The organism is Thermaerobacillus caldiproteolyticus (assembly GCF_015326725.1).
In the GTDB taxonomy this organism is placed as follows: Bacteria; Bacillota; Bacilli; order Bacillales; family Anoxybacillaceae; genus Thermaerobacillus; species Thermaerobacillus caldiproteolyticus.
This window is the reverse complement of record NZ_CP064060.1, coordinates 3,613,014-3,670,684: the sequence shown is the minus strand read 5'-3', so window position 1 is coordinate 3,670,684 and position 57,671 is coordinate 3,613,014. Positions and strand designations below refer to the sequence as shown.

Genomic DNA, 57,671 nt, shown 5'->3' with positions numbered 1-57,671 from the left:
CCAGAGAAAATAGTACGCTCCGATATTAATGCTGTAAATGAGAATACCGGTGTAGTAATTCGTACGATAAGCGAGCATCATTAAAAAACGAATGCGAATCATTTCGATATATTTATCCATGGACAACACCTTCTTCATAGATGTTGCGGATAATTTCTTCTGTTGAAATTTCGTTAATGTTCATGTCTTGAATGTCATAACCGGAAACAACGCGGCTAATCACTTCAGGCACAAGAGACGGTGACACATGAGCGACCCAAGCATTGGCCTGCTCCCCTTTTCTCCATTTGACTGGTAATCCGTTTGTTAGTGCGTACAAGGCGTCCAGCTTGATTTCATTTGCAAACGTAAATTGAAGTTGTTTTCCTTCTCCCCAATTTGCTTTTAGGCGCTGCAATGAACCGTCGTAAATAATTTTCCCTTCATCGAGCATAACGACGCGCTCGCATAACGCTTCGATATCGGAAATGTCATGGGTCGTCAATAAAATCGTTGTGTTATATTTTTCATTGATTTCTTTTAAAAACTTGCGGATTTTGAGTTTCACTAACACATCTAATCCAATCGTCGGCTCGTCTAAAAACAAAAGCGGTGGATTATGGATAAGAGCAGCTGCCAGCTCACAGCGCATCCGTTGCCCAAGAGACAGCTTGCGAACAGGCTTGTCTAGCAGCGGACCGATATCAAGCGTGTCAATGACATGTTCCATATGTTCTTTATAATCCCGATCAGATACGCGGTACACTTTTTTCAACAAACGAAACGACTCTTGTACAGCAATATCCCACCATAATTGCGAGCGCTGTCCGAAGACCACACCAATCGTTCGCACGAATGCTTCCCGTTCTTTATGCGGAATCATTCCGTTCACAATGACCTTCCCCGAAGTCGGCGTCAAAATTCCAGTTAACATTTTAATCGTTGTTGATTTCCCCGCGCCGTTTTCTCCGATATATCCGACCATTTCTCCTTGCTTAACGGTAAACGAAATATCATTGACAGCACGAATGATTTTATAGTTTCTCGTGAATAAGTCACGAAACGCTCCTATTAGTCCTGCACGACTCGAATATGATTTAAATTCTTTACGCAGTTTTTCCACTTCAATTGCATTGACCATTTTCACTACCTCCACATAGGCAATAGTTTATACAAAGTCGAAATGAGAAACAAATTGTATGCTCAAACAAATATGTTAGAATAGTAAGCAGTAAAGAAACTCGTTTAGGAGGCTTTCAAGCATGCAATTCACTAAATCTGAACAGCTATATAAAGAAGCGTTAGAACATATTGTTGGCGGCGTCAACAGCCCTTCCCGCTCGTATAAAGCGGTCGGCGGCGGTGCTCCGGTCGTGATGGAACGCGCGCAAGGCGCTTATTTTTGGGACGTTGACGGCAACAAATATATTGACTACTTAGCGGCATACGGACCAATTATTACCGGACATGCCCATCCGCACATTACAAAAGCAATTCAACGTGCGGCAGAAAATGGAGTATTATACGGGACTCCGACTCCATATGAAATCACGTTTGCGAAAATGTTGAAAGAAGCCATTCCTTCATTGGAAAAAGTTCGTTTCGTCAACTCGGGAACAGAAGCGGTCATGACAACGATTCGCGTCGCACGCGCCTATACAGGGCGTGACAAAATCATCAAATTTGCTGGCTGCTATCACGGTCACTCTGATCTTGTCCTTGTCGCGGCAGGCTCAGGTCCGTCTACGTTAGGAACTCCTGACTCCGCCGGTGTACCAAAAAGTATCGCCCAAGAAGTTATCACCGTCCCATTTAACGATATTGATTCGTTCAAACAGGCGATCGAAACATGGGGCGATCAAGTTGCCGCGGTACTTGTTGAGCCAATTGTCGGCAACTTCGGTATCGTTGAACCAAAGCCTGGTTTTCTTGAAGCGATCAATGAATTAGCCCACCAAGCAGGAGCGCTTGTTATTTATGATGAAGTTATTACCGCGTTTCGCTTTATGTACGGAGGAGCGCAAGATTTATTAGGAGTGAAGCCAGATTTAACCGCACTTGGAAAAATTATCGGCGGCGGGCTGCCGATTGGGGCATACGGCGGACGCCAGGATATTATGGAACAAGTCGCCCCGCTCGGTCCGGCGTACCAAGCGGGAACGATGGCAGGAAACCCTGCTTCTATCCTCGCTGGCATCGCTTGCCTAGAAGTGTTGCAACAAGATGGGGTTTACGAGCATCTTGATCGTCTCGGTTCAATGCTTGAAAAAGGCATTTTAGCCCACGCCAAAACATATGATATTCCGATTACAATTAACCGTCTTAAAGGTGCATTAACCGTATATTTCACAACGGAAAAAGTAGAAAACTACGAACAAGCAGAACGAACAGACGGAGAAATGTTTGCGAAATTTTTCAAGCTCATGTTAAAACAAGGAATCAACCTCGCCCCTTCCAAATATGAGGCATGGTTCATTACCCTCGCTCATACAGAAAAAGATATCCAGTATACACTCGAAGCGGTTGAGAATGCATTCAAATCATTAAAAAACGAATAATTATGCAAAAACAAACAGAGGGGAAAAAGCCCCTCTGTTTTTATATCCCCTCTATTGAAATCGTTTACAATAAGTTGCGTTTTCCTTTCCTCCAATGTGAATATTCTATCCGAAAAATGAATAAATAATTGATTTCATCTTTCGAACATGGTAAGATAGACTATAAATTCTGAAAATTCTTACCCCCCCCTTATCGTTATCCATTCTACACTTCTTATAGAAAGATTGCTCACAGGAGGTGAACGGCAAGAGGTGGGCTCCTCCCACTTTAACGCCACTCAGTATGAAACAACGTTGGAATCCAAGCCTTTTTAAAGCCTTCCATCACGCAGAACACGATGCCTGTGGAATTGTTTCTGCCATCGAAAAACGTCGCATCCCGACACGAGACAACATAATGACATGTATCAATGCTCTTGTAAAAATGAACCATCGCGCTGGTTTTATTAACGGGGAAGGAGACGGAGTCGGCATTCATATCGATATACCAAGAAAACTTTGGATGGAAAAGTTAGCAAATGTAGGGCAAAATCCAGAAATTGCTAATAGCGATAGTTTTACAGTCGGCCATATTTTCATTAATCGTTCTGCGGATGTAGAAGACGCAAAGACAAAAATGAAACATTTGTTTAAAAAATTTCGTTTGTCTCTTATTTTTGAATCTGACAGCGTTACGTCTTCTAGCGCATTAGGACCCATTGCATTGCGACAAGAGCCTGTTTTCTGGCAAGTGGCTTTGCTGCCAAACGATCGCAATCATCTTGTACAACGTCTATTCGATTTGCTTATCGAAATTGAAGAAGACGAAAACCTCCATGTTGCGTCATTAAGCAACTTCCATGTCGTCTACAAAGTGATGGGAGCTGGTGATATTTTACCAAAATATTATCACGACCTAGCCAGCCCGCTTGTCTCTTCTACAATGACATTAGGACATAACCGTTATTCAACTAATACGCTTTCGAACTTTTTCCGTGTTCAACCGTTTAGCGTATTAGGGCACAACGGAGAAATTAATACGATAGCAAAACTCCGTGACGAAGCAACAATGATTGATGTCCCATTAACGAATGGCGGCAGTGATTCACAAGATTTAAGCCGCACAATGGAGACACTCATTTGCCGTCACGGCTATAGCTTATTTGAAACAATAGATATACTGTTCCCACCCATTATTAATGAGATGAAGTCATATCCAGCTCATCTTCAAGATTTATATACTTATATTCGCGAGGCTTGGGGGCACTTTGCCCAAGGTCCAGCCGGTATCATCTCTCGCTATGGGGATGAAGCGGTATTTAGCGTTGATGCCCTTGGATTGCGTCCGCTTTGGAAATTAGAAACAGAAGAACGATTTATTTTCTCTTCAGAGCCGGGTATCATTCCAGCAAGTGAATATACAGGCGAGCCAAAACCGCTTGCGCCAGGTGAAAAAGTCGGGCTGAAATGGTCAGATGATGGTTCCATTCAAGTATTTGAATACGCACGATTTCAAGAAGAAGTATATGCGCGCTTTTCCAAACGGTTCGATATTACGAACTTCCGAAAACGCCTTGATCCCCCTTTTTTAGACAAACAGATTTTTGTAGCAGCCCCTACAAAGGTACACAACGGTCAATACGCTGCGTTCGGCTGGGATCGTGAACATATTCAACTTCTTGAACAAATGGCGGAAAAAGGAGCAGAACCCATTCGATCCCTAGGTCATGACGCACCGCTTGCGGCGATTGATCCGAATAGGAAAAATCTTGCTGACTTCATTAAAGAAAGCGTTGCTGTTGTGACAAATCCAGCGATTGACCGCGACCGCGAAACGGAACACTTCTCAACAAGAACCATTGTCGGAAAACGGCCATCGTTACTGGAGGCAACAGAAGCATCGTATGTGATTGAACTAGGCTCACCTATTCTCATTGAAGGCAAAATTGGCTATGATTGTGCAACAGAATTAGGCCATCCTTCTTATGATCAAATTGTCTATTCGTTCCAGTCGAAAAAACTATCATACGTACTTTCAGCAACCTTTACGGCGGACGAAACCATTAATGAAGCGTTGCAGCGCCTTTCTCATGAAGCATGCGAAGCCGTTCGTTCCGGCAAAACATTGCTGATCATTGATGATTCAGAAGCACACCAAAACGGAAATTTATGGATTGATCCGTTACTGATTACATCAGCGATTGATCAATCATTAACAGAAAATGGATTGCGACGCGATTGTTCCATTTTACTTCGCTCCGGTGCAATTCGCTCACTTCACGATTTCATTGTAGCCTATGGATTAGGAGCAAACATCATCAGCCCTTATTTAATGTTTGCGACGGTCGCAGCAGAAGAATCTCTGAAACCAGTTGTCAACTTGTTTAATGCACTCAATAAAGGCTTAGAGAAAGTCATTTCAACGATCGGTATTCATGAGTTGAGAGGATATAGCCGCCTCTTTTCTTCCATCGGCTTACACAATGAAATTGCTGACGTGCTAAAGATTGTGAACTTCTTCGGTTCCAATTCGTTAAAATACGATTTTCAAGCACTGAAGGAAGATGCGCTTGCCCGTGCGGAAGACTATGTCAACGAAAACGCGAAGCCAAGAAAAACATTCCATCTCTTCCCGCGCGTTTGGAAAGCGATTGGCGAAGTGGCACAAACCGGATCATATGATAACTATCGCGAAAAATTGAACGAGCTAGAAACAGAAACACCAACGACGATTCGCCATTTACTCGATTTGAAGAAAACAGGAAAAGACGTCCCTGTGGAAAAAGTCGATATTAGCGTTGGCGATCATAGCCTGCCATTTGTTATCGCCTCTATGTCGTTTGGTTCGCAAAACGAAGTGGCGTTCCGCGCTTACGCTGAAGCAGCAGATCGACTAAACATGGTCAGCTTAAACGGTGAAGGCGGCGAAATTAAAGATATGCTTGGCAAATATCCGCGCACACGCGGCCAGCAAATCGCCTCTGGTCGTTTCGGTGTGAACGCGGAGCTATTAAACTCTTCAAATCTATTAGAAATTAAAATCGGGCAAGGGGCAAAACCGGGGGAAGGCGGTCACCTCCCAGGTTCAAAAGTTACTGCAAAAATCGCTGAAGCCCGTAATGCAACAATCGGTTCTGACCTAATTTCACCATCGAATAATCATGATATTTATTCAATTGAAGACTTGGCGCAAATGATTGCCGAGCTCAAAACGGCCAATGATAAAGCAAAAGTTGCCGTTAAAGTACCTGTTGTACCAAACATCGGAACAATTGCTGTCGGCATCGCTAAAGCAGGCGCAGATATTATTACATTGAGCGGCTTCGATGGGGGAACAGGAGCAGCGCGTATTCACGCATTACAGCACGTTGGGCTGCCGGTCGAAATCGGCGTAAAAGCCGCGCATAATGCCTTATTAGAAGCGGGGTTGCGAAATAAAGTCGAAATCTGGGCAGACGGCGGCATTAAAAGTGCTCTTGACGTCATTAAAGTGATGCTGCTTGGAGCGAATCGAATCGGCTTCGGCACCCTTTCGATGATTGCGATTGGCTGTACGACATGCCGAGGCTGTCATCTAGATACTTGCCATGTCGGCATCGCAACGCAAATCGAGTCAGAAGCACAAGCCAAAGAGCATGGATTGCGTCGATTCGTTCCTCGGCAATTCGATTCAGCGGTTCGAGGATTAATGAATTTATTTACTTCATTTGGAAACGAGCTTAAAGCCTTAACGGCTGCGCTCGGATACGAACGATTACAAGATCTTGTCGGCCGTTCAGATTTATTAGAACAGACAAGAGGCCTAGAGCAAATGAATTTAACGAATTTGCTTGAAGTGTTAGAAGTCGAACAATTTGCTCAAAAAGAAGTCGCTGCAAGCATCGAGGAATCGCAATTGCTTGTGGCCGCTGGAGCTGAGTATCTCGATTACCATGTTGAAGATTTACAGCGCTCTCGTGAATTTACAACGGTCACTTCCGAGCAACGCGTCCTTGGTAGCCGCGTGTCTTGCCATCGCATTCGTGGCCGTCTTGATGGATCTTATAAAAAATTACCAAACATCATATTGCGTTACAAAAAAGGGTCTATTCCAGGAAACGGTCTTGGCGCTTACAACAGCCACGGCATTCACATTCACGTCGACGGCGGTGGGCAAGATGGAATCGGGAAAACAGTATTTGGCGGCAGCATTCTCATTTTTAAAGCAAAAGGAAAAGACGGAAAGTTTTATAACGGTTCTGTTGGAAAAGGATTCGGCTACGGTGCACAAAAAGGGCTGTTAGTAGCTCAAGGAAATGCAGATGCCCGTGCTGGCATTCGTCTCTCAGGTGCCGATATGATTATCGGTGGCCAAGTGACAACACCAATCCCAGAACAAGAACATGGAAATATCGGTGCACGCGCCAATATTAAAGGATTTGCCTTTGAATATATGACAAACGGACGCGGCCTTGTTCTTGGTGACCCAGGTCCATGGATTTGTGCCGGTATGACAGGTGGAGTCGTCTACTTACGTCATCAGCCGGAGATGGGATTAACCAAAGCCGCGCTTGAACGCCGTATTGCAAAAGGAGCGCAGGTACGCATCGAGCGGTTAAATGAACAAGGTAAAGAAGATGTCAAAGAATTGCTTTTCAAATATATCGCTTTACTTATCGAACATGAACAACATGAAGAAGCAAATTCATTAAAACCTTTACTTGAGAAACCAGAAGATCACTTCTTCCAAGTCATCCCAACAAAAGAACAAGCTGATCCTTCTGTTTCTACTGAATAATGCAAGAAAAAAGGGCATCTCGTTGCTAACGAGATGCCCTTTTTTCTTGTTCATCCCTCCGTTGATTAGGGCATATATATAGTACCGTTGTTTTCCTCTTGATATTGTGGATAAAACAGTGTATATTACTGAATTGTTTAAGTGAAATAAGAAGGAAGGGTTTGAATTTACGATGAAGCTCGGTGCCCGCATTTTAAAAACGGGGATTGCCGTTACATTAGCACTTTTTTTAGCGACCCTATTAAAATTGCCTTCTCCAGTATTTGCTGGTATCTCTGCTGTATTTGCCATGCAGCCGACCATTTATCGCTCCTATTTGTCCCTTATCGAACAAGTGCAGGCAAACGTAATCGGAGCGATTTTCGCCATCGTCGGTGTGCTTTTATTTGGTCATGATCCTTTCATTATTGGGCTAACAGCTATGCTTGTCATTGCACTCTGCTTAAAAATGCGACTAGAATCAACCATTTCCATCGCGTTAGTCACCGTCATTGCCATTATGGAATATACAGAAGATCAGTTTATTGACTTTGCGATCATTCGCTTTTCCACGATTATGCTCGGAGTGTTGGCTGCGTTTTTCGTCAATCTGATCTTTCTTCCACCGAAATACGAAAAGAAACTCTACTATCAAATTGCGGAAAATACAGAAAATATTTTAAAATGGATTCGTGTCAATACAAGACATGCCTCTGAACATCATATTTTAAAAAACGATATCGAAAAAATGAAAGAAAACATGACGAAACTTGAACACCTTTATTTAATGTATAAAGAAGAAAGAAATTATTTTCAAAAAAATCGTTTCCAAAAGTCAAGAAAACTTGTCTTATATCGTCAAATGATTATAGTAACGAATCGAGCTCTAAACACATTAAAAATTCTTCATCGTCTCGAAAACGAACTGTATCATATGCCTGCCGAGTTTCAGCAGACGATCCGCTCACAACTCGACTGCTTACTCTATTATCATGAACAAATGTTATTAAAGTTTATCGGCAAAATAAAATGCCAATCGGACTCCGAAATTGTTAACGAGGCATGTAACGAAAAAAAACGATTGATCGAAGCATTTTATAAGTATAGCCAGCAAGGAAACGAATACCATCTCTTTTCTTTAGTTGGAGCCATTATTGATTACGGAGAACAATTAGACCATTTAGACAAATTAATTGAAAGCTTTCAGCACTATCATAAAGATGACTCTTTACCAACCAAAGACTTAGCAAACGAATAAACAGGGCTATCTCAGTTCAAGAGATAGCCCTGTTTGTTAGCTTTTCATACGCGGATCTAAGGCGTCACGCAAGCCGTCCCCCATTAAGTTAAATCCAAGCACTGTTAACATAATCGCAAGTCCCGGAAAAAACATTGTCCACGGTGCCTGTGTTAAAAAATCTTTGGAGTCAGCTAACATTTTTCCCCACTCTGGATTCGGCGGTTGCGCCCCTAACCCTAGAAACCCAAGCGCGGCTGCCTCAATAATCGCCGTCGCAATCGCTAATGTTCCTTGCACAATAATCGGTGTCATACTATTTGGCAAAATGTGATGAAATAAAATCCGCATATCGCTCATGCCAATCGCTTTCGCTGCCATAATATATTCTTCCTGCTTAATGCTTAATACACGCGAACGAATGAGGCGGCCGAAATTCGGAATATTAATGACCGCAATCGCAATGAGGGCATTTTGCAAAGAGGGGCCTAACACGGCAACAATTCCGATCGCAAGCAAAATGCTTGGAAACGCCAGCATAATATCAAATATTCGCGAAATCACTCCATCGATCCAGCGACCATAATAGCCGGCAATGATTCCAAGCAATGAGCCGGCAACGACCGAACCTAACACGGAAAAAAAGCCAACCCATAATGAAATTCTCGCTCCATAAATAACACGCGATAAAATATCCCGTCCGAAATCATCGGTACCAAATAAATGCTCTGATGACGGTGGCTGTAATCGAAGCGACAAATTTTGCTCATTAATCCCATAAGGAGCAATAAGCGGCGCCAATACTGCAAGCAGAATGAAAAATGAGACAATTCCCGTACCTACAAGTGCCATTTTGTTCTTTTTAAAACTGCGCCATCCTTCCTGCCATAAAGACACAGGCTCCTCTTGTTTTTGTACCGTTGACAGCGGCACTTGATTTCGAGCGAGTTCAGCCATGCTCGTTCCCTCCTTTATGAGTTGTACTTAATGCGTGGGTCAATTGCAGCATAGAGAAGGTCAACAATTAAGTTAATAAAGATAAAAATCGTTGCTACAATTAAAATTCCTGACTGAATCACTGGATAGTCGCGGTACCCTATTGCTTCATAAATATATCGCCCAATTCCCGGCCAGCTAAAAATCGTTTCCGTTAAAATCGCTCCTCCCAGCAATAACCCCGTTTGTAAACCGATGACAGTCAATACGGGAATAATCGCATTTTTTAACGAATGCTTGTACACCACCCAAAACATGCTTAATCCTTTAGCACGTGCTGTACGAATATAATCGGACTTCATCACTTCTAACATGCTTGAACGAGTAATGCGGGCAATAATCGCCATCGGAATGGTGGCCAAAGCCACACTTGGCAAAATTAAATGCTGCAATACTTGCATAAACTGTTCCGTATTTCCTTGTAACAGTGTATCCACTAAATAAAGATGGGTAATCGGTTCAATCGGATTTCTTACATCTTCCCGCCCTGACGTCGGCAGCCAATCCAACCGAATCGCAAATGCCCATTGTTCCATTAATCCGAGCCAAAAAATCGGCATGGATACACCAATCAGCGCCAATATCATCGCAATATAATCGAACCATGAATTTTGAAACCATGCGCTAATAATACCAGCGTTCACTCCGATGACAACGGCAATCACCATCGCCGCTAGAGACAGCTCTAATGTCGCCGCTAAATACGGCCAAATTTCCTGCGACACAGCAGTTCCTGTACGAATTGATTCCCCTAAATCTCCTTTTAGCAGACCACCTAAGTATTTGATATATTGAATGTACCACGGCTGGTCGAGCCCTAATTTATGAGTTAACGCTTCTACAGCCTCTTTTGTCGCTTTTTGTCCTAAAATCACTTGAGCCGGATTGCCTGGAATCGCTCGAATCATAAAAAAGACAACCAGCGACATTCCTAAGAGAACAGGAATCACCATGAATACCCTTCGTAATGTGTAAGAAAACACGGCTCTCACTCCTTTTTCAACTGGCTATCCATTCAGAAGAACAACGCAAGCATCCCATATCCTGTAGACAAGCAGAGAAATGTCACCATCTTGACTCCCTCGATGGATAAATGCTCTTCCCCGCACAGGAGCGCCTTCCTCAAAAGAAGCCGGTTTGACACCGAGCTGCTTAAAGCATCACTTGTCCAGTTATGATTTAAGCAATTACTGCATCGATGCTGAGTCAAGGTGCAAACCGGTTGGACGCGTGCGCTAGACCGGTTTCGTTTCCCATTTATTATGAAAAAGGGAGAGGATGCACTCCTCCCCGCCACACAGATTTATTGCAACTCTACTTTTGTAAATTTATCAGAACCGGTTGGATGTGGGTTAAACCCTTTAATATTGGCTTTACCTGCTAACAATGGTGTTGAGTGTACGAGCGGGATCCATGGTGCATCTTCTTTAATAATTTCTTGTGCTTTTTTGTAAAGCTCATTCCGTTTGTTTTCATCGCTGATCGTTTGCGCTTCGACTAAAATATTGTGAAGCTCATCATTTGAATAATACGTAAAGTTGTTGCTGCCAATGCTATCTTTGTCTAATAAAGCATACAAGAAGTTATCAGCATCGCCGTTATCTCCTGTCCACCCAAGCAAGAACGCATCTGCTTCTCCTTTTGCCGCTTTATCTAAATACGTTGCCCATTCGTAAGTAACGATTTTTGCTTTAACACCAATTTTTGCAAAATTCGCTTGAAGGGCTTCCGCTACTTTTTGTCCATCCGGCATATATGGACGCGGAACAGGCATTGCCCATAGCTCCATCTCAAATCCATTTGGATATCCTGCTTGAGCAAGAAGTTGTTTGGCTTTCTCTAAATCAAATGGATAATCTTTAATATCGTCGTTATAGCCAGGAATACTTGGCGGCATTGGGTTTTTCGCTGGCTCGGCTTGTCCTGCGTAAAACGCATCAATGATCGCTTTTTTGTCAACTGCATAGTTCAATGCTTGACGAACTAATTTGTTTTTCAACGGTCCTCTTGTTGCCGTTAAACCAACGTAACCGACGTTCATGGATGGACGCTTGAAAATTTGGAAATCTTTATTTCCTTCTAACTTTTTCAAATCAGATGGATTCAAATCTTCCATTAAATCAATTTCGCCTTTTAGCAACGCATTTAAGCGCGCAGAGTTATCAGGAATAGAAACGAAGATTAATTGATTTAATTTTGGGTAGCCTTTTAACCAGTAGTCTTTGTTTTTCTCTAATACGATGCGCTCATTGCGTTTCCATTCTTTAAAAACGAATGGACCCGTACCGACAGGATGTTCCGCAAATTTGTCACCGTATTTCTTCACCGCTGTTGGGCTAGCGATCGCAAACGGCGTCATCGCGATATTTTTCAAAAATGGAGCTTGCGGACGCTTTAAGACAAATTGCACCGTGTAATCATCCACTGCTTTTACTTCTTTGATTACATGGCTTGCATCGTTTTTGTAGCCGCCAAACATCGAGCCGTAATAAGGGAATTTATCAGCATTTCCGTTGGCCCAGCGCTCAAAGTTGAACACAACCGCTTGGGCGTTAAAATCTGTGCCATCATGGAATTTGACGCCTTTGCGAAGCTCAAACGTATACGTTAAACCATCTTTAGAAATTGTCCATTTTGTTGCTAGAGCCGGTTGCACGGTTGTATCGTTCTCGTTATAGTCTAGCAATGTATCAAAAATATTTTTCGTCACTTTTAGCGATTCACCATCGGTTACTGTGGCGGGATCAAGCGCAACAGAATCACCGCCGCGACCATACACTAATGTACTTTGTGACGATTCGCCTTTTCCACTGCTTGTCTTTTCCGATTTTCCACAGCCGACAAGCACCATCGACAATGCGAGCATAAATGCAAGCAATGTCGCTATTGATTTTTTCCTCACAATGATTTCCCCCTTTTTAATGTCATTTATATCATTCGTTGTTTGCCAACTTCCTAATAAAGGTGGCAAGCAACGTAATGCCCTTGTTCTACTTCTTTAAACTCTGGGCGAGTTGTTTTGCAAATGTCCATACAAGCACTACAACGCGTATGGAAGGCACATCCTTTTGGCGGATTGGCCGGACTCGGTAAATCTCCGGCTAAAAGCTGCCTTTCTTGCTGATGCTCTGGGTCAGGAATAGGGACTGCTGATAACAGCGCCTTGGTATATGGGTGCTTAGGAGATTGGTATAACGTATCGCTATCAGCCAATTCAACAAGCCTGCCTAAATACATTACACCGACACGGTCACTAATATGCCGAACGACTCCTAAATCATGCGCAATAAAGATGTACGTTAATCCGAATTCTTTCTGTAAATCTTCTAATAAATTCAGCACTTGCGCTTGAATCGACACGTCTAGCGCTGAAACAGGTTCATCAGCAATAATGAGCTTTGGATGGGTCATTAACGCCCGAGCGATGCCGATGCGTTGACGTTGTCCGCCGCTAAACTGATGGGGATACCGCTTCGCATGATAACGGCCGAGCCCTACCACTTCTAGCATTTCTTGAACGCGCTTTTTTCTCTCTTGTTTAGAGCCAATACCGTGTACGATAAGCGGCTCTTCTAAAATTTTTTCTACCGTATGACGCGGATTTAACGAAGCAAAAGGATCTTGAAAAATCATTTGCATGTCACGCCGCATTTTTCGTAATGCCGATTTCGATAAACGGGTGATCTCTTGTCCTTCAAATATGATGGATCCTTCTGTCGGCTCAAGCAAACGGAGAATCATGCGTCCCGTCGTCGATTTACCGCAGCCGCTTTCACCGACAATTCCTAGCGTTTCTCCTTTGTATACCGTGAAGGACACATCATCGACCGCTTTGACTTCACCAATTTCTTTACTAAACACTCCCCCTGTAATCGGAAAATATTTTTTAAGTCCGTTCACTTGTAACAGCGGTTCGCCCACGGTTTTGTTCCTCCTCTCTCAGCTGCAAAAAGCAACGAACTCGATGCCCGTTTTTCCCTGTTTCGTATAGCGACGGAGTTTCACGAAAACATCGCTCAAATGCGTGTTCACATCGCGCAGCAAAACGGCAACCTTGCTGAATCGAACCGGGCTTTGGCACACTTCCCGGAATCGAGTAAAGACGTTCTTTTTTCCCTCGAATATCAGGTACAGACTGAATCAATCCCACTGTGTATGGATGCTTCGGATGTTTGAAAATTGTACGCACATCCCCTTCTTCGACAATGTTTCCCGAATACATGACAATCACGCGCTGACATACTTCGGCAACAACTCCTAAATCGTGCGTAATCATCATAATCGCTGTGCCAAATTGTCGATTTAATTCTTTCATTAATGCCAAAATTTGTGCCTGAATAGTAACATCTAACGCTGTCGTCGGCTCATCGGCAATCAATAGCGAAGGATTGCATACCATCGCCATTGCGATCATTACCCTTTGTCTCATCCCACCGGACAGTTGGTGAGGATATTCCTCCATGATTTCCTCCGCACGCGGAAGACCGACAAGCTTTAACATTTCTACCGCCCGTACGCGAGCCTGTTTTTTGTTCATATCGGTATGTATCCGGATCGCCTCGACGAGTTGGTTGCCAATCGTAAATAGCGGATTTAACGACGTCATCGGTTCTTGGAAAATCATCGCGATTTCGTTACCGCGAATTTCTTTCATTCGCTTTTCGGTCACGTGAACGATGTTTTCTCCTTTGAATAAAATGTCACCGCTGACAATCTTTCCGATTCCTTTCGGCAGTAGTCCCATAATCGATAAGGAGGTGACACTTTTTCCGCATCCCGATTCTCCAACGACTCCTAAAATTTCTCCTTCGTTTATGTAAAAACTAATATCATCGACCGCCGGAATTTCCCCGTCATCTGTAAAAAAGGATGTTTTTAATCCTTTTACTTCTAACACCGGGTCCCCACTCATCGTATCCCCCCCTATTTCATATGCCAGAAAAGAATTTTAGTATTATTCTGTCATTTTAATTAAAATTATGCCATGTATAGTAGGATAATACAATATATAATACCCGTGGTGCTAGTTGAGTCTTAACGCTCAACTAGCCCAAGAACAACAAGCGAGTAAGTCAGTAAAATACCATCCAGTGCCGTTTCAAATCCAGAAACCGAGTTCGCTCGAATCTCGGTGATCCGATACGAATCGACTAAAATCGAAAACACGGTTTCCACCACTTTACGTTTTCGCTTCATCCACTGTTTCCATGCGTCCGATTGGCGAATTCGCTGATTTTTTCGAACGGGCGTCCAAAAAGCGACTCGGTGCTCTTCGTACAGCTTCTTTTGCAGCTTTTGGCTGATATACCCTTTGTCACCGAGGTTATACGGATGTGGAATTTGCGTCATGACGGTTTCAGCGGCCACCCGGTCGTGACAAGACGCTTCGGTGACAACATATCCCATCGGAAGCCCTTGGTCGGTGACCTGCAGGTGAAGTTTCCACCCATAGAAAGTGATCCTTTTGGAAGCACAATAGCCAATATCGGCAATTCCACGGAATCGTTTGACGCGATGCATTCGAGCTGAATGACACAGCTCGATCGGCAAGCTGTCCACGACCGCATACGCATGGTGTTGCCCACGCTTGGCCAGCTGGTGCCGAATCCACTTGATCGCAAAGCTAAGCGCTCGGCAGCGACGGTTGTACCGAGAACGCTCAGGGAACAAGTCCTTGGGAAACAAATTCCCAATCACAAACCGATGCCAAGCCCGTTCGGAAGTGAAGCCCAACAACTTTCCAAGGACATGGATGGTGATGATGACTTCGTCTTTCTGTTTCAACAAATGACGATTTCGACGTTGAAGAGGAATCTGGATACTCGATAGTTGAGCCGATACAAAAAGCAAAATCGATGCATATTGTTTTTGAAGTTTGACACGATCTGTAGTAAAATGAAAGTGCTCTTGCATGGGGATTCTCCTTTCGAATGGTAGGTCGCACTTTCATTCTACAGGAGATTCGCCAGGCAAGAGCTATTTTTTATGCTTGTTTGATTTTATCTAGCACCACGGGTAATATATAATATTTAAAAAAAATCAAATTATCAGAATAAACCAACCACAAATGACAAACATATGAAAAAAAGCGGCTTTATCATGGATAAAGTCGCTTTTTCCATATATACTTTCTTTTTCCTAATAATATAAGTATTTTTGCTCCCTCTATTTTTATTGCTCATGATTCAATTGTTGAATAGTAAATAAATTATAATACTGTCCTTTTTGATTCATGAGTTCCTCGTGCGTACCGCTTTCAACGATTTTTCCGTCTTCAATGAGGAAAATGCGATCAGCATGGGTGATGGTCGACAAGCGATGGGCAATGATAAAGGTTGTGCGATTTTTCGCCAGTCTTTCCATTGCCTCTTGAATGTAATGCTCACTTTCTAAATCAAGAGCAGATGTTGCCTCGTCAAAAATGAGTAACGGTGGATTTTTTAAAAACACGCGCGCAATTGCAATGCGCTGCTTCTGTCCCCCGGATAATTTCACCCCGCGCTCGCCTACTTTCGTGTTGTAACCGTTTGGCAAATTCATAATAAAGTCATGAGCGTTCGCCGCTTTCGCTGCTGCAATGACTTCTTCATCCGTAGCTCCCGGTTTTCCAAACAAAATATTTTCCTTTACAGAATCGCTAAATAAAAAGCTGTCTTGAAATACTATGCCAATTTTATCCCGCAAACTCCGGACGTTGAAATTGCGAATATCAACTCCATCTAATAAAATCCGGCCGCTCGTAACATCATAAAATCGCGGAATTAAACTGACTAATGTCGACTTTCCCCCACCGCTCATGCCGACAAGAGCGATCGTCTCCCCCGCTTTGACCGAAAACGAAATGTCTCGGAGCACTGGCGGTTCATCCTTGTCATACGCAAACGACACATGCTCAAACACCACGTTGCCTTTCACTTTCTCACAACGGATAGCATCAGGGGAATCTGTAATATCATACGTTTCGTCTAAAAACTCAAACATCCGGTCCATCGAAGCGAACGACTGTGTTAACGTTGTGGAAGAATTGACGAGACGGCGCAATGGGTTATAAAGTCGGTCAATGTACCCAACGAAAGCGACCAACGTACCAATCGTTAAATTCCCAAGCAACACTTCATACCCGGCATAACCAATAACAATGATTGGGGCAATATCAGTCACCGTATTCACAACTGCAAACGCTTTAGCGTTCCAGCTCGTATGCATAAGTGCTTTTGTTAAAAAATTGTTGTTTTGTTGATGAAATCGCTTCTGCTCCTCATCTTCAATCGCAAAGCTTTTGATAACAGGCATTCCTTGTACGCGCTCATGTAAATACGCTTGCAATTCAGCTAACGCCTGAGAACGCGTTCTTGTTAACCTTCGTAACCGACCAAAAAAGTATTTCACGGAAAAAGCATAAATCGGTAGAGTGCTTACCGAAATAAGCGTCAATTTCACGTCCATCCGCACCATAATGAAAAGAGCGATCACAATTGTCGCCATGTCAAGCCAAAGATTCATAAGCCCTGTAATAATAAAATCCTTTGTCTGCTCTACATCATTAATGACGCGCGAAATGACTTCTCCCGTACGATGATTGGCATAGTATGTAAAGCTTAACTTTTGCATATGTGTAAATAAACGATTGCGGATGTCATACAGCACTTTACTTCCGGTCCATTGTGCAAAATACTGGCGGTAATATTCCACAATCGGACGAATGACAACAAAAATGAACAACATGACAATTAATGCCCACCAAAGTCGCGATGTTTTTGCGGACATGCTTAACTGCTGGCTTCCAATAATATCATCCACGACATATTTAAGCAACATCGGAATAAGAAGCGGAATAGCGAATTTAATAATCCCGATCACCATTGTAGCAATGATATGCCATTTATAAGGGCGAACAAATTGCATATAGCGCCGAATATTGTTCACGGACAAGTCCCCCTTAAAAGCAGAAAAACCTGTTTGCAACAACGAACAGGCTTTTTGCTTCCATGCCTATTTACTTTCGGTAAGAAAGAAATTTTTCATACCACATATCAATAAAATCCGGAGCAAACGGACCTTTTCTTTCATGAATCCAGCTTATGAGCTTTCGCACGTTGTTTTTTAAAATGCGGTCAATCACGTTCGGGTAGTTCATTTCGCGGCGATGCCGTTCGTATTCATCTTCATCAAGAAGAACATACGTCATATCAGGGAAGACTTTCACATCTAAATCATAATCAATGTATTTTAATGCTTCGTCGTCCCACACAAACGGCGAACTAAGATTACAGTAGTAATATATTCCGTCTTCACGAATCATTCCAATAATATTAAACCAATGCCTTGCATGAAAAAAGCAAATGGCTGGTTCTCTTGTAACCCATGTCCGTCCATCTGCCTCCGTCACAATGGTTCGGTCATTTGCAGCGATAATATAAGTGGGAGTCCCTTTTAACACCATTGTCTCTTCCCATACCCGATGGATCAAACCGTTATGCTTATAACTATGGATTTGAATGATTTCTCCTTCAACAGGATAGCCTGCCATCTTTTCTCCCTACTTTCATCTGGGCACTTCTTTTTTTATTATAACGGTTCGGTTTGGAAATGAAAACAAAAGAGCCATCAAAGATGTGGAGATGGCTCGCAAACGCGGCGATACTGTCTTTGATATGATTGAATAACCTCTTCCGTCTGCTTTTCAAACACTCTTTGAATTTCCTTTAACTGTTGCTTCATTTGTTGAATTTCTTCTTGAATCGACTGCAATTTCGCTTCGTTCTGCAGTTCGATTAACTCTTCTTCAAGCGCTTGGCAACGCTCGATTTCCGATTGTAAAAACAATAGCTGATCCATCGTTTTTAACTGTTCGCTTACTAAACGGTCAAAAGGCTCCACGTTCCTCTCCCCCTTCCGCATCCTATACTCATTACATTCGGGAAAAAGAGAGGGATCTCCTTTGACTATATATGTAAAGTTGTGGTAACTTTTGTCGAGAAGCAAACAGGCGCCCTTCCCGAAAAAAGAGCGCCTGTCTAATGTTGTTATTTGCTTGAATTTTGCGCTTTGCGAGCTTCCGCTTGAGCGTTTTGTTGTTTTACTTGTTGTGCACTTGTTTCTGACGCAAATTCTGTACCGTATTGACCTGCTGCGCCAGCTTGTGCAGATTGAGCATTTTGTTGTCTTACTTCTTGAACATTAGTGCCTGCTGCTGTTTTGTTCGGTTGTTTTGCCATCGTTATCACCTCCACGTGACTTAATGTGTCCAGAAGGTGACGTTTCTATCCATAAAAATTACAAAAGTAAAGATCTTCCACCATCAACAATAATCGTTTGACCGCAAATCATATCGGCTTGCTCCGACAGTAAAAACATGACGGTATTTACAATATCTTTTGGTTCTACCATTCGTCCCGCTGGTGTCTTTGCCACTGCATCTGCTAGCAGCTCTTCGCGGTTCGGAAAATGTTTTAATGCATCTGTATCAACCGCACCGCCAGAAACGGCATTAACGGAAATATTTTTCGACGCTAATTCAACAGCTAGATAGCGCGTCAATGATTCCACTGCCGCTTTTGAGACACCTACTGCTGTGTAATTTTCTAAATAACGAATGGAACCAAGTGAACTAATGCTAACAATTTTCCCGCCTCCGACTTTTTCCATTCGTTTCGCAGCTTCCTGAGCACAAAACAATAATGCCTTACTGTTAATATCCATCGTCCAATCCCAATGTGATTCTTCAAGTTCCATCGCTGGACGCAATACACCAGAAGCAGCGTTGTTAATGAGCACATCTACGCGGCCGAACGCTTCATCCACTTGCGCAAACATTTCTTTAATCTTTTCCACTTTTCCTACGTTCGCTTTCACCACAAGCGCTTTTCTCCCTAATGCTTCAATTTCTTGTGCTGTTTGTAATGCCGCTTCCTTACTTCTCGCATAGTTCACGACAATATGATATCCTTCTTCAGCAAGGCGAAGAGCAATCGCTTTTCCGATTCCGCGACTGCTTCCGGTCACAACAGCTACTTTTTCACTCATCGATTTTTCCCCTTTACTTTTTTATGTATAAATACATAGGCTGTTTTTTAAACTATGAAAAAAGGAGGTACAGCCATGTACGTTGGTCGTGATATGACAGAGCTTTCCATGATTCCAAAATCGGAATGGAAAGATAGTGAACTTGCTTTTTTTCATCATTCGTTTCAACAAATCGCTCCATATTTAAATGCAGAAGGACAAACGATTCACCGCGAAATTATTGAAGAAATCGAAGCGCGCGGCGGTTTGAAACGAAACGAAGCCACCTATACGCAAGGCACACAGCTATCGTATGACTAAAAACAGGTGGAGACTATCCACCTGTTCCTTTCTCCTTGTACTCGTGCCAAATGCGTTGATGAGAAACAGGAAATGCATACTCACTAATTTCATGCTCATCAACAAGTTTGAGACGCTCTGTTTCCACAATGTCGCTAACGATTTTACCATAGTAGACAACAATATTCCAAATTAAATGCGAAAACACATGCTCTAAAGCCGCGAACGGCTGCTCAAGCTGGACCGTTACTCCGTATTCCTCTTTCAAAAATATTTCCAGTTGCGTTTTCGGATTTTCTCGTGAATGGACTACTTCACAGTTCGGAAACTCCCATAAATTTGCAAGCAACCCTTCACTGTCACGCTTATGGATCAGCACCTTGCCACACTCATTCTGGACAACCGCAGCCACAATCGGCATTTCTCTGACGTTCGTTTTTTTCGTTTTGACCGGTAGTTCCCCCTGCACTCCTTCATGAAACGCTCGGCAATGCGCTTGCACCGGACAAAGCAAACAGGCTGGATTTCGCGGAATACAAATTAATGCCCCAAGTTCCATTAACGCCTGGTTAAAATAAGAAGGATTTTCTTCATCAATAATTTCTCTGACAATCCCTTCAAACAGTTTTCTTGTTCCCGCTTTCGTAATATCGTCCCATACAAGAAAAATACGCGACAGCACGCGCATGACGTTGCCATCGACAGCCGGTTCAGGAATGCCGTATGCAATGCTTAATACGGCTCCAGTCGTATAAGGTCCGACACCTTTTAGCTTAGAAAACTCTTCGACTCGATTCGGCACTTTTCCGCCATATCGTTCTTTCACTTCTTTAACAGCGGCATGCAAGTTTCGTATGCGTGAATAATACCCAAGTCCTTCCCACGCTTTTAGCACTTTTTCCTCATCGGCATCCGCTAACGCTTCTAAAGTCGGAAACTGTTCCATAAAATGATGAAAGTATGGAATAACCGTTTCGACTCTTGTCTGTTGTAACATCACTTCTGAAACCCATATTTTATAAGGATCTGTATCTTTTCGCCAAGGCAAATCGCGCTGTTCTTTTTCAAACCAGCTAATTAAATCACGCTGAAATGTGTCAATTAAAAACCCTTCAACAAATCGTTTTACTTTTTCGTTCACGTTGCTTCCTCCAAGATGGTAAACTAACGACACATGTTGATTATATCACTTTCTCCTATCCATGTAGATTGAAAAATAAGTATACGCAATCTAGTTAATTTAAAAATCCCAACCAAAATATTCCTATTTTATTAAGCTTAGTCCCAGCATCATAACTGTGCTTGACGGTACTTAACTTCCAAATTTGGATAATCGAAAATAGTCAATATAAAAGGAAAAGACCAACTATCATAAATGAAGCAAACCATCCATCACAAGCTGTAACTAAGAGGCTAAGCCTATACAAAAAAGACATCTTATCCCACAGGACAAACATCCATTACAGGAAAAGATGTCTTTACTGTCATTTCGCCTCTTTTTTTAGAACTCTTATCATCGTCTCATATCTCAATTCTTTCATATAAGCTAACCAATAGAGCAGAGCAACGAATCCCCCTCCACCAACGGCGTTTCCTAAAAAGACAGGAACAAAATTGCGAAACCAATCTGTCCAAGTAGCATGCCCAGCAAATATCGCAGCTGGGATTACAAACATATTCGCAACGACGTGCTGGAATCCGATCGCTACGAACGCCATAATCGGAAACCAAATCGCAAGAATCTTTCCACCGATATCTTCTGCTCCGTATGCAAGCCATACAGCTAACGCCACTAGCCAGTTACAGCCGATTGCAGAGAAAAAAGCTTGGATAAATGTATCTTTTAGCTTCGCATCAGCAATGGCTAGCGTCTTCGCTAAAAAAGGGCCTTCAGAGGTTAATCCAACGACATGTCCAAAGACATAAGCAACAAACACGGCCCCAACAAAATTACCGATCGTTACCCAGAACCATCCCTTGATGACATCTCTAATCGTAATTTTTTTCGCTAACATAGCAAAAGTCATCGACATCATGTTCCCCGTTAACAGTTCTCCCCCGGCAATGACGACAAGGATCAGGCCTAACGGGAAAACAGCAGCACCTAAAAAGTTCGCAAAACTTCCCCAGTCTTTCGGGACATTCCCGATAACGCGAATATCCAAGAGAAACCCTAATGCAATAAACGCACCAGCCAAAAATCCTAGAATTAACTGGGTCAAAAGAGGCTGCTTCGCTTTACGTGTTCCTATCTCGATCGTTAGTTGAGCAATTTGAGATGGTGTACGATATGCCAATAACCCCTTCCTCCTTTTTCTAACAAAGAATGGTATTGAAACTATTCAGGGAAACATTCCCCATCGACATCTATGATTTTTTCAGAATGAGTATATACATTTAGCGTACTATCGCGAATAAAACCCACGACCGCAATTCCTAAATCCCTTGCTAATTCTAGAGCTAATGTCGTCGGCGCAGATTTAGATAAAATAATACCAATTCCAATTTTAGATACTTTCAATAAAACTTCTGATGAAACTCGGCCACTAAAGGCTATTACCTTGTCTGCCAACGAAAGTCGATGTTGTAAACAATATCCATAAATTTTATCTAGCGTGTTATGTCTACCAATATCAGAACGCATCACGACGAGTTCACTCGGCGTACATAAGGCTGCATTGTGAATGCCTCCAGTCGCTTGAAAATCGGACGAGCTTTCCTGTAATCGTTTCATTAAATGAAAGCATTGATCAACCGTAACACGAGTCTGGTTCGTTACAGTTTTGGCTGTCCTCATATCATTATAAAAATAAAATTGTCTACTTTTTCCGCAGCAAGAACCAATAAAGCGTTTAGAGTAAAAATCTTTGCTAATCGACCGTTTCGTTGCTAATTCTACGTAAGCAAAACCACGCGATTCATCAATCGTTAGCGACTTTATTTCATCAGAAACACGAATGAGCCCCTCGGATGCCAAAAAACCAATAACCATCTCATCAAGGTGAGTCGGTGTACACACCATGGTAGCAAACTCTTCTCCATCCACCACGATAGTAAGTGGATATTCTACAGCCACTTCGTCATCTAATTTTTGGAATACACTATCCTTATATTTGATAATTTTTTGCGAATGGGTCACTGACTTGCCCATACTATCACCTCTTTTTTCCGTTCAAAAACATTTGTCACCATTATATTCGGATCTTTATTAAAAATAATTAAAAGCATGAAGATAAAAATCTTTTATATAAAAAACAAAACCGCCACATTCTCTAAATACAAAATAGTTCTACTATTTGGTATATTTAGAGAAGTGGCGGTAGTTTCAACACAGGAACGCTGTGATAAAACCAACGGCTTCAGTTGTGTATCGGGAAAAGCTTAACTGATAACAGAATCCCATTCTATTACCAAGCCAAACTTTTCATGTTTATTCTAACATGAAAACGCATTATTTAACAATATGAAATTTTACTTGAATGGTTGATATAAGCAAAGGAATGACACATTATTTCGGATTTTGTATTTTATATTTTCGAGAAAGATAGCCAAACGTCAAAATTGGATTCGCTCCTCTGTTTGTTTCTGCTTTTCTATTGCTCTGCAATTTTATCTTCAAATATAAATACAGAAACAGCAATATCTTCTTCTACGTTAATATCTGAAAATAAGTAAAGTAGCTTCGAACCTACTAAATCTTCCAATCCATCCGGCACCTTCCTTGCATACACTTCCTGAATCATGCTCGTCCGAGCAGTATGAACCATTTCCTTTCCTTCCCGTGATTGCGCAATAAATTTTTCCGTTGGCGTTAAATTTCCGTGCAATATTGTTACGGCTATATTCTCAATAAAATGCGTTTTAATTCGTTCTGGCCCCTTTCCAAACAGCTGTTTGCGAACCTTTCGGATGATATCATTGAAAGCCGCTTCTTTCTTTGACATGTAGAACCCCCCTTTCCTTTGTGTAAAATTATAATCCTAGAAGTCACAAAAAGGGAATCAAATGAATGCTCACAGACAATCCGTAACAAATCGAAACATTTCAGGATGCCATTAAGTACACCAAAACAGCCTTTGATTTTATCTACCTCAATGTAGCCAAAAGTATAGACGACATGAACATTATTCAACTGAATCCAATTCTTCGCGAACAAACAAATACAATTCAAGCTTTGATGAAATCTTTTTTCCTTTCAAACACATAGGTTGTGTTACAAAGAGTATAGTAATATAATAGACATGACAATAGTGGAAACATAATAAGGAAACTTGTTATGTTTCTACCTCATTACCAATTGGCGGATTGGCGATTTAGTTATATTCATGCTAAAGAGCTACTCCACCATGATCAATCTGTCGAATGTACTATGACCAGATTGTTTCATGGTGGAGTTTTTTATTTTCTAAAGGGGGTTTTCTTGGTGGATGATCAATTAATTACGATTACGATTAATGGAACCGATTACAAAGTGAAAGCTGGGACGACCATTTTGCAAGCGATGAACGCTAACCATATTCCACATCCGCAAATCTGTTATGTTCCTGAAGTTGATCCCATCCAAACATGCGACACATGTATTGTTGAGGCAGATGGAAAATTAGTACGCGCCTGTGCCACTGTTGCTCTAGATGGCATGAATATTCAATCATCATCTGAGCGAGCAAAGGCAGCACAAAAGGAAGCGATGGATCGAATTCTTGAAAACCATTTACTTTATTGTACGGTCTGTGATAACAATAACGGAAACTGTAAATTGCATAACACCGCCGAGCTAATGGGGATTGAGCATCAAAAATACCCATATCGGCCAAAGGTAGACCCGTCTGAAGTAGATATGTCCCATCCTTTTTATCGTTATGATCCAAATCAATGCATCGCCTGCGGTCAATGTGTAGAAGTATGCCAAAATTTACAAGTAAACGAAACGTTATCAATCGATTGGGAAGCCGAACGCCCACGGGTCATCTGGGATGACGGGGTACCGATTAATGAATCCTCTTGTGTAAGCTGTGGACAATGTGTCACTGTATGTCCTTGTAATGCATTAATGGAAAAATCGATGTTAGGCGAAGCCGGATTTATGACAGGATTGGACAAAGATCTGTTAAACCCAATGATTGATTTCGTAAAAGAAGTGGAACCAGGTTATAGCGGCATTTTCGCCATTTCTGAAATTGAAGCAGCGATGCGGGAAACCCGTATCAAAAAGACAAAAACGGTCTGTACATTCTGTGGAGTCGGCTGTTCTTTTGAAGTATGGACAAAAGGTCGTAAAATTTTAAAAATCCAACCAACTTCTGAAGCGCCAGTCAATGCAATTTCTACTTGCGTAAAAGGGAAATTTGGTTGGGACTTTGTAAATAGTGAAGAACGAATTACCAAACCGTTAATTCGCCAAGGTGATGTATTTGTAGAATCCACATGGGAAGAAGCTCTCTCTCTTGTCGTACGAAAATTGAGTGAAATTAAACAGACGTACGGCGGTGACGCACTTGGTTTTATCTCTTCCTCAAAAATTACCAATGAGGAAAACTACCTTATGCAAAAATTGGCTCGTCAAGTATTTGAAACCAATAATGTTGATAACTGTTCTCGCTATTGTCAGTCTCCCGCTACGGATGGATTGTTCCGTACAGTAGGAATGGGCGGAGATTCAGGAACAATTCAAGATATCGCATCCGCTGGTCTTGTCATCATTATCGGGGCAAACCCGAGTGAAGGTCACCCTGTTTTGGCGACTCGCGTAAAACGAGCTCATAAGCTACATGGTCAAAAATTAATTGTCGCTGATCTTCGCAGACATGAAATGGCTGAGCGAGCTGACTTATTTATTAGTCCAAAACAAGGTACCGACCAAGTATGGTTAATGGCCGTGACGAAATATATTATTGATCAAGGCTGGCATGATGAGGCATTCATCCGTGAACGTGTTCATTTCTTTGATGAATTTAAACAAGTATTGGAGAAATATACGTTAGAATATGCCGAAGAAATGACAGGCATTGCTAAAGAAGATTTAATTCGCGTTGCAACGATGATCCATGAAGCAGATGGAACATGCATACTTTGGGGAATGGGAGTAACCCAAAATACTGGTGGCAGCGATACATCCGCCGCAATTTCCAATCTTTTATTAGCCACAGGAAACTACGGGCGTCCGGGGGCAGGAGCATTCCCTCTTCGCGGACATAATAATGTACAAGGCGCCTGCGATATGGGATCATTGCCGGCATGGCTCCCAGGATATCAGCATATCACTGATGACATTGCACGTGCAAAATTTGAAAAAACATACGGTGTAAAAATTGATGGCAAACCAGGTCTAGATAACATCCAAATGCTTGAAGCCATTGAACAAGGAAAACTAAAAGGAATGTACATCATCGGGGAAGATATGGCACTAGTCGATTCAAATGCCAACCATGTTCAGAAACTGCTTTCTCAATTAGATTTCTTAGTCGTACAAGATATTTTCTTATCAAGAACAGCCCAATTTGCTGACGTCGTTTTACCTGCAGCACCAAGTTTAGAGAAGGAAGGAACATTCACAAACACAGAACGTCGTATCCAACGTTTTTATCAAGCCCTTGAGCCATTAGGAGACTCGAAGCCAGATTGGTGGATTATCCAAGAAATTGCTAAACGAATGGGGGCGGACTGGAACTATGCAAGTCCAAAAGAAATTATGGATGAAATTGCCAGTCTAGCTCCTCTCTATTCTCAAGCTCATTATGAGAACTTGGAGGGATGGAACAGTTTGTGCTGGGGAAGCTTCGATGGCTCCCATACACCGCTTCTCTATAAAGAACGTTTCAACTTCCCAGATGGGAAAGCGCGATTCGCGTTAGCTGATTGGGTAAAACCAGCTGAATTCCCAGATGAGTATGATCTTCATATCAACAATGGACGCTTACTTGAACATTTCCATGAAGGAAATCTAACGAATAAATCTTCCGGTATTCAATCCAAGCTTCCAGATGTCTTCGTGGAAGTATCACCGAAACTCGCCAAAGAAAGAGGGATCAAAGACGGCTCTCTCGTCCGTTTGGAATCCCCGTTTGGAAGCATTAGAGTACGGGTATTAGTCACTGATCGCGTAAAAGACAACGAACTCTATCTTCCAATGCACTCAACGACAAACGAAAGCGCAATTAATTTATTAACAGGCCCAGCTACGGATCACCGTACAAATACACCGGCCTATAAACAAGCAAAAGTTCGCATGCATGTGTTAGAAGTAGATGGACCAACACCGCTTCCTCGCACTAATCCGCGCTTTAAAAAGCGAAATCCGCGAAAAGGCGTTGAAGTTCAGCGAAAATGGAAGCGTCCAGGCTATGTTCATTTGACAGACGATGTACAGGAGGTGCAATGACATGGCCAAACCGATTACAACCATTCGTAAACAAGAAATGACAGAAAAAGAAAAGCGGGAAAAGACGATAGAGGAGCTTAAAGCTCTTCTATCGGAAAAAGAACCTGCTGTCAGCGAGATACTCAACATTCTCCAAGAATTGCATGAAAGCGGAATTCTAGAAGCTATTTATGCCATGTTGAAAGCAAAAGAGGACATTGCGAAAATCCTTATTGAACAAGCAAATCGAAAACCAGTCACAACGCTCGTTAACAATCTCATGGAATTATCTGGTGTATTAACAAAAATCGATCCCGGCATAACAACGAAATTTTTGCAAAGTACGGCTTTAGGAATAACAGAAGCATATGAACAGTTGCAAACGAACGGCAAAAAAATCACTTTGTTCGAACTTCTTAGTATTTTGCGCGACCCCGACGTGAATCGAGCTATTCGATTTATCATCTCACTGCTTAAAGGAATAGGAAAAGGCCTAAAAGAAGTGTAATCCCTGAAGTTTGCTTAACAGTAGCATACACCAAAATGGGAATAAAAATGTATAAACTTCATATAGTCGAATGTAAGATGGAGCTAATGTCATAAATCCAATCAGGAACCACATGCCTCTCCAACAATAAAAATCAAAGACACCTTTCTTGTGAGAGATGATGACTCCTACAAGAAAGGTGTCTATAACATAAAAAGCTTCCACGAAAACTTCTCCCACATCGTTCACACGCAGATCCTGGTCAATCAATACGCTCTATGGTAGACTGACGATACAATGGTATCAACTATCACTGCCATCATTAGAGAGGCTTTTACTTTTTTTGCACTTTGATATACATGATAAAACAAATCATCTACCAAATAGTGAAAATATCCTTATACATAAGAGATAGCCTTTCACCACCTACGTACGTACCATTCCATAAAAAATTCCACGATTTCATTACAATTGTCCAATCGTTGAAAAAAGACATGGATATACTATGAACTAGAACCATTACAAGGAGGTCTTTTGTCATTGGATACAGGAACACATATCGTTATGGGAGTCGCGTTAGGCAGTATCGCCACATTAGACCCTGTTATTGCTCACGATCCCATGTTAGCGCAGGCGATCTTAATCGGCACTTTAGCTGGTTCACAAGCACCTGATTTAGATACGATCCTAAAACTAAAAAACAACGCAACATATATTCAAAACCATCGTGGAATTACTCACTCCATTCCTGCTGTATGGTTATGGTCTCTTTTGATTACCGGAATCATTTTTTATTTTTATCCAGAAGTCAGCATGTTTCGGCTATGGCTATGGACATTCATCGCCGTTGCCTTTCACGTGTTCGTCGATCTTTTTAATGCTTACGGTACGCAAGCGTTACGTCCATTTACAAAAAAGTGGATCGCCTTTGGCATGATTAATACGTTTGATCCGATTATTTTTTCCCTTCATCTCGTTGGAATCGGAACCATGTTTCTTGGCGCTCATCCCGGCTATACATTTTTAACGATTTACATCGTGCTCGCAGGATATTATGTTGTTCGATTTCGTCAACAAGCATATATTAAGCAAGCCATTCACAAAAAAATCCCTGAAGTCGAACATATCATTACAGTACCAACATTTCGCTTTCGTGAATGGCATTTAGCAATTACAGCAAAAGATTATTTTTATGTCGGGCGTGCGAAAAACGGTCGTATTCATCTATTAGATAAATTTGAAAAATGTCCAATTCCGAACAATCCAGTCATTGAAGCAGCAAAAAAGGACGAAAATTTATCGGCCTTTTTATCGTTCTCACCTGTCTACCGCTGGGAAGTACATGAATATAGCGACCATTACGAAGTGCGATTTACCGATTTACGTTATCGAAGTAAAGGCTACTATCCGTTTATTGCTGTTGTTCAGTTAGACCGCGATCTCAATATTGTCAGCTCATATACAGGATGGATTTTTAGCGAAGGAAAGCTGCGCAAAAAACTCGAGCTGATTCCAAACTAACTTGTTCTTCCATACACGACACGTAACCCCATATCGCAAACGAAGGAGCGATTGGCATTGACCAGCCGCTCTTTTAATGTTTCAAATAATCGTCTTGGTTAAGCAAATGTTTGTATTTCGGATTCGTCGTTTGAAACTCATGTAATCGTGCGCCGTATTGGTCGATCCATTGACGCACCACTCTTTCTGTTAGTTCTTTTCCTTTATATGAATATCCAGCACGAGCATAGGTCGTTTCAAAATCTTCCCATAACAATTCGACCCACGTCCGTGCTTGTGCATAAGCAAGCGAATCATTTTTTTCCAATAAATAGTTCGTTAACCGTTCAAAGTAATCGTTCATGGTTGTCATTGTTTTTCACCTCACGTACCAATATTTGAACACATAAGACGAAAGAAACGTTCCATAATAAAAATACGTGTTGGTCATCAACACGAGTGAATACGAAGGAGGGAATGCAACGATGCGGAATAAAGAACGCAGCTTTCCCAACCAAAACAATAATAAGTTAGAAGGCGAGCCGCGCGCCAAAGCAGAGTATGCTTCGAAACGAGCAAACGGCACGATCAATACCCATCCACAAGAGCGAATGCATGCTTCCGGTAAGCGGGCCGATCAATTTTAACGCTCAAACTTATCTCGATTGAGAGGTGTCACGTTATGGGTCACCATTTTCGTAAAAAATTTTACGATAATCTATACTCCAATCCTTTTCAGCAACCATGGGCAAACCCAAAACATTCCCATTCGCAAGTGAATGGGGAAACACAGCAAACGCTCGATTTAATTATTCTTGAGCGTCAAACCCGTAAACAATCGTAACGTTTTGAAACCAGAGACGATTTCCGTTCTCTGGTTTCCTTACGGCTTAAGCAAAAGTGAAATCGGCAGTGCCTCTTCTTTCCCTTCCCCGTTTAACCGATATCCCCATGCAAATACACCGTTTAAATAGCGAATTTTAAAAAATGAACCGGGATCGCCGTCAATTTCGTATATATCGCCTGGTTTGAAATCGTCAGGATTTAACAAATATGCCTTCGCCATCGCGATTTTTCGTTCATACACCGCATACTCGTTCACCATGCCCATTTGTTCCGCTTTGCGTGCCTTTTCCGTTAATATTGCAATTTCTTGTTTTAATTCTTGTTCAGTCATTTCACTATAGCGTTTTTGTTCATGCCACTGTTTCACCCTGTATTCCCCCTTGTTTTTATTATATGATAAAAAAGACAACATAACGAAATGGAGATGTGAATATGGAATCTATTGTTATCACAGGAGCCGGTACGGGCTTAGGCAAAGAATTAGCGCTACAATATGCGCAAAACGGATACAGCATCATTCTAACCGGAAGACGAATACAGCCGCTTATTGAGGTGAAACAAGAGATTGAAAGCTTGGGCGGTGAAGCATTCGCGTATCCGCTTGATATTCGTTGTTACGAAGAAGTCTATCGAACAGTCAACTCCATCATTCAAGATCATCATGTCACATGCTTAGTCAATAACGCAGGAATCGGTTATTTTGGACCGTTTTCATCACTCACTCATGAACAAATCAATGAGATGATTCAAACAAACGTAAACGGCACTATTTATATGACAAAAGCATTTTTACCGTATTTTCAAACGCTTCCAAAAGCAAAAGTCATCAACATTATTTCTACAGCCGGTTTACGAGGAAAAATAAACGAATCGGTCTATGTCGCAACAAAATTTGCGATTCGCGGATTCAGCGAAAGCCTTGTGAAAGAGCTCGAACAAACAAATATCTCTGTCACAGCGGTATATATGGGCGGAATGGATACTCCGTTTTGGCAAGGAACGGACCATATCAAAGACCGCTCCCGCCTTCGTTCTGCGCAAGAAGTCGCCAAACAAATCATAGCCTTGGAAAACGGGCAACCCGAAATCATCCTTTCCTAATTACGATTGTTCCTCCTTTAACAGTTGTAAAAACCGTTCAATCATGTCAAGAGGGAAGCCTTTTCGATAAAGCGCTTGTTTCATCTTTTGTTCGTATACATACCCGTCGTACTTTTCGTAACGGCGATGCGCTTTTCTCCCATGATATTCAAGCGCTTCCCACTCCTGTTCATCGTCTTGGCGTTCAATGCACGCCACGATGATATGATCAATCACATTTTGTGAAAATCCTTTGCGATGCAGGAGTTGTCTAACATGCTGCTTCCATTGCTGTGAAGACAGCTTTTTCTGCTGCTTTTTTGCTTTTTCGTATAGCTTTCGCGCCACCTCAAGCTGTTCTTCAAATGTGAATAATTGAAGGCTTTCTTCAACCCATTCTTCCGCAATGCCGAATTTTTCAAGCTCACTGCGAATCACTACGGGACCTTTCGTCGTTGTTTGCTTTTGTGTACGAACATAGGCGTAAGCAAATTCACGATCGTTGACATAGCGGTTTTCTCGCAGCTTATGTAATACATCGCGAATAACTGCTTCAGCAATGCCCTTTTTCTTTAAATAATCGATAATTTCTTTTTCCGAACGCATTCGATATGAAAGAAAATACAAGGCGGTATGGTACGCTTTTTGTACCTCATCGGCATATACGATTTCTTGTAAATCTAATTCATCAATTTCCATTCCCTTTTTTAATCGAAACTGAATAAGCACATCTTGATCGACACTAAGCGCGACCTCTTCTCCGTTTTCCTTCTCAATGTAAACCATAAAACGCTCTTGATTCTTTTTTTGAACAGCGATTTTTGTAATGATAGCCATTTCGATTACACCTCATTATTTATCGTAACATATAAGAAAAGGAATAACGTATAGACAAAGCGAAACATGTAAAAAAGAGATTAAAAAGCGAGGGTTGTCCATGAACATCGCAATTGCCGGAGGAACAGGATTTGTAGGCAAAGCATTGACACATTATCTCCAAAACAAAGGTCACGACCTTTACATATTAACAAGAACAGTCCGTTCGTCCACAACACGAAACATTCACTATATCGAATGGCTCACGCCAAAAGACCGCCCAGAAACGAAACTTCCTATTCTTGACGCCATCATTAATCTAGCTGGCGAACCAATTAATAGCGGAAGATGGACAAAAAAGCGAAAAGAACGCATTATAAACAGCCGAATATCGGCAACAAGAAGTATCATTGATCTCTTGACTCGCTTACCCAGCCCGCCGAGTGTGTTCATCAACGCCAGTGCCATCGGTATTTACGGAACATCATTACACGATACATTTATCGAAGAAAGCCCTCATATCGGCAATGATTTTCTGGCCCAAACGGTGAAAAAATGGGAAGAGGAAGCGAAAATAGCAGAGTCTTTCGGCATTCGTACCGCTTTCGCCCGATTCGGGATCATTCTTGGTAAAAATGGAGGTGCTTTGCCACGGATCGTCACCCCTTATCGATGGTGGGTGGGCGGCACCATTGGTTCAGGAAAACAGTGGCTATCTTGGATCCATATTACTGACGTTGTGCGCGCTCTTGAATATATTTTAAATAACAGTGATCTTTTTGGCCCGGTGAACATAACCTCTCCTTCCCCAGTACGAATGGAACAATTCGGAAAAATGATCGCACGAATGCTTCATCGCCCACATTGGCTTCCTATACCGCACCCTATTCTTCAGGCCTTACTTGGAGAAATGAGCATGCTTATTCTTGAAGGGCAACAAGTATTGCCAAAAAAACTCAATGAAGCTGGCTTTACTTTTTCTTTTCCTGTTCTTGAAGAGGCTCTCCGGGACATACTACAATAACAACACGATTTTAATTGTATAGCAAGGGAGTTAACCATGAAAAAAATATTATTTAAGCAAGCAACTATTTATCCGATTACCTCAAAACCGATGAAACAAGCTGATTTACTTGTAGAAAATAGGAAAATCAAGCAAATAGGATACAGGCTCCCCGCCGATTCAGAAACCGAAATTATTGATTGCAACAAAATGTACTTATTTCCCGGCTTTATCGATGTTCATACACACCTAGGTTTATATGATGAAGGAACTGGCTGGGCAGGAAATGACGCCAATGAAACGGTTGAGACAATGACTCCGCATATTCGAGCAATAGATAGCGTCTATCCATTTGATCCAGGTTTTCGTGATGCCATTGCTCATGGGATTACGACCGTTCATATTATGCCGGGGAGCGCCAATGTAATTGGCGGTACGACATCAGTCATTAAAACGTATGGGAAAAACATCGCCAAAATGATGATTAAAAAAACAGCCGGATTGAAAATCGCACTCGGTGAAAATCCAAAGCGCATTCATAGCAATGGCAATAAAGAATCGATTACGCGCATGGGAATTATGGGTATGTTACGCGAAGCTTTTTATAAAGCCAAATATTGTGACCATCCCGAAGAATTGCGCGTAGCCCCTATTATTCAAGCGTTAAAACGGGAAATTCCGGTCCGCATTCACGCTCATCGCGCTGATGATATTATCTCCGCGGTGCGATTCGCGGAAGAATTCAATTTAGATTTACGGATTGAACATTGTACGGAAGGCCATTTTGTCGCTGATGAATTAAAAGGAAAACCATTAAAAGTCTCTGTCGGCCCAACGTTAACAAGACGCTCGAAAGTTGAACTTACCAATAAAAGCTGGACGACATATCGCATTCTCTCTGAGGCAGGAGTTGAAGTATCGATTACAACCGATCATCCGTATACCCCGATTCAATATTTAAACATTTGCGCTTCCATTGCTGTTCGCGAAGGCTTAGATGAGCAAAAAGCGCTGGAAGGAATTACGATTCTCCCCGCTCGCAATTTAGGAGTGGACGACCGCATTGGCAGCCTAGAGGTCGGAAAAGATGCAGACATCGTCTTATGGAATTTCCATCCATTCCATTATCTCGCAAAACCAATTTTAACAATGGTAAATGGAGAAATAATATACAAAAAAAATTAACAAAAAACCTATTTCTTTTTTTCAAATAATCGTGTATGATGAAGAAGACCTTTATACCATACGGAATTTATTCGTTCACAACTGGATATAGACAGTCATAAAAGGGAAGGCAAATGGTGCGCCACCAGCAAGATGATGCTGGTTCTAGTGGGTTCGATTCCCACCCCGAAATTTTTTGATTGAAATATATTAAAAAATTTCGAGGGTGGTTTTCCCACGTGCGAACTGCCCTCGTGATAGGAGGGAAAGAACATGTTGAAAAAACGTGAGCTTCAAGATTGTCATGCGCTCTACGAACTGATGGTGCACCCAGAGGTCTTCCCTTTCGTGCGCCAAAAAGCCCGTTCTTATGAAGAGTTTTTATTTATGACTAAAAAAACGATTGAAGCGGAAGAACGCGGAGAGCTGATTTCACGAACCATTTTAGACGAGTGGGGCAATCCGATCGGTACGATTAGCTTATTTGATATACAAGACGGGGCTGGTTTTTTAGGCACGTGGCTCGGAAAGCCATATCATGGAAAAGGATATAACCAACGCGCAAAAGACGCCTTCTTCAACGAGCTATTTTATGAACGATCCATTCAAACCATTTTTTTGCGCATTCGTAAAGTCAACGTTCGCTCGATAAAAGCGGCGGAAAAATTACCTTATGTGACATTGGCCAATGAAACAAGAAAAAGCTTATTAGAGCAAATAAATCAAGGTGAAGACATTTACAACTTGTATGAGATTTCCAAAGATAACTATACACTTTATATGATGCGATGCCCTTCTACCATTGAAGAAGAACAGAAATGGAAAGAAGCATAAAGATAAGGGACTCTCAATCATAAGCATTGAGTGCTCCCTTTTCTTTTTATTTTTCATAAACAGAATTGGTGCATAAAATGATAATAAATGGTTAATTATATAAACAAACCAATTTTTCATAAAGTGAGGGAGTACGCTCATGGCAGACAAACGAAAACGCGACAAAACAAAAAGCACCTTAACCAGTGCACAAGAGATCACATACACTCGTGATTTTAAGTTAGCGGACCAAGCAGGCGGCTATACCGCAAAAAAAGCACGTCATTAAACAAACATGCCATGTATACTTTTATGTTTTCAAGCCATCCTAAATGATGAATCGGAATGATTCACACTACCGTGTTTAGGGGGCATTGGTTATGGGCCGATCTCGAGGACAAAAATCTCGTGATAAAAACAAATCGTCTCTTCCACAAGTTCCGAAACAATTGAAATCAGATGGTCTAGATGTCGAATATTCTCGTGAGTTGGCGGATCATGAAGATTTAGAAGCAGAAGCTCGCGCAGCAGCTGCAGGAATTCGTCAAAACAAAGCACGCGACAATCAATAAGGATGAAAAAGCAGTCTCCCCATTTGCGGAGGCTGCTTTATGCTTGGCTCTTAGTGCTTCAAGAGCTGCTCTCAGCACCTCCGCTTTTTATTTCATCTGTCTGCAAATAGGGGAGTTCCATAACTGTTTGAATGCGCAGCCACTCCGATTTCAAGCGATATTCTTTTGTCTTTTGTACGATTAGCTGATCGATAGCCTGTTCTGGCGAATCGGCATATACCAGACTTCTTCCATCTAACACGGTTCGATCTTCAATTATAGCACTCCACTCGATCCGGTATGCCCTCATCTTTCAACCATTCCTTCCCCGACTAGCTACTATACTTTCTCTTTCCTATATTCCTCTCCTGCGTTATATTTACTTCCATTCATATTCCCCATAATTCAGTTGATAAACCATTGCAATGACTTGCGAGCGATCAGTAACTCCTAATTTTTGAAAAATATTTGTAATATGGTTTTTAACGGTGTGCACACTAATATACAGTTTCTCAGCAATCTCACGGTTGCTATAACCTTGTACAATATATTTTAATACATCCATCTCCCTTGAAGTTAACAGTTCTGAGAAAAACGACTTTTGAATCGATAGCCCCCGTTCCTCTGGCTGCATTACTCGTTGTAAAATGAAGGTGAGCATCGTTGTTAACAGCGAAAGATACGCCTCTATTTCTTTTAATGGTTTCGTCTGTATAACATGTACAGCCAATACCCCTTGAATATGTTTATGAATGTAAAATGGAAATTCCATCATTATACCAAATCCCGTTTTATAAACATTCGGTGAGGCAGAAGAAAAATCTTGTTGTTGCTGAAAATAACGAGACCAAACCGTATCATAGTAGTGATGAAACTGTCGATAGGAAGAATTAGCTGTATCGGTAATTACCTTTCGCTCATTAGGATGATTGAGAAAAATGGCTGAAAAATCGCTTTGAGCAAATTCAAGAGCTAAATGCGCAGCCATATGTAAAATTTCATCCACATTGTTCATCATGTTCATAACCTTGCACATGTCGTTTAACGACTCAAGGGCAGATAAATAACGTTTTTCGTTCCGATTACATTGATTATATTGATAGGATAAAAACATCTCAAATAATTTCGCAAGTAAATGCCCCGACTCTTTGATTTCTTGACCAAACCGGGCTTTCGCTTTACTTCCAACAAAAATTGCCCCAGAAATGGAATCATTTTGTGTAAGTGGATAAATAAATAACGTTTTTAACTCATTCTCTTTATTCATCCAATCCGCAAATTCAAACTTCGCCGATACATTTTCTAAATAAAGAGGCTCACGTCGTTCTACAAGATATTTCATAATCGGATGATCAGTTGTATATATAGTCCCCAACCATTTTTTGTCACTTTGTTCTGTAGTAACGTCTTCAATAACAAAACGTTTTTCATCGATTCTTTTGGCATAGGCTGCAAAATGAATGTACGGATGAAATTGACAAAAAATACGGAGATATGACGTTATATGTAACGTTTGCTGCTTCTCATAATACCCCACAGCTTCATGTAGAGAACGTAAGCAGTGAAGATAACGCTTATTTCGTTTTTCCCCTTCAACAAGGCGGGCACAAACATGAGACATTTTCTCTAGAACTCTCACTCTAGCTTGTATATCTAATAAAGAGCATTTACTAGCTGACATAATGGAACGGTTCCAGCGTTCTTTATCTCCGGCTCCTCTTCTCGTTTCAAGATGGCTCCCAGTTATGATAAAAGGACCAGCCAAAATAAAACAATAGACCTGTTCTTCAACAATGACAGGAGTAATAATCCCTTTGGCCCCTGGAAACACTAAATCGATTACCGTTGGGCTTGTTAATTGCAAATAATCTTCCCATTGTTCTGCTAGCATCTTCTGCAAATCTTTACTCTCCGAAAACATGATTAATTCACTAAATTCATCTGCATTAGACACCGACGTCAACGACGTATAAGCAGAATCTATCATGATGAGTGGCAACCCGATCAAAGATGCATACGCTTCCTGAACATTCTGTAACAATTCCCTCGCGCTCAATTGTACTCAACTCACCCCATTTTTTATTTTTACAACCATACTTCTGAATATTAGGAATATATGACCATTAGTCATAATAGCACGTTTTACGAACATTTGAAAAGAAAATTACCCACTCTTTCCTTTTTCTCGTTCTTTATGACTAGATAATATATGAATTATTCACTCCATTTATCCTATCAATTTCCTTTTAAAAACAAAAAAGTGACTAAGCAACATCAATTGTTAGCAATCGTCACTTAGCCTTTTAATTCCATTTATTTCATTATTTTCCTCATACATTCCAAATTCACAATCCTTCTTATTGGTTCGTTCGTACTAACGACTACACCATCGATTGGTCAACGCCGAAAAAAACACCGATTCAATCATTTCTTCAACGAATCATGGATTAGACCGAGCAATGGCATTGTTTTTCTCATCAGCAAAGAAGACTATATAGATACTGTGCAAACGGCAGGCAGTGCAAATTATTCGAAGAAATCGAAAACGAAACCATGTGCCTATTTTGGCGTACTGGGTTTCACGGAAACTACTCGTTTATTGGATATGCACTCCCGCGTCATCAACTTCCGAGAAAGAGACCATCGATCTGAAGCGATGTCTAAAACGTTCGACCAATCTATGAAATAGTTCAAGATTATCGCAAACAGTTCGTCAAGAAGACTACAATTTTTTTACAGTGTCATCATCTTTCTGATGCAAAACAGCCATTTACGCTTGCATAATAATTTGCAGGCTATCAAACATGCTTTTCTTCTTCTGCACAGCAATGATGTACTAAAAGGACAAATTAACCAGTTGAAAACAATGAAACGAATGATGTACAGCCTAGTTAGAAAAACAGGTTCTTTACAGTCTTTATTATTTAAAATAATAAAAGTTTCTATGGAAATCTTATGAGATCATTCACCAAAAGACCGCAAGAACTAATTTCTCTCATCGGTTACACCAGTAATTGAAGAAGAAAAACTAGGTATTTTTAACACCCCTTTTTGACATAAAAAATGCTATTGTAGCGGAAATAATAGCGACTAAAAGCGTAGGCATAAAATCACTTCCACCGAACACAACTTCTTGCGGTAAATCAGCATTTTTATTCCAAGCATCTGACATATTAGGGGTATACATTAATGTTAAAATCCATCCTGATAAAACTTGGAACATTGAAAATAGAAGTATAGAACTAATCGCAAATAAAATAAACCTTCTCATCAAAAACACCTCCCTTTAATCCCAGTTTTACAATTTAAATGTTAAAAAGTTTCATTTCAAGCCAATTATACCTATATTTACTAATAAATCAACATTAAATTTTAACAAAGCAGATTCTGAAAGATAGCTACTCATCCCATTACTGCCAAGCCAGCCTACAAAAATGCAACAAAAACAGGGCGTTTTCAATGCGAAAACCCCCTGTTAAGAATAGTCATCATTTACTGAGCGATTTTCTAATATCCCCTTTTTTCCTGTTTCGCAGCATCGAGATGATGCTTCCGATCCGACAGAAGACATACATTTTCTTGGCAAAACATCCCTGAGATTTTCTGTTTCACCTTCACCATCCACGAATCTCGCCCGGCTCGGCTGGCTGTCAAATGGGACATCGCGATCCCGACGAAGATATGCATTCATTTATTTTTATACTCATTTTTGAGAATTGAATAAACAGCCATATCACGAAACTTTCCTTTTATAAAATATTTTTCCCGTAATATTCCTTCCAACTTCATCCCTAACTTTTGTAAAACCCTTTGAGAACGAACATTTTCAACCATACAAGGAGCTTCAATTTTGTTTAGTTCCATTCTATTAAAACCGAATTGAATTACTTTTTTCCAGTCTCAACAATCAGACCTTTTCCCCAATAATCCTTCGATAGTATAAATCCAATCTCAGCACGATAATGACTTGGAGACCAATCAACAAAATCAATTGTACCAATTACTTTATTATTCTCCTTTAACGCTATTGCCCAAGGAGCTAACTTTCCCACTTCATATTGCTTTAGGATATAGTTTATAAAATTATATGAGTCTTCAACGGAGCGATGCGCCTCCCAAGGTACAAATCTTGATACTTCTGGTTTAGAAGCATAATCAAACATATCCTGTGCATCATCTAAAGTAAATTTATGAAGGATAAGTCTCTCTGTTTCAAGTGTTGGTAAATCACTAAAAATATCTCTTATTTTCATTGATTCCACCACCGACAACTATTTTTTACCATTAACATTTCTCGTTCTTTAAAGATTATCCTCCTTCGACTCTACTGCCTATTACTTCAACAAGAAAAGCACCACTTCCTAACCAATGCAATGCTCCCTGTCGCATGAAAGGAGAACACCCAATGGAGATGCTTCACTTTGGGTTCATGCAACGAGCATTTTGGGCTGATGGATTCATTGCCGTTATAACTCCCGGCGGCAGTCCTTAATGGCTGATACACTATCTCACATTTCCCTAGTGGAGGTGCGCTTGGCTTAATAAATATGGTCACTATTCTTGTCATCATTGTTGGTGCACTTGTCATTGAATATATGAGGAATGCCTATCGAACATATTCAGAAGTGTCTGTTGCGATCCTTATGGCTGCGGGATTATCTCTAGCACTTGTTCTCATGAGTCCGAATCAAACCTATTTAGGTCTATTATTACAATCAGCAAAGAACAACTGCATTATCAGTCTTATATATTGTATCCCACCGTCATATGCACGTATTAACCTTCAACGAGGATACAGCCTTTACAAGTGATCTCTCTAGCATGACAATTGGTATCATTAGGATGTTTCTAGGACTTACATCTTCTTGTAAGCTAGGTACCCCTCGTGGCGCAACCATTAGGCCCTTTGGAAATGCAGTCGCCTCAGCAGAAAACAGTTGTAGTTCTCTTGCAAAAAATACATTAATAAAATCTTAGAAGTGAGATCTTGTTTTCAAGATGTCATTATATTTGCACCAGACCTCATTTTCTGTATGACATCTGTAAAAAGTGAAGAATCTCAAAACAAAAACGAGATCTTATACAGATCTCGTTAGTTTCTTTACATAACCACGTTATTAAAAAGAGCACACACAGCAAAAGCCTCTTGGGCACCAAGAGGCTTTATCTCATCCGTTTTTACGCTAAAGAAACACAGCTTATATCCTGAATATTTTTGTTTAATAGTCCAACAATACTATTTGTTTTTTTATTTTGTCAATATATATCAAAAAATAGCTCTATTTGGCTATATCATTTTTACTATAAACTTTGCTAATATCTTATTGCAGTATTATTAGACAAATTTCTACAAATTTATACAAACAATTTAATATTGATCGGCAAACTACTCGAAAGGGTACGACGCAAAGCTAAAGGGGCTAAATCTACTTTCAATAGACATGCCAGCCAGTTGCCCTTCTTATGAAGAATTATTATGATTTTTTAAGAAGGCTCTTATCATTGTCTAATCAACTGTCCTCTTTAGATGTTAGAGGACAGTTTTTTAGTTTAAGTAATTACAATTTAGAAAGGAGTTGTGATGATGGAGCAGAACATAAAATGTGTCGTTATCAAGCTACATAACGAACAATTTGGAATTGATATTCACCAAGTTCGTTCTATTGAGCGATTGCAAAGTATCACAGTCCTTCCTCATACTCCCCCCTATGTCAAAGGGATTATGAATCTGCGTGGAAATGTGATTCCTGTAATCGATTTACGCCAACGCCTTTCAATAGAATCGAATTCGTATACTGATCAAACGAGATTAGTAGTAGTAACAATCAAGGAGATAGATGTAGGGCTTATTGTCGATGCCGCAAATGAAGTAATGGATATCGCCGGAGAACAAATTCAACCTACGCCTACTATTACCCAAAACAAAAAAATCGATTTTTTATATGGAATAGCAAAATTAGAAAATCAAATTTTAATCCTATTAGATGTAGAAAAATTGTTAGGCAATGATGAACTCATTTATTTAGAGCAGCTAAAAGAGCTGAAAGAAAACCTAGGAGTGGAGGATGAATGATGAAAAGCCTTCGGTTAAAGATTATTAGTGGATTTTTCGTTGTTATTTTATTGTTTACCATCGTGTCAATTTTGGGTTTAAAAGAACTTAATCAGTTAACTGCGAATGGAACAGAAAACGGACATACCTTTATAGTAACCCTCACTATTATTGCTATTATTCTCAGCTTGGCGATTTCCATTGTCCTTTCCAACATGATTGTAAAACCGCTTTCCCAGGTAGTAGAACGTATGAAAATGGTAGCAGAAGGAGATTTATCAGCAAAACTGCTTGAAACAAAATCAAACGATGAGATTGGTCAATTAACTCAATCAATGAATGAAATGATTTCAAACTTGCGAAATATCGTTGGTGAAGTAAGAAATACAGCGGAACAAGTAGCTGCATCTTCAGAGGAATTAACAGCAAGCGCAGATCAGACAACAGCAGCAACGGAACAAGTCTCTTCTGCGATTCAGCAAGTGGCAAGCGGAGCTGAATCGCAAACGAATCAAATTGAGCGAAATGTTACTTCGTTAGAAGAAATTGCACAAGGAATTATCCGGGTTGCCGATAGTTCTAATCAGGTTACAGAGCTCGCAAAACACACTACTCAACAAGCTGAAGATGGCGGAAATTCTGTTGTACGTACAGTTGAGCAAATGAATTCAATCTACACAGCGGTTATCGAATCTGACAAAATAGTTAAGTCTTTATATGAACGTTCAAAAGAGATTAGCAAAATTCTTGATGTGATTAGTGGAATTGCCGATCAAACAAACCTTCTTGCTTTAAATGCAGCAATTGAAGCAGCAAGAGCGGGAGAACACGGAAAAGGCTTTGCAGTCGTAGCTGATGAAGTACGAAAACTTGCTGAACAATCGCAAACATCAGCAAAACAAATAGCCGACTTAATTACAAAAATCCAATATGACACAGAAAACTCTGTAAAATCTATGTCGGAAGTTTCGAAAAACGTAGAAAGTGGTCTTGAAACATCAAAAGAAACAGCTGAGAAGTTTGCACAAATCGTTCAAAATATGAAAGATATTGCGCCACAAATAGAAGAAATTTCTGCAACCGCTCAACAAATTTCTGCAGGAGTACAAGAAGTAACATCGACAGCGCATGAGCTTACGGCGATTGCAAGAGAAAATGCAGCTACATCTGAAGAAGTTGCTGCTTCTACAGAAGAGCAGCTGGCCTCAATGGAGGAAATTACTTCTTCAGCAAAAATGCTTGCAACGATGGCAGAAGAATTGCGAGAAGTGGTTCATAAATTTAACCTATAAAATGGGGATGCATCCCCATTTTATAGAACAATAAACATTCAGAATCCATAAACCCAGAAGGCGATCGTGAAATAATACTAAGACTATTAAAGAAATCATGACCAACATTTATCTATGAATGTATTTTAACCGATATATCGCTTATCTAATGAAGAAATGCTTCTAAGGACGTGTATCGTTTAATGATTTATTCCCCTCTCGATTGCATTGAGTTTATTGACCTCACTGCATATTCTCTCCATGTGCTCATCACGTTCTCGTTCGAAGTCTGCTTTTTTGATTGCCGCGTTTTCTGTAGATGAATAAAAAGCATTCGTGTCGCTTGGCAGCACGAGAGAGTACGTTTGTGCCACGCGTGGCAGGAATTCGTCCGGAATCGTCAACTATACATGCGATATTTTTCAAACGCTGTCTCGACTGCTTCGCTTGTTTTTTCTCCGTTCGTATCGCGTAAAAACAACAATTGAGAAAATCGTTTCCCCACTCCCCCTTGTTGTTATCATGTAGTTAGAAGGCCATTGCATATGCCGAAAAAAGTCCTGGCTTTTTTATTTTTTGTATCAAGCACTTCAATAGTGGAAATAAATCTTAATGGAACAAGGTCAATCCATCCGCTTGAATAATCTTGTACTTGTACACCCTATAATGACCTTGTTCCTTTTTACGCCTATAACCTCGGCTCCTCCGCATCCAAGGAAACTCAACTGTCATTTTGTTTCCTATTACAGTCCCAAGTTTTCATATCTCCATATAATAAAGTCTAGAAAACTCATCTCAATGTCTTTTCCTTCTTTGATCTCTAGCTTTACAACTATCTTCCTTGTTAATTCCTCTTCTGAACTTTTTGTTTCCATATTAAATACTAATCCCTCTAAACTTCTTATTTGATACATTGTTATTGATTTGACTTACTATCCTGGAAAATAGATTTGGTAAAAAAGGATTGCTATGACTCCGAGGGGGTAAACGAGAAGTTGCAATCTCATCTCCCCCCATAACCTTCCATTCTTTTGGAAGCTGTATAAATGGCTCAACTACCATCTTTTTCAGGAATTTTTAACACTGCTACATCATATTCATCACTACAAACCATAGCAATAGGTATAGTAATAATCCCAGCATGAAATTTATCCTCTCTTTTTGTTAAACAGCATAGAAAAATTAGGAGATAGATTAATAAAATCCTCAACTATATAAAATTGATTTAACTTTTCAACTTCATAACAAGTATAAAATCTCCAAATAATAAACAGATTCCTATTAAAGTTAAAATGATTCTATAAACCCAATATGGTAAGAGAAGTCTTAGTGCATTTAGAAGAAAAAGGCCTCCGGTTTGGTCACCTGAACCAAAATTTTGTTCAACAAACTTTGAATGAAAACTTTTATTGTACTTTAATGCTAAGAATAGGGAAGTTAACCCCATAATCCCCAAGAAAATAATCACTCCTAAATCATTGCTAGACATGATGTCAACCCCTCGCTTTTCCATCATATTACACATTTTTATACGCATTTTTTGGAAAAATGGTTTCAGATATAACAAAATTTTCATTCATGCATATTTACTTATTGGAACTTACACATACTATTTTTTATTGCAAACTCCCGTCAAGTCCACATGTATTCCTGAAGAATCAACACATACACCACTGCCAAACCTCAAAAATTAAGATGCTGTTCTAATCTTTTTCTCAACTGCAAACGCAGCCACCGCCGGTTTAACTTTTTATAGAGATTTGATAATTTTACAGGTACCCCACTTTCCTACTTTTAACGTCACAGCATATTTACCCACTATTTTAAGAGGAGGATGCTTTATAAAGCAGTACTTATGACACTGTATCGTCCTAATGCAAAACAAAAAGGTCAACATCTTTTCAATGTTGACCTGTTCTTCAACTAGCTCGTTAGTTCTATAAGAGTATTTTTTAGATCAATCTATTTTAACAAAGATTGTGAAATATTCTTTACCCAGTTGTGTTGATGTTCCCAACACTGCCACACATCATACATCCATTCTCTAAGCATAGCATCTCGATTTTTCCCTGGTTGCTCTTTCAAAACGTCATTAACAGTTAGTGAATAGGGCTTGCTGGGGAGTTGTAACGACGGCCAGTTATATTTTCGTCGACTAAGCAGCATATGCACTCGCTGCACTTGTTTTCCAGTGTAACCAAGCTCAACCGCATAATATAATCCAATTAATGAAAAAGCAATTGTGATATTTTTCATACCACCGCCTGCGTGCTGTGCACTGTATGCATCGATAGCGTGCTGATGCATAAAATCGATGTCTTGTTTACTCATCGTATACAGGCTAAGTTCACTGTATTTTTGGTAACATTCTCCCGTCGCATTAAAACGATACGGCAATTCTATTCGTCGATCGGGTAGCATTAGCCCGCAACCAGGGCATTTGATAATCTGTTCATTCATTTTCTTCACCCTTTTCATTACTTTCACCTTAACTGCCACTGTTTTTACCTATAATAACATACTCTTATGCTGAACTCCCTTCTTCATCTAACCTGTCATTTGGTTGAACAAGCATTACTTCACGATTCCTATTGTGTACTTAAATCTTGTCGTCCATTTTCTCTCAAGTAAGCGCCAATCCTCTCTTTCAAGTCCGGCCGTCTGCTAATCACAAGTCATAAGTATATGCTCCGTCTAGAAATACGTTGTACTAAATATGCCGCTTGTCCAAAATCTCCAGCCCTCTTACATACCTCCTGATCGCAAGTCGTCTCATGCTTGCTGCATCAGTGTTATTCGTTCTTTTAATTGTTGCAATTCCTCTTCTGGTGTTAATGGCCGATCAACATATTCATATGCAAGTTGCTCAATGATAAGCGTAACGACCAATCTATCTTAACAGAAACAATATCAACATCTGCTGACGTGATTCGCTTCTTCTTAAGACCGGTTCTGGCATCAACACTGCTTCCTGTACGTGCTGCTATGGTAAAACTCACGCGCTTTCTTATCACAAATACGTTCATCGTAATATCGATGTCGCTCTGCCTTATCTTGTTGTTCTTTGTGCTATGCATAATACCTTCCTCAGTCGGATTGGAACAAAGTTTAGGCTTGCTCGGCCCTCCGAGAAAAAAGCAAAAGCGCCATTAATGGCGCTCGATAGTTCTTTTTATAAAAAATTTTAAGTTTGCTTCGAAATATTTTTGATTAACGTGGACAATTATTACGAATAAAAAATTAATGGCTGAAATAATTAAGCCAGCTAATGTATTTGAATACAAATATAGTATAGCTACAACCGTTAACATAGATAACCCATTGCTATACTTTAGTGCTCTTAATTCATGCACCCGTGATAATAAATGACGATACCTTTCTCTAATTTTTTCTCCGTTGTCAGCACCAATAATTTTACTGTCTAAGTCATACTCTTCCTTAAAATACTTGTCCCATTTATGACTTATAACAAAACCAAAAAGCATACTTATTTGATGGATAAGATAACCAACTGGAACTCCAATCCCTGCAAGAATCGCACTTAAACTCAGGATTGTTAAACCATATTTAGTTTTTAGACTGACTAATAATTCTGGTGTACTAAAGATGAAATAAGAAATTAGGCTAATAATATAGATCCATCCTGGAATACCCCATCTAATAATGTGCTTTGTTTCAACATTCATATATCATCACCAATTTTAATATTCAACAAAAAGAGATATTTTCCTTCATTATACAAATAAAAAACACCCCGAAGGATGTTTTATTAGGTAAATATTTTTTGAACTAACTCCATTACTGCATTGGAAAATCCTTATATTGCAATCTGCTGTTAATTAATTCACTTTATCCATTACTTTTCTCCACCTACTTTCAGCTTCTTTTTTCGTTTTAGAAACAGCAACATCGATTGATTCTTTTAGTGATTCCGCAATCTCAACACTTCTCACAAGCAATGGTATGGCATCATTTAAACGAGAAATATTACATTCTATGTTTTTAATGTTTAGCTCTGTTATCGTTTGTTGATTTTTGACAAAAAGAAAAACCGCCTATAATAAGAGCGGTTAATTGAACTATCGAACCCCATTAGTGAAGTAACAAAAAATATTGTCGGACTGTAATTTTGCTGAACCGTAAACTCCGGCTCTTCACTCTATCTTTTTCCATCATGATCCCTTCCAAAAACGTTTTGTCACTATCCGCTCCCACCACTTCCACGGCAGTACATTTTTCAAGACAATTCCTAACTTCACGCCTTTGCCAACCGGATACCGCAATTTCGGATAGGGAGACTTTGCTACTTGCACAATTTGTTGGATCACTTCATCCGGAGCAGGTGCCGTGTCAGCAACTTGGTTGACATATTTCAAAATTTCCTTCATCTCTTTAACATAAGGAGAATTCGGATTGATCGTTACCGCTCCCAATCCCTTTGACCAGATATCCGTTTTATAGGATCCCGGTTCAATCAAAACTACATGAACGCCGTACGGTAGCATCTCCATACGCAAAGACTCGCTGAATCCTTCCACCGCAAACTTGGATGCCACATAAGGTCCCATAGAGGGGAATCCGATCCGTCCGCTGATACTGCTTATATTCACAATCTTGCCGCTTCTGCGTTTCCTCATCGACGGCAAAACAGCTTTCGTCACTGCCACCAAACCGAAAAAATTGGTTTCAAATTGCCGCCGCCATTCTTCAACAGCAAGTTCCTCCGTGAAGCCGCCTGCTGCATACCCCGCATTGTTCACCAACAGATCAATTCGTCCGTAACGATGAATCACATCCTGAATCACAGCTTCCGCGGCGGAAAAATCGGTCACATCCAATTGGATTATCTCAATCCGATCTGTTACACCCGCTTCTTTAGCCGCTGCTTCCAGCCGTCCTTTGTTATCCAAGTCTCTCATTGAAGCCAGCACGCGATATCCTTCGCTGGCAAGTGCCACACTTGTCAGCAAACCAAAGCCGCTTGAAGCTCCTGTAACAAATGCAACAGGTTGTTTGTCGAAAGTCTGATTCACAAGATTCCCTCCAACTTCTCTTGATGATAGCATTGGGATCTTTACAAGAATAATGTAGTTTATTAGTTCAATAAAAATAACGAAAATCAACATTAACGTTTAAATTACTCATTACAATACTTTCTCCATATCCAGCATTGGAGAAAATCCAATACTTTCATAGATTCTCCTGCCCTGTGAACTGGCCCATAGTCGAGCCCTTTTTGCTCCTCTCTCTTTTAGCCAGGAACAGACTTCTTCCACCAATTGAGAAGCCAAACCTTTTTTTCGGTGATTGTTCATTGTATAAACACAAATTACCCAACCAAAAGGGGTTTGTTCTTCACTTAGAGGAGTGGCATACTCCATTCTAATAAGTCCCCCTGCACACGCCACAATATTTCCATTCTCATCAACCGCAACCCTAAACCCCAGATTATTCTCTTCACTCTCCTTAATAAATAAGTTTCTAATTTCGTGAACACGTTCAATGCTTGGTATAGGTATACCATCCTTTTCTCCCATCTCACATGCCATCTTAAACCAATATTCTGCAAGCAATGGAAGCTCGCTTTTTGTTGCCCATCTTGTTATATACATCACATATTCCACCTGTATATTCTTCATTTTACTTAGATATTGATATTCAATATTGTTTCTTTTAATCCCCCTTCTTCAACCAGACTGATCCGTTAGTTGAAGTAGAAAATCAACCTCATTTCTTTAACAGATCATTTAAATAGAAAACGCTACCCCGATCGTGGTCTTACCCCTGTCAAGTAGACAGCCTTGAAAAAGACTATGCAGCCAGCATTAACCGGTACACAAGCTTATGATTGATGACATCTCCTTGTTTTTTAAGCACAGTTGTTATACGTGGACATCCATATTCAGGGTGAGCTTGATGGATATCCATCATATGATCTTTTATATCTTGTTCTTTCTTCATTCTTTCCCTACGGATGTCTATATCAAGCACGACTAACACCTGCGATGTCAACCAATAGTGTGATAGGGTAAACTCATTTCATGGATGATTTGAAAACACTGGGACTTCGTAATGTCACCTCCATTTAGATTTCAATAACGCTTTTTTAAGTATTCGGTTTGAGCTTTGCTTCCACACTCCTACATTTAGTCTTAGGACGACCACGGAATGGATGATCGATCCTTGATTTTTTCCCATGCTGATCCGTTAAAGATTCACCCGATCTGTATTTCTTCCCCTAATTTTTTAATTGTGTAGAACTCTTAAAACCTCATTCTTTTGAAATTAAATGATCGCTTCCATCCCCCTTCATACATCATGACGGCTTTTCTTTTCAATTCCTCTGTGTAATGGTTAAACGTTTGTCCTTTTCTAACCATATAAAAATCCCTTTCAAACAGAAGTGTAACACTCACGAGGTATATTCGTGGGCTTTTTTACACTGTCTACTTAAAGGTGGGTAATATCAATTTCCCGGTCTTTTTGTATGTCTTATTCAACTATCGATCCCCGTTAGTGGAATAACAAAGTAATCCCCAATTTCTACCTTCATCCATTTGATAATTACTACTTTCCCTTCTTGTATAGAACGGTCTATGCCTCGTAAATGCGATTGATTTCCCGTTTTTTTTACATCTGTAATCAATCGTTACTTCCTTGTTCCTGAAGTAACGCATTTGTTTTTTGAATAAGTTACCCCTAAATGGCTCCTTTATATCTACAGAATAATTATTCTTTTGATTGCACATATTAAAGTTAACAATTATTAAAAGGAGGTGAAAACCGTGTTAAAAAAAATTCTCAATTCATTTTGTGCTCTATCAGTTACAGTAATGCTTTTTGGGGTAGCTGTTTATGCTCAAAATAACGACATTGATATCGATAACAATACAAACAAAATAACTCACATGGCTCAGAATGCAGACGTGACTGATAACGATGATGATGACGATACAGATTGGGGTTGGATTGGTTTAGTTGGTTTAGCAGGACTGTTAGGATTAAGAAGAAGAAATGACAGAAGAGATTAGAATTAATAAATTGATCTTTTTCAATTCTAATATACCGAAAAAAGACAAACTCATCTAGTTGAGTTTGTCATCAAACTAACTAAGGATCCTTTGGATCCTTTTCTTATGGGGAAATTTCCTGATGGTTACTTCTTTATTAAACTAAAATTCCCGTTAGCTGAACAAGAAAATCAACAACATTCTTTAAAAGAGCCAAAAAGTAAAAGCTTGCGGCACGCAAGCTTTTAGATAAACATATTAAAGCTCCTTTTAACAATCCGAGCTTTTCACATTGAGCGGCGGTGGAACTAGCCAACCTTTTTCTTTGTTCATTCTAAGCAATGTAGCACCATATTGTGCTTTTTTCATGTGAAATTGACCATACATTAAAGCAATATCTTCCCTGATGCACTGCCCCATAATTGTACTACATGCCACTAAACCCTGCGCAATATCTTTAGCAAGCATTGCAGCGATTTCCGGGTCAGTAAATCTCGCACCTGCAGGAATGTCTTCCCAACACGCTTTTGGCCGTTCTGGCGGTGATGGTGGAAGTGCTATTCCATTTTCTTTTAACAAGTTTTCTGTTCCTTGTATTTCCGGTTTTAGAACGTTTTCAATACTATCCTCAATAAAACGTTTTAAATCTTCATCACCTGTATGGTTGAGTAATGTTTGATACCCAGCTACTAATCCTTTAGCCACTAGTAAATGCGACCATACACCAAATATTTCTCCGTAGTGCATCGGCTCTTCTTTTGGATTACCACTTAAAATTCCCATAATAACCCTCCTAAAAAAATTCATAATATCACCTTTTCGTTAGCTATTATGGATTAATTAAAATACAATTATGCAAAGAAAAGTGAAGTTTTCAAGTACGAAAACTGCTGGACGATGGTACTGTCAAGAAGTTTGTGTAATGCATGATAAGGTAGATTAACCTCTTCTGGATCACGCATCAGCTGAACAAAATTCATGATGAAGCCACCTCACTTTCTCCCTTTTTATAGACCTCAACTTTTAGAGCAAAAGCAAGCTTATAGAACGCCCTTGACTTGATACACGATAATACTTCCGCTCGCTCATTCCCATCTCATTGTAAAGCTCGTAATCATACATCTCCTCATCGCTCAAGTATCGCTTGATAGTTAACTCCCTTTCTCTCGGACTAAGCCGATTCACTCCTCGTCTAATCCATTCCATATATTCATCACGTTCGCGTTCAAAATCCACCTTGTCAATCACTGCTGTTTCTGTAAATGAATGAAAAACATTGGTGTTAGCAGGAGAGACAAGTGAATATGTCGCTGTCACCTTTGGGAGCTTTTCCTCCGGAACCGCAAGGAGATAAAATCTGTATTTCTCCAACGCCGCCTCTACTCGCTTTTTTGTTGCATCGCAATCAATTTCCGGCAATTGAAATGATATTTGTTTCATCTTGCTGACCTCCTCAATATTAAATAAAAAAGGACACCAAACGGCTATAAGCCATTCAGTGCCCTCGGTTCTTCCGTAAGGCTTTTATATTCTTGATTTCACTGGTTTAATACTATTTGCTTTTAACTGACCTTCAAGCTCTTTAATTCTTTTTCTAAGCTTTAAGACTGTATCTTCAATGGAAACAGGCTTATTAAAACTTACCCAATTGCAGTTAGAAAAATATTGTCACCAACACCTTTTGGGACATACACGATTATCAATAAACAACGTAATCCCGGCGGACCATTTGGAGTGCTTTGGATGAGATTGTCAAAACCCCATTACGGTATACACGGAACAAATAACCCACTTCTATCGGTAAGAATGTCTCACATGGATGTATTAGAATGTTTAATCATGATGTTCTAGAATTATCATCTAGAGTTCCAATTGGTACTAGGGTTACTATTCATAAATGATTCTGTTAATCTCGCCCCCTTTACTGCATAGTTTGTGTCAAATAAGCAATACCATGTTGAAGATGATAACTAAAAAAGATACAATTCCTTGTACTAGAATTGCGCCCGATTGTTTAAGAAGGTTGAAAGTACAATTTAATATATAAAATAGCAACGAATTACAATCGAATGAGGGAACGTGTTGATTAATATCTTAAACCAATTTATACAAACATTTATATTTGAAAAGGGAAAACAGTTAATATTATAGCTAATACAAGAATAATTTTAGACAACAACTCGACTAGGCGATGCTCTTTATTTTGCTCTGAACTATTAACAGCAGCATCTCCCTTCTCCAAAAGTCTCTTCTTCAATGATTTATCTACAATGAACTTCCAAAGTAACAACAAAAGTATTATGGCTACCAAGCCTAGATGCCAATAAGAATATTGGATTCTCATGCCAATTCGAATAAAGTCCAAAACCATCATTACCGTAGTAGCTACAAATGCAACTTTGTTATATCTATTCCAAGCATTAATAGAAATTGCCTCAGTTGATTTAACAATCTCTTTTCTATCTTTTCGTGATAATTGCTGTAACAACAGTGGACGTACACAAGCTGCCATAATGATTCCTCCACCGACAATAATAGCCAGTGAAACTCGTTCAATGGACATAAGAATTACCTCTAACATAAAATACTCCCCTTTTTTCGTTGATTAATGTATGCAAGTACATACTTTCTCAAAAGTTAAAAATTAAACTAGAGTGCTAACCCTCTAGTAAAAACTTCAACAATGTTCTTTAAAAATTCTTCTTCAGTTAAATCAGTAATCTGGGTACCATGTTGTGAACGAGACATAAAAAAGCCAAAATTCATCCAAATTAATGCCATTGCTTGAGCTTCAACATTTGTTTCAAACAAAATCCCTTTCTCTCTCATTGTATTAAAATATTCAATTAAAATTTCTTTCAATTTCCGTGGAATATCTCCAATTTGTTGTTTCAGTTCTGGAAATGAGTCTCCTTCTTTTAAACCAATCATAATTAAATCACGGTTTTCGCATAAAAGTTGTTGATACAACTTAGAAAACATCAATAAGTCTTTTTCTAAATCCCACTCAACCTTTTCTTTTATAGCTTCTGAAAGTGTAGAAACATATGATACCTTTTCAAAAACAGCTTTTACCATTCCCTTCTTATTGTTGAAATGACGAAATAATGTTACTTCATTTACACCAGCTTCCTGTGCAATTGCACGGGTAGTTGCTCCTTTAAATCCTTTTTCCCTAATTAATTTTAAAGTTGCTTGTAAAATTCTTTCACGAGTATCTAAATGTTCTTCCATTAGTAACTCCTCTTTATGAATGCAAGTAATTGCTTACATCATAAAAAGAATTTCTATTTATGTCAAGTTACATATAAAGAATTACTGCAAGTCAGGAATAAATTTTTGTTTTTTCTTATTTAACCTTCCCCTTTAATTAAATAAAATAAGACAGATATCCTTATTAGAGGATAGCGCCCTATTGCTGAATAAAGATATTCTCATTGATATTCCAAGTAGTTACTCTTTTATTGCATTTAATGGTCGAACTGTGACGTTAATCTTGTTTAAATTCTTCAAGCCAAACATGCGGAAAATCTTCATCAGATTCATCAAAGTTTTGGTACAAATACTTATAACACTCGAACTTACTATCACTTTCAAACAACGTTTCATTAGTTCGCTCATCATAAACCCTATATTTCATATCATTTTCTCCTTCACAATATGTGTCAAATCCTCACTCTCTCACTTTTAATCACATCTAAAACCTTTCCATCTTTCCAGATGGTTGTATATTCACCAAAGCCACTTGGGGGAGCATCTATTTTCGTCAATTGTCCGTCTTTGACAATGTACATAGCATTGCTTCTCAAATCTATCTCAGCCGTCATTTTTTCTATGTTGATATTCACCGGAATCCCTCCCGTGCTATACTTAATATAGCGATCTGTTAGCCGGGAGAAGTCCTGGCTTTTTGTTTTTTACGCATATACCTCACAAATAAACTCGACTCGATTAATATCAATCTCACGAGCTTTCTTAATCTGCTTAAAAACCTCGATTGCTTTCGTTATGTCCTTCTCATCCGTCACAACGTTTTGATGTAAAAGAGCTGCTAAAGGAACCTTTCCAATGAATCGACCACAAATATTTTTTCATTCCGTCCCCTCCCCGTTCAGTTTTCTTCGGATCAACCGTGTATGCATTCGAAAATTCCTGAAAATATTTTGCGTGCTCAAAAGCAAGATGTTGTGACGGTGAATGCCCGCAATATCGTTCACAACCATATTTCAAGCACGCTTGATAACCGCCCCATGTAAGTCCGGATTTCTAAAAGAATTTCGGTCATAGCACATTCCAAAGGAAAAATGCAATAAATTATACCAAAAACCATCTGGAAAACGTTTTAACATAACAATATCAACATCACCCGAAAGGAGGAACAACAATGGCCTATTTCCGCAAAGTACCTGCCAAAAACGCGAAGGGATATACATGGTCTGTTACGGTAGATTTAGGACGCGACCCTATAACAGGGAAACGGCGACAAACCACACGTCGTGGTTTTGCGACGAAGAAAGAAGCAGAGAAAACAGCCAACGAACTCATCGCCCAGGCAGAAAAAGGTGTAAACATCATCAATCAAAATATGTCTGTAGAAGAATACTTAAAAGATTGGATTGAGCTATCTGCTAAACGAAAAATAAAAGAAACAACTTTAAAAAATTACGTAAGGGCGATTAATCATCGAATTATTCCGTCTCTAGGCAAAATTCCGCTGCGTAAATTGACCGCTGCACAATGCCAACAATTCATTAATGCCCTTATAGATGAGGGATTATCAGAACGATATATCGAGTATATCTATATTGTTTTGTACGGAGCATTGCAAAAAGCAATTGAGTGGGATTTAATCCTAGTGAATCCACTAACTAAAGTGGACGTTCCTCGAGTCAGAAAAAGAAAGTATGTGACATGGACGCGAGAAGAACTCAATCGTTTTTTAAGTTTCGCTAAATTAGAAAACATCATATACTACACAGCCTTTCTAACTGCAGCCTATACCGGAATGCGCCGCGGTGAGCTTTTGGAGCTGAAATGGCAGGACATTGATTTTGACCACTCACGGATCCATATTCAGCGAAACTTAAATTTACGACGAAGACGGATTTCGATTTGGAGATTTGAAAACAGAAGCTTCCCAGCGCATTATTGCAATGGATGATTTTCTCTTAAAAGAGTTGAAGAGATATAAAGCCAAACAAGCTGAGATTAAATTGATTGTCGGAAACCAATACGAAGACAATGACCTGGTCTTTGCTCGTGAAACGGGAAAACCGATTTTTCCTCGTACGTTAACAGATATTTTCAATCGTGTTATAAAAGCCGCCGGAGTAAAGAAAATACGTTTTCATGACCTAAGGCATACTCATGCCACATTACTCCTTGAGGCAGGTGCAGACTTAAAAGAAGTACAGGCTCGTTTAGGACATGCCTCTATCAAAACGACCGGCGACGTATACGCCCACGTAACGAAAGAAATGGAGGAAAAAACTGCACGTCTATTTAGGGATTTTATACGAAAAAACGGCTAAGTGGCACAAATGTGGTCAAAATGTGGTCAAATGCCACTTAGCCTTCTTTAAAATCCTTTTATTTCAAGGTTAGTTTCGCCACACACTCCACATGGGCGGTATGTGGAAACATGTCGACAGGCTGGATGTAGTCGATAGTGTATCGCTCCAATAACGTGTCAACATCTCGTGCTAGGCTTGATGGATTGCAGGAGACGTAAACGACGGTTTTGGGCTTTACTTGAAGAATGGTTTTTAATAATTGTTCGTCACATCCGGTTCTTGGTGGGTCGACGACGATAACATCCGGCTTCCACCCAGCTTTGATCCATTGAGGGAGCAGCACTTCCGCCTTTCCCGTCACATACATCGTATTTGTCAACCCGTGTCTTTCCGCATTTTTCTTCGCATCTTCAATTGCTTCCGGAATCGTATCCATTCCGCGAATTTCCCCCGCTTCTTTCGCAAGCCAAAGCCCGATCGTCCCGACTCCACAGTATGCATCGACGACCTTTTCGTTCCCCGTCAATGCTGCGGCTCGTTTCACTTCATCATACAATTTCACCGTTTGAATCGGATTTAATTGAAAAAATGCCCGCGCTGACAGCTCAAACGATAAATCTCCTAGCACTTCTTGAATGTATTCTTCCCCTTCTAGCAACAATGTTTCTTTGCCGAAAATGAGAGATGTTTTCTCTCCATTAATATTTTGCACAATCGATTTGACTTCCGGAAGTCGGCGCTTTATTTCTGCAATGAATAGCTCTCTGCGCGGAATTTCTTTTTTCGTTGTGATCAGTACAAGCTGCACATCTCCCGTATGAAAGCCGACTCTTGCGACAATCGTCCGCACAAGTCCGGTTCGTGTCCTCTCATCGTAAATCGGAATGCGCAAGTCTTGTAAAATCGTTTTGACGATATTGGTGACGCGATTCGTTGCCTGATGTTGAATAAAACATTCCGATATATCAATTAATTGATGAGAATTAAGCCCATAAAGGCCGGCAATGACGTTTTCTTTTCTCTTTCCGACTTGAAACTGACTTTTATTGCGATAATACCAAGGGTTGTCCATGCCGATCGCCGGTTGAATCCGCAGCGTTTCAACAGGAAGACGGCAATGGCGCTCAAACGCTTGAATAACGATATCACGTTTTTCACGAAGCTGGGATTCGTAATCCAAATGTTGAAGTTGACAGCCACCACATTGTTCATAAACGGGACAACGCGGTGTAACGCGATGCGGCGAGCGTTTCCGGATTTTTTTGATTTTCGCTTCTGCGTATTTTCGATGAATGTTCGTTGCTTCCACGACTACTTCTTCTCCCGGAAGCGCCCCCGGCACAAAAACCACTTGCTTTTTAAAATAACCGACACCTTCCCCGTTAATGCCGAGGCGCTTAATCGTCAGCGGAAACTGTTGTCCTTTCTTGATGTGAATTGTCGCTTTGTCCATATCTCCAACTCCTCTATTCAATACTTCTCCACAAATACAGAGAAGCATAACTTAAATATGGCTCCCATTTTTTACTTATCGCTTCCATCTGTTCCGTAGATGGTTTCTCATTAAGATGTAAAAGCTGTTGCAATGCTCTCTGCAAACCAATATCTGCTTTTGGGAACAAATTCGGTCTTCCGAGCCCGAATAAAAGAAAGTTTTGCACTGTCCACGGACCGATGCCGCGAATCTGCAGTAGTGTTTTCGTTATTTCCTCATCGCTCGCCTTCGCCAACTCGTCTAACTTGATTTTTCCTGCTGCAATGAGTTTGGATGTATCAATGATATATTCGGCTTTTCGCCCGCTGAATTGCAGTTTTTTGAGCTCATCATAGTTGAGTGCGGCAATGTCTTCGGGACGTGGATAAAACCATATACCGTCAATTTCTCTTCCAAATGTTTTCACAAATCGTTCGGTAAGCCGATACGCAAATTTTAAGTTCAGCTGCTGATGAATAAGACATTTCATTAGGCAAAAATAAAGATCAAATTCCAATATAAGCGGCGTTCCTTCATGCTTGATAAAAAGCGGTTTTAATTCTGTTTTTAAGAAATGAGCGTGAATCGGCGTAAGCGGTGTGTCCCATTGAAAAATATGCGAAATGCGCGTTAGAATTTCTTCCTTTAAAGGAGAATGTGCCGCCGTCACAAGAAAGCACGGAGAATCCTTTGTTCCGATACTTTGTACAGAAACCGCAACAGGAATATCTCGAATATAAAGAGGAACGGTAATTTGCTGCTGCTCTACATCAACATGCGATAGCGGATCAAGCGCTAAGCGTTCTAATGCGCGAGAAAAATTATATGGAGCAGCTACTTCGATTCGTTCTTGCCACATCAATCTTCATCCTTTTTTCCTTTATTATAAGCCAAACAAACCCCTTTGAACAAAACATTCAAAGG

General features: G+C 40.2%; 60 protein-coding genes, 3 pseudogenes and 1 riboswitch (2 of these 64 cut by a window edge). Of the genes and pseudogenes, 21 read left to right on the top strand and 42 right to left on the bottom strand.

Annotation, left to right across the window (positions count from 1 at the left end):
* Positions 1–120, bottom strand: the 5' portion of a protein-coding gene (locus tag ISX45_RS18475) for an ABC transporter permease (RefSeq protein WP_181557223.1). The gene continues 672 nt to the left of window position 1, outside the view; the window shows 120 of its 792 coding nt (coding positions 1–120); the start codon lies at positions 118–120; the stop codon falls past the left edge of the window.
* Positions 113–1,120 carry an ABC transporter ATP-binding protein gene (locus ISX45_RS18470; RefSeq protein WP_194519608.1) on the bottom strand — a complete coding sequence of 336 codons (1,008 nt, stop codon included), beginning with the start codon at positions 1,118–1,120 and terminating at the stop codon, positions 113–115. The genes ISX45_RS18475 and ISX45_RS18470 overlap by 8 nt, the downstream gene beginning before the upstream one ends.
* 121 nt (positions 1,121–1,241) lie before the next feature.
* Between ISX45_RS18470 and ISX45_RS18465 the strand changes: the two genes are divergently transcribed.
* The 3 genes from ISX45_RS18465 (at position 1,242) to ISX45_RS18455 (ending at position 8,530) form a co-directional block, all read left to right on the top strand.
* On the top strand, positions 1,242–2,537 hold the full coding sequence (locus ISX45_RS18465; protein ID WP_194519607.1) for a glutamate-1-semialdehyde 2,1-aminomutase: 1,296 nt from the start codon (positions 1,242–1,244) through the stop codon (positions 2,535–2,537).
* Positions 2,538–2,820: 283 nt separating this feature from the next.
* Positions 2,821–7,293 (top strand): glutamate synthase-related protein, encoded by a 4,473-nt coding sequence (locus ISX45_RS18460; RefSeq protein ID WP_194519606.1) that lies wholly within the window; start codon positions 2,821–2,823, stop codon positions 7,291–7,293.
* Positions 7,294–7,465: 172 nt separating this feature from the next.
* A complete protein-coding gene (locus ISX45_RS18455; protein ID WP_181557219.1) occupies positions 7,466–8,530 on the top strand; it encodes an FUSC family protein in 1,065 nt (354 codons plus the stop codon).
* 36 nt (positions 8,531–8,566) lie between these two features.
* On the opposite strand, the gene nikC is transcribed toward ISX45_RS18455, so the two are convergent.
* From nikC to fabL, 11 genes are all read right to left on the bottom strand, one after another.
* On the bottom strand, positions 8,567–9,466 hold the full coding sequence (gene nikC / locus ISX45_RS18450; RefSeq protein WP_181557218.1) for a nickel transporter permease: 900 nt from the start codon (positions 9,464–9,466) through the stop codon (positions 8,567–8,569).
* 14 nt (positions 9,467–9,480) lie between these two features.
* Positions 9,481–10,488, bottom strand: a complete 1,008-nt coding sequence (locus tag ISX45_RS18445; protein ID WP_194519605.1) for an ABC transporter permease — start codon at positions 10,486–10,488, stop codon at positions 9,481–9,483.
* Between the two features lie 320 nt (positions 10,489–10,808).
* Positions 10,809–12,371, bottom strand: a complete 1,563-nt coding sequence (locus ISX45_RS18440) for an ABC transporter substrate-binding protein (protein WP_233414559.1) — start codon at positions 12,369–12,371, stop codon at positions 10,809–10,811.
* Positions 12,372–12,460: 89 nt separating this feature from the next.
* Entirely contained in the window at positions 12,461–13,426 is a 966-nt protein-coding gene (locus ISX45_RS18435; protein WP_181557215.1) for an ABC transporter ATP-binding protein, read from the bottom strand.
* On the bottom strand, positions 13,392–14,417 hold the full coding sequence (locus ISX45_RS18430; RefSeq protein WP_181557214.1) for an ABC transporter ATP-binding protein: 1,026 nt from the start codon (positions 14,415–14,417) through the stop codon (positions 13,392–13,394). Before ISX45_RS18430 ends, ISX45_RS18435 begins: the two co-directional genes overlap by 35 nt.
* Positions 14,418–14,539: 122 nt before the next feature.
* Positions 14,540–15,418: an IS982 family transposase gene (locus ISX45_RS18425; protein WP_194519340.1), complete on the bottom strand. Its 879-nt coding sequence runs from the start codon at positions 15,416–15,418 to the stop codon at positions 14,540–14,542.
* A gap of 258 nt (positions 15,419–15,676) precedes the next feature.
* On the bottom strand, positions 15,677–17,431 hold the full coding sequence (locus ISX45_RS18420) for an ABC transporter ATP-binding protein (RefSeq protein ID WP_323744649.1): 1,755 nt from the start codon (positions 17,429–17,431) through the stop codon (positions 15,677–15,679).
* Between the two features lie 70 nt (positions 17,432–17,501).
* Positions 17,502–18,035 (bottom strand): nucleoside tri-diphosphate phosphatase, encoded by a 534-nt coding sequence (gene ntdP / locus ISX45_RS18415; RefSeq protein WP_181557213.1) that lies wholly within the window; start codon positions 18,033–18,035, stop codon positions 17,502–17,504.
* Positions 18,036–18,112: 77 nt separating this feature from the next.
* Positions 18,113–18,385 carry a YgaB family protein gene (locus tag ISX45_RS18410; protein ID WP_181557212.1) on the bottom strand — a complete coding sequence of 91 codons (273 nt, stop codon included), beginning with the start codon at positions 18,383–18,385 and terminating at the stop codon, positions 18,113–18,115.
* A 146-nt stretch (positions 18,386–18,531) separates the two neighbouring features.
* Complete coding sequence (locus tag ISX45_RS18405) at positions 18,532–18,723, bottom strand: gamma-type small acid-soluble spore protein (RefSeq protein ID WP_181557211.1); 192 nt, start codon at positions 18,721–18,723, stop codon at positions 18,532–18,534.
* Between the two features lie 58 nt (positions 18,724–18,781).
* Positions 18,782–19,531 carry an enoyl-[acyl-carrier-protein] reductase FabL gene (fabL, locus tag ISX45_RS18400; protein WP_181557210.1) on the bottom strand — a complete coding sequence of 250 codons (750 nt, stop codon included), beginning with the start codon at positions 19,529–19,531 and terminating at the stop codon, positions 18,782–18,784.
* Between the two features lie 75 nt (positions 19,532–19,606).
* On the opposite strand from fabL, the gene ISX45_RS18395 reads away from it, so the two are divergent.
* Entirely contained in the window at positions 19,607–19,831 is a 225-nt protein-coding gene (locus ISX45_RS18395; RefSeq protein ID WP_194519604.1) for a cytosolic protein, read from the top strand.
* 13 nt (positions 19,832–19,844) lie between these two features.
* Here the strand turns inward: ISX45_RS18395 and mutY are convergent, their stop codons facing one another.
* The 4 genes from mutY to ISX45_RS18375 all read right to left on the bottom strand — a co-directional run bounded on the left by mutY (position 19,845) and on the right by ISX45_RS18375 (position 23,754).
* Positions 19,845–20,951, bottom strand: coding sequence for an A/G-specific adenine glycosylase (gene mutY, locus ISX45_RS18390; RefSeq protein ID WP_181557208.1), 1,107 nt, complete (start codon positions 20,949–20,951; stop codon positions 19,845–19,847).
* Between the two features lie 343 nt (positions 20,952–21,294).
* Entirely contained in the window at positions 21,295–22,107 is an 813-nt protein-coding gene (locus tag ISX45_RS18385) for a formate/nitrite transporter family protein (protein WP_194519603.1), read from the bottom strand.
* 41 nt (positions 22,108–22,148) lie between these two features.
* The gene (gene fdhD / locus ISX45_RS18380; protein ID WP_181557206.1) at positions 22,149–22,961 is read right to left on the bottom strand and encodes a formate dehydrogenase accessory sulfurtransferase FdhD; all 813 of its coding nucleotides are present in this window, start codon (positions 22,959–22,961) and stop codon (positions 22,149–22,151) included.
* Between the two features lie 442 nt (positions 22,962–23,403).
* Entirely contained in the window at positions 23,404–23,754 is a 351-nt protein-coding gene (locus ISX45_RS18375; RefSeq protein ID WP_181557205.1) for a Na-translocating system protein MpsC family protein, read from the bottom strand.
* 479 nt (positions 23,755–24,233) lie between these two features.
* On the opposite strand from ISX45_RS18375, the gene fdhF reads away from it, so the two are divergent.
* The 3 genes from fdhF to ISX45_RS18360 all read left to right on the top strand — a co-directional run bounded on the left by fdhF (position 24,234) and on the right by ISX45_RS18360 (position 29,175).
* Positions 24,234–27,188, top strand: a complete 2,955-nt coding sequence (fdhF, locus tag ISX45_RS18370; protein WP_194519602.1) for a formate dehydrogenase subunit alpha — start codon at positions 24,234–24,236, stop codon at positions 27,186–27,188.
* 1 nt (position 27,189) lies between these two features.
* A complete protein-coding gene (locus tag ISX45_RS18365; RefSeq protein WP_194519601.1) occupies positions 27,190–27,675 on the top strand; it encodes a helical membrane plugin domain-containing protein in 486 nt (161 codons plus the stop codon).
* A 519-nt stretch (positions 27,676–28,194) separates the two neighbouring features.
* The gene (locus tag ISX45_RS18360) at positions 28,195–29,175 is read left to right on the top strand and encodes a metal-dependent hydrolase (RefSeq protein ID WP_181557202.1); all 981 of its coding nucleotides are present in this window, start codon (positions 28,195–28,197) and stop codon (positions 29,173–29,175) included.
* A 73-nt stretch (positions 29,176–29,248) separates the two neighbouring features.
* On the opposite strand, the gene ISX45_RS18355 is transcribed toward ISX45_RS18360, so the two are convergent.
* Positions 29,249–29,518 (bottom strand): YfhJ family protein, encoded by a 270-nt coding sequence (locus tag ISX45_RS18355; protein WP_181557237.1) that lies wholly within the window; start codon positions 29,516–29,518, stop codon positions 29,249–29,251.
* A 121-nt stretch (positions 29,519–29,639) separates the two neighbouring features.
* On the opposite strand from ISX45_RS18355, the gene ISX45_RS18350 reads away from it, so the two are divergent.
* Both ISX45_RS18350 and ISX45_RS18345 read left to right on the top strand, forming a co-directional pair.
* Positions 29,640–29,801 (top strand): small, acid-soluble spore protein K, encoded by a 162-nt coding sequence (locus tag ISX45_RS18350; protein ID WP_194519600.1) that lies wholly within the window; start codon positions 29,640–29,642, stop codon positions 29,799–29,801.
* 35 nt (positions 29,802–29,836) lie between these two features.
* A complete protein-coding gene (locus tag ISX45_RS18345) occupies positions 29,837–29,998 on the top strand; it encodes a YpzG family protein (protein ID WP_181557200.1) in 162 nt (53 codons plus the stop codon).
* Positions 29,999–30,037: 39 nt separating this feature from the next.
* Here the strand turns inward: ISX45_RS18345 and ISX45_RS18340 are convergent, their stop codons facing one another.
* A complete protein-coding gene (locus ISX45_RS18340) occupies positions 30,038–30,412 on the bottom strand; it encodes a YfhH family protein (RefSeq protein WP_194519599.1) in 375 nt (124 codons plus the stop codon).
* Between the two features lie 20 nt (positions 30,413–30,432).
* Here ISX45_RS18340 and ISX45_RS18335 point away from each other — a divergent pair, with 20 nt between their 5' ends.
* Complete coding sequence (locus tag ISX45_RS18335) at positions 30,433–31,101, top strand: SDR family NAD(P)-dependent oxidoreductase (protein ID WP_194519598.1); 669 nt, start codon at positions 30,433–30,435, stop codon at positions 31,099–31,101.
* Here the strand turns inward: ISX45_RS18335 and recX are convergent, their stop codons facing one another.
* The gene (gene recX / locus ISX45_RS18330) at positions 31,102–31,917 is read right to left on the bottom strand and encodes a recombination regulator RecX (RefSeq protein WP_194519597.1); all 816 of its coding nucleotides are present in this window, start codon (positions 31,915–31,917) and stop codon (positions 31,102–31,104) included. It abuts the gene before it with no gap.
* Between the two features lie 100 nt (positions 31,918–32,017).
* Between recX and ISX45_RS18325 the strand changes: the two genes are divergently transcribed.
* From ISX45_RS18325 to ISX45_RS18305, 5 genes are all read left to right on the top strand, one after another.
* Positions 32,018–32,920, top strand: coding sequence for a TIGR01777 family oxidoreductase (locus tag ISX45_RS18325; protein ID WP_194519596.1), 903 nt, complete (start codon positions 32,018–32,020; stop codon positions 32,918–32,920).
* A gap of 36 nt (positions 32,921–32,956) precedes the next feature.
* Positions 32,957–34,084 (top strand): amidohydrolase, encoded by a 1,128-nt coding sequence (locus tag ISX45_RS18320; RefSeq protein ID WP_194519595.1) that lies wholly within the window; start codon positions 32,957–32,959, stop codon positions 34,082–34,084.
* A 252-nt stretch (positions 34,085–34,336) separates the two neighbouring features.
* On the top strand, positions 34,337–34,897 hold the full coding sequence (locus ISX45_RS18315; protein ID WP_181557194.1) for a GNAT family N-acetyltransferase: 561 nt from the start codon (positions 34,337–34,339) through the stop codon (positions 34,895–34,897).
* A 139-nt stretch (positions 34,898–35,036) separates the two neighbouring features.
* Positions 35,037–35,165, top strand: coding sequence for a YfhE family protein (locus ISX45_RS18310; RefSeq protein WP_194519594.1), 129 nt, complete (start codon positions 35,037–35,039; stop codon positions 35,163–35,165).
* A 91-nt stretch (positions 35,166–35,256) separates the two neighbouring features.
* Positions 35,257–35,448 (top strand): YfhD family protein, encoded by a 192-nt coding sequence (locus ISX45_RS18305; protein WP_181557192.1) that lies wholly within the window; start codon positions 35,257–35,259, stop codon positions 35,446–35,448.
* 58 nt (positions 35,449–35,506) lie between these two features.
* Here the strand turns inward: ISX45_RS18305 and ISX45_RS18300 are convergent, their stop codons facing one another.
* The 5 genes from ISX45_RS18300 to ISX45_RS18285 all read right to left on the bottom strand — a co-directional run bounded on the left by ISX45_RS18300 (position 35,507) and on the right by ISX45_RS18285 (position 39,680).
* The gene (locus tag ISX45_RS18300; protein WP_181557191.1) at positions 35,507–35,737 is read right to left on the bottom strand and encodes a hypothetical protein; all 231 of its coding nucleotides are present in this window, start codon (positions 35,735–35,737) and stop codon (positions 35,507–35,509) included.
* Positions 35,738–35,806: 69 nt separating this feature from the next.
* Positions 35,807–37,318 (bottom strand): response regulator transcription factor, encoded by a 1,512-nt coding sequence (locus ISX45_RS20125; protein ID WP_323744680.1) that lies wholly within the window; start codon positions 37,316–37,318, stop codon positions 35,807–35,809.
* Between the two features lie 1,137 nt (positions 37,319–38,455).
* Positions 38,456–38,698 carry a hypothetical protein gene (locus ISX45_RS18290; protein ID WP_194519593.1) on the bottom strand — a complete coding sequence of 81 codons (243 nt, stop codon included), beginning with the start codon at positions 38,696–38,698 and terminating at the stop codon, positions 38,456–38,458.
* Between the two features lie 416 nt (positions 38,699–39,114).
* Positions 39,115–39,291 carry a GNAT family N-acetyltransferase gene (locus ISX45_RS20120; RefSeq protein ID WP_323744648.1) on the bottom strand — a complete coding sequence of 59 codons (177 nt, stop codon included), beginning with the start codon at positions 39,289–39,291 and terminating at the stop codon, positions 39,115–39,117.
* A 20-nt stretch (positions 39,292–39,311) separates the two neighbouring features.
* Positions 39,312–39,680: a GNAT family N-acetyltransferase gene (locus ISX45_RS18285; RefSeq protein ID WP_323744647.1), complete on the bottom strand. Its 369-nt coding sequence runs from the start codon at positions 39,678–39,680 to the stop codon at positions 39,312–39,314.
* A 294-nt stretch (positions 39,681–39,974) separates the two neighbouring features.
* On the opposite strand from ISX45_RS18285, the gene ISX45_RS19780 reads away from it, so the two are divergent.
* From ISX45_RS19780 to ISX45_RS18270, 3 genes are all read left to right on the top strand, one after another.
* The gene (locus tag ISX45_RS19780; RefSeq protein ID WP_228485588.1) at positions 39,975–40,238 is read left to right on the top strand and encodes a metal ABC transporter permease; all 264 of its coding nucleotides are present in this window, start codon (positions 39,975–39,977) and stop codon (positions 40,236–40,238) included.
* Between the two features lie 559 nt (positions 40,239–40,797).
* Positions 40,798–40,887: riboswitch (cyclic di-GMP riboswitch) on the top strand.
* Between the two features lie 121 nt (positions 40,888–41,008).
* Complete coding sequence (locus ISX45_RS18275) at positions 41,009–41,500, top strand: chemotaxis protein CheW (RefSeq protein ID WP_181557188.1); 492 nt, start codon at positions 41,009–41,011, stop codon at positions 41,498–41,500.
* Positions 41,497–42,771 (top strand): methyl-accepting chemotaxis protein, encoded by a 1,275-nt coding sequence (locus tag ISX45_RS18270; RefSeq protein ID WP_194519592.1) that lies wholly within the window; start codon positions 41,497–41,499, stop codon positions 42,769–42,771. The genes ISX45_RS18275 and ISX45_RS18270 overlap by 4 nt, the downstream gene beginning before the upstream one ends.
* A gap of 1,204 nt (positions 42,772–43,975) precedes the next feature.
* Here the strand turns inward: ISX45_RS18270 and ISX45_RS18260 are convergent.
* From ISX45_RS18260 to ISX45_RS18225, 8 genes are all read right to left on the bottom strand, one after another.
* On the bottom strand, positions 43,976–44,239 hold the full coding sequence (locus tag ISX45_RS18260; RefSeq protein ID WP_181557185.1) for a hypothetical protein: 264 nt from the start codon (positions 44,237–44,239) through the stop codon (positions 43,976–43,978).
* A 473-nt stretch (positions 44,240–44,712) separates the two neighbouring features.
* Positions 44,713–45,210, bottom strand: a complete 498-nt coding sequence (locus tag ISX45_RS18255; RefSeq protein WP_228485587.1) for a DUF5946 family protein — start codon at positions 45,208–45,210, stop codon at positions 44,713–44,715.
* A 371-nt stretch (positions 45,211–45,581) separates the two neighbouring features.
* Positions 45,582–45,827, bottom strand: coding sequence for a hypothetical protein (locus tag ISX45_RS18250; RefSeq protein ID WP_194519591.1), 246 nt, complete (start codon positions 45,825–45,827; stop codon positions 45,582–45,584).
* A gap of 72 nt (positions 45,828–45,899) precedes the next feature.
* A complete protein-coding gene (locus ISX45_RS18245; RefSeq protein WP_194519590.1) occupies positions 45,900–46,436 on the bottom strand; it encodes a BA5345 family protein in 537 nt (178 codons plus the stop codon).
* A 486-nt stretch (positions 46,437–46,922) separates the two neighbouring features.
* Positions 46,923–47,783 carry an oxidoreductase gene (locus tag ISX45_RS18240; protein ID WP_194519589.1) on the bottom strand — a complete coding sequence of 287 codons (861 nt, stop codon included), beginning with the start codon at positions 47,781–47,783 and terminating at the stop codon, positions 46,923–46,925.
* Positions 47,784–47,894: 111 nt separating this feature from the next.
* Entirely contained in the window at positions 47,895–48,362 is a 468-nt protein-coding gene (locus ISX45_RS18235) for a GNAT family N-acetyltransferase (RefSeq protein ID WP_194519588.1), read from the bottom strand.
* Between the two features lie 199 nt (positions 48,363–48,561).
* A complete protein-coding gene (locus tag ISX45_RS18230; RefSeq protein ID WP_194519587.1) occupies positions 48,562–48,711 on the bottom strand; it encodes an IS3 family transposase in 150 nt (49 codons plus the stop codon).
* 535 nt (positions 48,712–49,246) lie between these two features.
* Positions 49,247–49,396 carry a hypothetical protein gene (locus tag ISX45_RS18225; RefSeq protein WP_194519586.1) on the bottom strand — a complete coding sequence of 50 codons (150 nt, stop codon included), beginning with the start codon at positions 49,394–49,396 and terminating at the stop codon, positions 49,247–49,249.
* Positions 49,397–49,535: 139 nt separating this feature from the next.
* Between ISX45_RS18225 and ISX45_RS18220 the strand changes: the two genes are divergently transcribed.
* Positions 49,536–49,781, top strand: coding sequence for a WGxxGxxG family protein (locus ISX45_RS18220; RefSeq protein ID WP_194519585.1), 246 nt, complete (start codon positions 49,536–49,538; stop codon positions 49,779–49,781).
* A 249-nt stretch (positions 49,782–50,030) separates the two neighbouring features.
* Here the strand turns inward: ISX45_RS18220 and ISX45_RS18215 are convergent, their stop codons facing one another.
* Complete coding sequence (locus ISX45_RS18215) at positions 50,031–50,543, bottom strand: DUF3231 family protein (protein ID WP_194519584.1); 513 nt, start codon at positions 50,541–50,543, stop codon at positions 50,031–50,033.
* A gap of 193 nt (positions 50,544–50,736) precedes the next feature.
* Positions 50,737–51,200: pseudogene (locus tag ISX45_RS18210) on the bottom strand (ArpU family phage packaging/lysis transcriptional regulator).
* Positions 51,201–51,371: 171 nt separating this feature from the next.
* Between ISX45_RS18210 and ISX45_RS18205 the strand changes: the two are divergent.
* Positions 51,372–51,661, top strand: a pseudogene (locus ISX45_RS18205) (L,D-transpeptidase).
* A gap of 215 nt (positions 51,662–51,876) precedes the next feature.
* Here ISX45_RS18205 and ISX45_RS18200 read toward each other — a convergent pair.
* The 4 genes from ISX45_RS18200 to ISX45_RS18185 all read right to left on the bottom strand — a co-directional run bounded on the left by ISX45_RS18200 (position 51,877) and on the right by ISX45_RS18185 (position 53,608).
* Complete coding sequence (locus tag ISX45_RS18200; RefSeq protein ID WP_194519583.1) at positions 51,877–52,341, bottom strand: hypothetical protein; 465 nt, start codon at positions 52,339–52,341, stop codon at positions 51,877–51,879.
* Positions 52,342–52,409: 68 nt separating this feature from the next.
* Positions 52,410–52,994, bottom strand: a complete 585-nt coding sequence (locus tag ISX45_RS18195) for a TetR/AcrR family transcriptional regulator (RefSeq protein WP_194519582.1) — start codon at positions 52,992–52,994, stop codon at positions 52,410–52,412.
* Positions 52,995–53,250: 256 nt separating this feature from the next.
* Positions 53,251–53,400, bottom strand: a complete 150-nt coding sequence (locus ISX45_RS18190; protein WP_194519581.1) for a hypothetical protein — start codon at positions 53,398–53,400, stop codon at positions 53,251–53,253.
* Between the two features lie 25 nt (positions 53,401–53,425).
* Positions 53,426–53,608: a DUF3954 domain-containing protein gene (locus ISX45_RS18185; RefSeq protein ID WP_407649676.1), complete on the bottom strand. Its 183-nt coding sequence runs from the start codon at positions 53,606–53,608 to the stop codon at positions 53,426–53,428.
* A gap of 536 nt (positions 53,609–54,144) precedes the next feature.
* Between ISX45_RS18185 and ISX45_RS19985 the strand changes: the two are divergent.
* Positions 54,145–55,291: pseudogene (locus tag ISX45_RS19985) on the top strand (site-specific integrase).
* A gap of 58 nt (positions 55,292–55,349) precedes the next feature.
* Here ISX45_RS19985 and rlmD read toward each other — a convergent pair.
* The 3 genes in view from rlmD to pdaA are tightly spaced (at most 58 nt apart) and all read right to left on the bottom strand, a layout consistent with a single transcriptional unit that may run on beyond the window.
* Positions 55,350–56,726 carry a 23S rRNA (uracil(1939)-C(5))-methyltransferase RlmD gene (rlmD, locus tag ISX45_RS18175; protein ID WP_194519580.1) on the bottom strand — a complete coding sequence of 459 codons (1,377 nt, stop codon included), beginning with the start codon at positions 56,724–56,726 and terminating at the stop codon, positions 55,350–55,352.
* Positions 56,727–56,739: 13 nt separating this feature from the next.
* Entirely contained in the window at positions 56,740–57,606 is an 867-nt protein-coding gene (locus ISX45_RS18170) for a DNA-3-methyladenine glycosylase family protein (RefSeq protein WP_181557179.1), read from the bottom strand.
* Positions 57,607–57,664: 58 nt separating this feature from the next.
* Positions 57,665–57,671 carry the 3' portion of a delta-lactam-biosynthetic de-N-acetylase gene (gene pdaA, locus ISX45_RS18165; RefSeq protein ID WP_373367384.1) on the bottom strand. The gene runs 767 nt beyond the window's last position, so only the last 7 of its 774 coding nucleotides appear in the window; the start codon falls outside the window, past its right edge — the gene reads right to left on this strand; the stop codon is at positions 57,665–57,667.

Coding starts and splice junctions, on each gene's coding strand:
- ISX45_RS18460 (WP_194519606.1), top strand. CDS start 2,821: ATGAAACAACGTTGGAATCCAAGCCTTTTTAAAGCCTTCCATCACGCA.
- ISX45_RS18320 (WP_194519595.1), top strand. CDS start 32,957: ATGAAAAAAATATTATTTAAGCAAGCAACTATTTATCCGATTACCTCA.
- ISX45_RS18245 (WP_194519590.1), bottom strand. CDS start 46,436: ATGAATGTTGAAACAAAGCACATTATTAGATGGGGTATTCCAGGATGG.
- ISX45_RS18230 (WP_194519587.1), bottom strand. CDS start 48,711: ATGAAGAAAGAACAAGATATAAAAGATCATATGATGGATATCCATCAA.
- ISX45_RS18285 (WP_323744647.1), bottom strand. CDS start 39,680: ATGAAAATAAGAGATATTTTTAGTGATTTACCAACACTTGAAACAGAG.
- ntdP (WP_181557213.1), bottom strand. CDS start 18,035: ATGGCAGGCTATCCTGTTGAAGGAGAAATCATTCAAATCCATAGTTAT.
- ISX45_RS18455 (WP_181557219.1), top strand. CDS start 7,466: ATGAAGCTCGGTGCCCGCATTTTAAAAACGGGGATTGCCGTTACATTA.
- ISX45_RS18335 (WP_194519598.1), top strand. CDS start 30,433: ATGGAATCTATTGTTATCACAGGAGCCGGTACGGGCTTAGGCAAAGAA.
- fdhD (WP_181557206.1), bottom strand. CDS start 22,961: ATGGGCAAGTCAGTGACCCATTCGCAAAAAATTATCAAATATAAGGAT.
- nikC (WP_181557218.1), bottom strand. CDS start 9,466: ATGGCTGAACTCGCTCGAAATCAAGTGCCGCTGTCAACGGTACAAAAA.
- ISX45_RS20125 (WP_323744680.1), bottom strand. CDS start 37,318: ATGCTAGCAGAACAATGGGAAGATTATTTGCAATTAACAAGCCCAACG.
- ISX45_RS18305 (WP_181557192.1), top strand. CDS start 35,257: ATGGGCCGATCTCGAGGACAAAAATCTCGTGATAAAAACAAATCGTCT.
- ISX45_RS18215 (WP_194519584.1), bottom strand. CDS start 50,543: ATGGGAATTTTAAGTGGTAATCCAAAAGAAGAGCCGATGCACTACGGA.
- ISX45_RS18170 (WP_181557179.1), bottom strand. CDS start 57,606: ATGTGGCAAGAACGAATCGAAGTAGCTGCTCCATATAATTTTTCTCGC.
- ISX45_RS18395 (WP_194519604.1), top strand. CDS start 19,607: ATGTACGTTGGTCGTGATATGACAGAGCTTTCCATGATTCCAAAATCG.
- fabL (WP_181557210.1), bottom strand. CDS start 19,531: ATGAGTGAAAAAGTAGCTGTTGTGACCGGAAGCAGTCGCGGAATCGGA.
- ISX45_RS18300 (WP_181557191.1), bottom strand. CDS start 35,737: ATGAGGGCATACCGGATCGAGTGGAGTGCTATAATTGAAGATCGAACC.
- ISX45_RS18255 (WP_228485587.1), bottom strand. CDS start 45,210: ATGAATGAACAGATTATCAAATGCCCTGGTTGCGGGCTAATGCTACCC.
- ISX45_RS18350 (WP_194519600.1), top strand. CDS start 29,640: ATGCGGAATAAAGAACGCAGCTTTCCCAACCAAAACAATAATAAGTTA.
- ISX45_RS18315 (WP_181557194.1), top strand. CDS start 34,337: ATGTTGAAAAAACGTGAGCTTCAAGATTGTCATGCGCTCTACGAACTG.
- ISX45_RS18375 (WP_181557205.1), bottom strand. CDS start 23,754: ATGTCAAAGAAAGAAGCGGCTTTCAATGATATCATCCGAAAGGTTCGC.
- ISX45_RS18325 (WP_194519596.1), top strand. CDS start 32,018: ATGAACATCGCAATTGCCGGAGGAACAGGATTTGTAGGCAAAGCATTG.
- ISX45_RS18275 (WP_181557188.1), top strand. CDS start 41,009: ATGATGGAGCAGAACATAAAATGTGTCGTTATCAAGCTACATAACGAA.
- recX (WP_194519597.1), bottom strand. CDS start 31,917: ATGGCTATCATTACAAAAATCGCTGTTCAAAAAAAGAATCAAGAGCGT.
- ISX45_RS18270 (WP_194519592.1), top strand. CDS start 41,497: ATGATGAAAAGCCTTCGGTTAAAGATTATTAGTGGATTTTTCGTTGTT.
- ISX45_RS18310 (WP_194519594.1), top strand. CDS start 35,037: ATGGCAGACAAACGAAAACGCGACAAAACAAAAAGCACCTTAACCAGT.
- ISX45_RS18405 (WP_181557211.1), bottom strand. CDS start 18,723: ATGGCAAAACAACCGAACAAAACAGCAGCAGGCACTAATGTTCAAGAA.
- ISX45_RS18365 (WP_194519601.1), top strand. CDS start 27,190: ATGGCCAAACCGATTACAACCATTCGTAAACAAGAAATGACAGAAAAA.
- ISX45_RS18440 (WP_233414559.1), bottom strand. CDS start 12,371: ATGCTCGCATTGTCGATGGTGCTTGTCGGCTGTGGAAAATCGGAAAAG.
- ISX45_RS18195 (WP_194519582.1), bottom strand. CDS start 52,994: ATGGAAGAACATTTAGATACTCGTGAAAGAATTTTACAAGCAACTTTA.
- ISX45_RS18425 (WP_194519340.1), bottom strand. CDS start 15,418: ATGCAAGAGCACTTTCATTTTACTACAGATCGTGTCAAACTTCAAAAA.
- ISX45_RS18200 (WP_194519583.1), bottom strand. CDS start 52,341: ATGTTAGAGGTAATTCTTATGTCCATTGAACGAGTTTCACTGGCTATT.
- ISX45_RS18260 (WP_181557185.1), bottom strand. CDS start 44,239: ATGTCTAGCAATGATTTAGGAGTGATTATTTTCTTGGGGATTATGGGG.
- ISX45_RS18235 (WP_194519588.1), bottom strand. CDS start 48,362: ATGTATATAACAAGATGGGCAACAAAAAGCGAGCTTCCATTGCTTGCA.
- ISX45_RS20120 (WP_323744648.1), bottom strand. CDS start 39,291: ATGGAACTAAACAAAATTGAAGCTCCTTGTATGGTTGAAAATGTTCGT.
- ISX45_RS18290 (WP_194519593.1), bottom strand. CDS start 38,698: ATGAGAAGGTTTATTTTATTTGCGATTAGTTCTATACTTCTATTTTCA.
- ISX45_RS18465 (WP_194519607.1), top strand. CDS start 1,242: ATGCAATTCACTAAATCTGAACAGCTATATAAAGAAGCGTTAGAACAT.
- ISX45_RS18355 (WP_181557237.1), bottom strand. CDS start 29,518: ATGAACGATTACTTTGAACGGTTAACGAACTATTTATTGGAAAAAAAT.
- ISX45_RS18340 (WP_194519599.1), bottom strand. CDS start 30,412: ATGTTGTCTTTTTTATCATATAATAAAAACAAGGGGGAATACAGGGTG.
- ISX45_RS18250 (WP_194519591.1), bottom strand. CDS start 45,827: ATGCATAGCACAAAGAACAACAAGATAAGGCAGAGCGACATCGATATT.
- ISX45_RS18345 (WP_181557200.1), top strand. CDS start 29,837: ATGGGTCACCATTTTCGTAAAAAATTTTACGATAATCTATACTCCAAT.
- rlmD (WP_194519580.1), bottom strand. CDS start 56,726: ATGGACAAAGCGACAATTCACATCAAGAAAGGACAACAGTTTCCGCTG.
- ISX45_RS18190 (WP_194519581.1), bottom strand. CDS start 53,400: ATGAAATATAGGGTTTATGATGAGCGAACTAATGAAACGTTGTTTGAA.
- ISX45_RS18470 (WP_194519608.1), bottom strand. CDS start 1,120: ATGGTCAATGCAATTGAAGTGGAAAAACTGCGTAAAGAATTTAAATCA.
- ISX45_RS18430 (WP_181557214.1), bottom strand. CDS start 14,417: ATGAGTGGGGACCCGGTGTTAGAAGTAAAAGGATTAAAAACATCCTTT.
- ISX45_RS19780 (WP_228485588.1), top strand. CDS start 39,975: ATGGTCACTATTCTTGTCATCATTGTTGGTGCACTTGTCATTGAATAT.